Annotated in this window: 58 protein-coding genes (2 of these 58 only partly in view); 21 read left to right on the forward strand and 37 right to left on the reverse strand. The window is 57.8% G+C overall.

Annotation, left to right across the window (positions count from 1 at the left end):
* From AC2FLE_RS05335 to AC2FLE_RS05350, 4 genes are all read right to left on the reverse strand, one after another.
* Positions 1-631, reverse strand: the 5' portion of a protein-coding gene (locus AC2FLE_RS05335) for an ATP-binding protein (protein ID WP_142633473.1). The gene continues 212 nt to the left of window position 1, outside the view; the window shows 631 of its 843 coding nt (coding positions 1-631); its start codon is at positions 629-631; the stop codon falls past the left edge of the window.
* 117 nt (positions 632-748) lie between these two features.
* On the reverse strand, positions 749-1,666 hold the full coding sequence (tatC, locus tag AC2FLE_RS05340) for a twin-arginine translocase subunit TatC (RefSeq protein WP_142633471.1): 918 nt from the start codon (positions 1,664-1,666) through the stop codon (positions 749-751).
* A complete protein-coding gene (gene tatB, locus AC2FLE_RS05345) occupies positions 1,663-2,121 on the reverse strand; it encodes a Sec-independent protein translocase protein TatB (protein ID WP_496695649.1) in 459 nt (152 codons plus the stop codon). Before tatB ends, tatC begins: the two co-directional genes overlap by 4 nt.
* Positions 2,122-2,127: 6 nt before the next feature.
* Complete coding sequence (locus AC2FLE_RS05350; RefSeq protein WP_496695650.1) at positions 2,128-2,343, reverse strand: twin-arginine translocase TatA/TatE family subunit; 216 nt, start codon at positions 2,341-2,343, stop codon at positions 2,128-2,130.
* A gap of 219 nt (positions 2,344-2,562) precedes the next feature.
* Here AC2FLE_RS05350 and AC2FLE_RS05355 point away from each other — a divergent pair, with 219 nt between their 5' ends.
* On the forward strand, positions 2,563-2,868 hold the full coding sequence (locus AC2FLE_RS05355) for a hypothetical protein (protein ID WP_142633465.1): 306 nt from the start codon (positions 2,563-2,565) through the stop codon (positions 2,866-2,868).
* Positions 2,869-2,889: 21 nt separating this feature from the next.
* Entirely contained in the window at positions 2,890-3,561 is a 672-nt protein-coding gene (locus AC2FLE_RS05360; RefSeq protein ID WP_496695652.1) for a helix-turn-helix transcriptional regulator, read from the forward strand.
* Between the two features lie 63 nt (positions 3,562-3,624).
* Here the strand turns inward: AC2FLE_RS05360 and AC2FLE_RS05365 are convergent, their stop codons facing one another.
* From AC2FLE_RS05365 to AC2FLE_RS05400, 8 genes are all read right to left on the reverse strand, one after another.
* Complete coding sequence (locus tag AC2FLE_RS05365; RefSeq protein WP_496695653.1) at positions 3,625-4,776, reverse strand: peptidoglycan DD-metalloendopeptidase family protein; 1,152 nt, start codon at positions 4,774-4,776, stop codon at positions 3,625-3,627.
* 63 nt (positions 4,777-4,839) lie between these two features.
* On the reverse strand, positions 4,840-5,490 hold the full coding sequence (locus tag AC2FLE_RS05370) for a protein-L-isoaspartate(D-aspartate) O-methyltransferase (RefSeq protein WP_142633458.1): 651 nt from the start codon (positions 5,488-5,490) through the stop codon (positions 4,840-4,842).
* On the reverse strand, positions 5,487-6,269 hold the full coding sequence (gene surE / locus AC2FLE_RS05375) for a 5'/3'-nucleotidase SurE (protein ID WP_271947395.1): 783 nt from the start codon (positions 6,267-6,269) through the stop codon (positions 5,487-5,489). Before surE ends, AC2FLE_RS05370 begins: the two co-directional genes overlap by 4 nt.
* A gap of 121 nt (positions 6,270-6,390) precedes the next feature.
* Positions 6,391-7,476 carry an ABC transporter ATP-binding protein gene (locus AC2FLE_RS05380; RefSeq protein WP_185956606.1) on the reverse strand — a complete coding sequence of 362 codons (1,086 nt, stop codon included), beginning with the start codon at positions 7,474-7,476 and terminating at the stop codon, positions 6,391-6,393.
* 80 nt (positions 7,477-7,556) lie between these two features.
* Positions 7,557-8,603, reverse strand: coding sequence for a methyltransferase domain-containing protein (locus AC2FLE_RS05385; protein WP_496695654.1), 1,047 nt, complete (start codon positions 8,601-8,603; stop codon positions 7,557-7,559).
* Positions 8,604-8,693: 90 nt separating this feature from the next.
* On the reverse strand, positions 8,694-9,806 hold the full coding sequence (locus AC2FLE_RS05390; protein ID WP_496695655.1) for a DNA alkylation repair protein: 1,113 nt from the start codon (positions 9,804-9,806) through the stop codon (positions 8,694-8,696).
* Between the two features lie 2 nt (positions 9,807-9,808).
* Positions 9,809-10,588, reverse strand: coding sequence for an SDR family oxidoreductase (locus AC2FLE_RS05395; protein ID WP_496688658.1), 780 nt, complete (start codon positions 10,586-10,588; stop codon positions 9,809-9,811).
* Between the two features lie 74 nt (positions 10,589-10,662).
* Complete coding sequence (locus AC2FLE_RS05400) at positions 10,663-11,025, reverse strand: nuclear transport factor 2 family protein (RefSeq protein ID WP_142633450.1); 363 nt, start codon at positions 11,023-11,025, stop codon at positions 10,663-10,665.
* A 109-nt stretch (positions 11,026-11,134) separates the two neighbouring features.
* Here AC2FLE_RS05400 and AC2FLE_RS05405 point away from each other — a divergent pair, with 109 nt between their 5' ends.
* From AC2FLE_RS05405 to AC2FLE_RS05415, 3 genes are all read left to right on the forward strand, one after another.
* Positions 11,135-12,742 carry a peptide chain release factor 3 gene (locus tag AC2FLE_RS05405; protein WP_496695656.1) on the forward strand — a complete coding sequence of 536 codons (1,608 nt, stop codon included), beginning with the start codon at positions 11,135-11,137 and terminating at the stop codon, positions 12,740-12,742.
* Between the two features lie 18 nt (positions 12,743-12,760).
* Positions 12,761-13,702, forward strand: a complete 942-nt coding sequence (locus AC2FLE_RS05410) for a glycosyltransferase family 2 protein (protein WP_496695657.1) — start codon at positions 12,761-12,763, stop codon at positions 13,700-13,702.
* Between the two features lie 184 nt (positions 13,703-13,886).
* The gene (locus AC2FLE_RS05415) at positions 13,887-15,260 is read left to right on the forward strand and encodes a DEAD/DEAH box helicase (protein ID WP_496695658.1); all 1,374 of its coding nucleotides are present in this window, start codon (positions 13,887-13,889) and stop codon (positions 15,258-15,260) included.
* Here the strand turns inward: AC2FLE_RS05415 and AC2FLE_RS05420 are convergent.
* From AC2FLE_RS05420 to AC2FLE_RS05430, 3 genes are read right to left on the reverse strand one after another with little or no spacing between them, the layout of a single operon-like run.
* Positions 15,257-16,159, reverse strand: coding sequence for an EamA family transporter (locus AC2FLE_RS05420; RefSeq protein WP_281971990.1), 903 nt, complete (start codon positions 16,157-16,159; stop codon positions 15,257-15,259). The two genes, AC2FLE_RS05415 and AC2FLE_RS05420, sit on opposite strands and share 4 nt — an antisense overlap.
* Positions 16,160-16,180: 21 nt before the next feature.
* Positions 16,181-17,065 carry a fatty acid desaturase gene (locus AC2FLE_RS05425; RefSeq protein WP_281971989.1) on the reverse strand — a complete coding sequence of 295 codons (885 nt, stop codon included), beginning with the start codon at positions 17,063-17,065 and terminating at the stop codon, positions 16,181-16,183.
* Positions 17,058-17,261: a DUF2061 domain-containing protein gene (locus tag AC2FLE_RS05430; protein WP_496695659.1), complete on the reverse strand. Its 204-nt coding sequence runs from the start codon at positions 17,259-17,261 to the stop codon at positions 17,058-17,060. Before AC2FLE_RS05430 ends, AC2FLE_RS05425 begins: the two co-directional genes overlap by 8 nt.
* 107 nt (positions 17,262-17,368) lie before the next feature.
* Here AC2FLE_RS05430 and AC2FLE_RS05435 point away from each other — a divergent pair, with 107 nt between their 5' ends.
* Both AC2FLE_RS05435 and AC2FLE_RS05440 read left to right on the forward strand, forming a co-directional pair.
* Positions 17,369-18,238, forward strand: a complete 870-nt coding sequence (locus AC2FLE_RS05435; protein WP_496675919.1) for a helix-turn-helix domain-containing protein — start codon at positions 17,369-17,371, stop codon at positions 18,236-18,238.
* Between the two features lie 79 nt (positions 18,239-18,317).
* The gene (locus AC2FLE_RS05440) at positions 18,318-18,500 is read left to right on the forward strand and encodes a hypothetical protein (protein WP_142633436.1); all 183 of its coding nucleotides are present in this window, start codon (positions 18,318-18,320) and stop codon (positions 18,498-18,500) included.
* A 1-nt stretch (position 18,501) separates the two neighbouring features.
* Here the strand turns inward: AC2FLE_RS05440 and AC2FLE_RS05445 are convergent, their stop codons facing one another.
* The 3 genes from AC2FLE_RS05445 to bcoG form a co-directional block, all read right to left on the reverse strand.
* A complete protein-coding gene (locus AC2FLE_RS05445; protein WP_496695660.1) occupies positions 18,502-19,260 on the reverse strand; it encodes an SDR family oxidoreductase in 759 nt (252 codons plus the stop codon).
* Positions 19,257-20,723: a carnitine 3-dehydrogenase gene (locus AC2FLE_RS05450; protein ID WP_496695662.1), complete on the reverse strand. Its 1,467-nt coding sequence runs from the start codon at positions 20,721-20,723 to the stop codon at positions 19,257-19,259. Before AC2FLE_RS05450 ends, AC2FLE_RS05445 begins: the two co-directional genes overlap by 4 nt.
* A gap of 238 nt (positions 20,724-20,961) precedes the next feature.
* Positions 20,962-21,873 carry a 3-dehydrocarnitine:acetyl-CoA trimethylamine transferase BcoG gene (bcoG, locus tag AC2FLE_RS05455; protein WP_496695664.1) on the reverse strand — a complete coding sequence of 304 codons (912 nt, stop codon included), beginning with the start codon at positions 21,871-21,873 and terminating at the stop codon, positions 20,962-20,964.
* Positions 21,874-22,004: 131 nt separating this feature from the next.
* Here bcoG and AC2FLE_RS05460 point away from each other — a divergent pair, with 131 nt between their 5' ends.
* A complete protein-coding gene (locus AC2FLE_RS05460) occupies positions 22,005-22,991 on the forward strand; it encodes a GlxA family transcriptional regulator (protein WP_496695666.1) in 987 nt (328 codons plus the stop codon).
* A 70-nt stretch (positions 22,992-23,061) separates the two neighbouring features.
* Here the strand turns inward: AC2FLE_RS05460 and AC2FLE_RS05465 are convergent, their stop codons facing one another.
* The 3 genes from AC2FLE_RS05465 to AC2FLE_RS05475 are packed head-to-tail and all read right to left on the reverse strand — an operon-like array spanning position 23,062 to position 26,067.
* Positions 23,062-24,108, reverse strand: a complete 1,047-nt coding sequence (locus AC2FLE_RS05465; RefSeq protein WP_496695668.1) for an aldo/keto reductase — start codon at positions 24,106-24,108, stop codon at positions 23,062-23,064.
* A gap of 29 nt (positions 24,109-24,137) precedes the next feature.
* Positions 24,138-24,596 carry a DNA polymerase III subunit chi gene (locus tag AC2FLE_RS05470; protein ID WP_496695670.1) on the reverse strand — a complete coding sequence of 153 codons (459 nt, stop codon included), beginning with the start codon at positions 24,594-24,596 and terminating at the stop codon, positions 24,138-24,140.
* A gap of 4 nt (positions 24,597-24,600) precedes the next feature.
* Positions 24,601-26,067, reverse strand: a complete 1,467-nt coding sequence (locus tag AC2FLE_RS05475; RefSeq protein ID WP_496695672.1) for a leucyl aminopeptidase — start codon at positions 26,065-26,067, stop codon at positions 24,601-24,603.
* Between the two features lie 245 nt (positions 26,068-26,312).
* Here AC2FLE_RS05475 and lptG point away from each other — a divergent pair, with 245 nt between their 5' ends.
* From lptG to rsmA, 5 genes are all read left to right on the forward strand, one after another.
* Positions 26,313-27,413: an LPS export ABC transporter permease LptG gene (gene lptG / locus AC2FLE_RS05480; protein ID WP_496691125.1), complete on the forward strand. Its 1,101-nt coding sequence runs from the start codon at positions 26,313-26,315 to the stop codon at positions 27,411-27,413.
* A complete protein-coding gene (locus AC2FLE_RS05485) occupies positions 27,413-29,575 on the forward strand; it encodes an LPS-assembly protein LptD (RefSeq protein ID WP_496695674.1) in 2,163 nt (720 codons plus the stop codon). The genes lptG and AC2FLE_RS05485 overlap by 1 nt, the downstream gene beginning before the upstream one ends.
* Complete coding sequence (locus AC2FLE_RS05490; protein ID WP_496695676.1) at positions 29,566-30,819, forward strand: peptidylprolyl isomerase; 1,254 nt, start codon at positions 29,566-29,568, stop codon at positions 30,817-30,819. Before AC2FLE_RS05485 ends, AC2FLE_RS05490 begins: the two co-directional genes overlap by 10 nt.
* Positions 30,816-31,778 carry a 4-hydroxythreonine-4-phosphate dehydrogenase PdxA gene (gene pdxA, locus AC2FLE_RS05495; RefSeq protein ID WP_281994515.1) on the forward strand — a complete coding sequence of 321 codons (963 nt, stop codon included), beginning with the start codon at positions 30,816-30,818 and terminating at the stop codon, positions 31,776-31,778. Before AC2FLE_RS05490 ends, pdxA begins: the two co-directional genes overlap by 4 nt.
* 84 nt (positions 31,779-31,862) lie before the next feature.
* The gene (rsmA, locus tag AC2FLE_RS05500) at positions 31,863-32,711 is read left to right on the forward strand and encodes a 16S rRNA (adenine(1518)-N(6)/adenine(1519)-N(6))-dimethyltransferase RsmA (RefSeq protein WP_496695678.1); all 849 of its coding nucleotides are present in this window, start codon (positions 31,863-31,865) and stop codon (positions 32,709-32,711) included.
* A gap of 612 nt (positions 32,712-33,323) precedes the next feature.
* Here rsmA and AC2FLE_RS05505 read toward each other — a convergent pair.
* From AC2FLE_RS05505 to prfA, 3 genes are all read right to left on the reverse strand, one after another.
* Entirely contained in the window at positions 33,324-33,899 is a 576-nt protein-coding gene (locus AC2FLE_RS05505) for a DUF4167 domain-containing protein (protein WP_496691122.1), read from the reverse strand.
* Between the two features lie 237 nt (positions 33,900-34,136).
* Positions 34,137-34,982, reverse strand: a complete 846-nt coding sequence (prmC, locus tag AC2FLE_RS05510) for a peptide chain release factor N(5)-glutamine methyltransferase (RefSeq protein WP_496695680.1) — start codon at positions 34,980-34,982, stop codon at positions 34,137-34,139.
* On the reverse strand, positions 34,979-36,034 hold the full coding sequence (prfA, locus tag AC2FLE_RS05515; protein ID WP_496695682.1) for a peptide chain release factor 1: 1,056 nt from the start codon (positions 36,032-36,034) through the stop codon (positions 34,979-34,981). Before prfA ends, prmC begins: the two co-directional genes overlap by 4 nt.
* A gap of 63 nt (positions 36,035-36,097) precedes the next feature.
* Here prfA and AC2FLE_RS05520 point away from each other — a divergent pair, with 63 nt between their 5' ends.
* The gene (locus AC2FLE_RS05520) at positions 36,098-36,385 is read left to right on the forward strand and encodes a hypothetical protein (protein ID WP_496695684.1); all 288 of its coding nucleotides are present in this window, start codon (positions 36,098-36,100) and stop codon (positions 36,383-36,385) included.
* On the opposite strand, the gene AC2FLE_RS05525 is transcribed toward AC2FLE_RS05520, so the two are convergent.
* From AC2FLE_RS05525 to AC2FLE_RS05540, 4 genes are all read right to left on the reverse strand, one after another.
* The gene (locus tag AC2FLE_RS05525; protein WP_496695686.1) at positions 36,326-36,730 is read right to left on the reverse strand and encodes a DUF1499 domain-containing protein; all 405 of its coding nucleotides are present in this window, start codon (positions 36,728-36,730) and stop codon (positions 36,326-36,328) included. The genes AC2FLE_RS05520 and AC2FLE_RS05525 overlap by 60 nt on opposite strands.
* Before the next feature lie 69 nt (positions 36,731-36,799).
* Positions 36,800-37,747 carry an agmatinase gene (speB, locus tag AC2FLE_RS05530; protein ID WP_496695688.1) on the reverse strand — a complete coding sequence of 316 codons (948 nt, stop codon included), beginning with the start codon at positions 37,745-37,747 and terminating at the stop codon, positions 36,800-36,802.
* A 63-nt stretch (positions 37,748-37,810) separates the two neighbouring features.
* Positions 37,811-38,776 (reverse strand): agmatinase, encoded by a 966-nt coding sequence (gene speB / locus AC2FLE_RS05535; RefSeq protein WP_142633391.1) that lies wholly within the window; start codon positions 38,774-38,776, stop codon positions 37,811-37,813.
* A gap of 12 nt (positions 38,777-38,788) precedes the next feature.
* The gene (locus AC2FLE_RS05540; protein ID WP_496695690.1) at positions 38,789-39,952 is read right to left on the reverse strand and encodes a M20 aminoacylase family protein; all 1,164 of its coding nucleotides are present in this window, start codon (positions 39,950-39,952) and stop codon (positions 38,789-38,791) included.
* Between the two features lie 66 nt (positions 39,953-40,018).
* Between AC2FLE_RS05540 and mazG the strand changes: the two genes are divergently transcribed.
* The 3 genes from mazG (at position 40,019) to AC2FLE_RS05555 (ending at position 42,327) form a co-directional block, all read left to right on the forward strand.
* Positions 40,019-40,876, forward strand: a complete 858-nt coding sequence (mazG, locus tag AC2FLE_RS05545; protein WP_496696097.1) for a nucleoside triphosphate pyrophosphohydrolase — start codon at positions 40,019-40,021, stop codon at positions 40,874-40,876.
* Positions 40,877-40,939: 63 nt separating this feature from the next.
* On the forward strand, positions 40,940-41,881 hold the full coding sequence (locus AC2FLE_RS05550; protein WP_496695692.1) for a nucleoside hydrolase: 942 nt from the start codon (positions 40,940-40,942) through the stop codon (positions 41,879-41,881).
* The gene (locus AC2FLE_RS05555; protein WP_496691118.1) at positions 41,878-42,327 is read left to right on the forward strand and encodes a GNAT family N-acetyltransferase; all 450 of its coding nucleotides are present in this window, start codon (positions 41,878-41,880) and stop codon (positions 42,325-42,327) included. The genes AC2FLE_RS05550 and AC2FLE_RS05555 overlap by 4 nt, the downstream gene beginning before the upstream one ends.
* A 52-nt stretch (positions 42,328-42,379) precedes the next feature.
* On the opposite strand, the gene AC2FLE_RS05560 is transcribed toward AC2FLE_RS05555, so the two are convergent.
* From AC2FLE_RS05560 to AC2FLE_RS05585, 6 genes are all read right to left on the reverse strand, one after another.
* Positions 42,380-42,547, reverse strand: a complete 168-nt coding sequence (locus AC2FLE_RS05560; protein ID WP_185956604.1) for a hypothetical protein — start codon at positions 42,545-42,547, stop codon at positions 42,380-42,382.
* A gap of 273 nt (positions 42,548-42,820) precedes the next feature.
* Entirely contained in the window at positions 42,821-44,098 is a 1,278-nt protein-coding gene (gene eno / locus AC2FLE_RS05565; RefSeq protein WP_496691117.1) for a phosphopyruvate hydratase, read from the reverse strand.
* A gap of 124 nt (positions 44,099-44,222) precedes the next feature.
* The gene (locus tag AC2FLE_RS05570) at positions 44,223-45,104 is read right to left on the reverse strand and encodes a DMT family transporter (RefSeq protein ID WP_496695695.1); all 882 of its coding nucleotides are present in this window, start codon (positions 45,102-45,104) and stop codon (positions 44,223-44,225) included.
* Positions 45,105-45,240: 136 nt separating this feature from the next.
* Complete coding sequence (locus AC2FLE_RS05575; RefSeq protein WP_142633379.1) at positions 45,241-45,654, reverse strand: Fur family transcriptional regulator; 414 nt, start codon at positions 45,652-45,654, stop codon at positions 45,241-45,243.
* 73 nt (positions 45,655-45,727) lie between these two features.
* Entirely contained in the window at positions 45,728-46,432 is a 705-nt protein-coding gene (locus AC2FLE_RS05580) for an endonuclease/exonuclease/phosphatase family protein (protein ID WP_142635102.1), read from the reverse strand.
* 127 nt (positions 46,433-46,559) lie between these two features.
* The gene (locus tag AC2FLE_RS05585) at positions 46,560-47,978 is read right to left on the reverse strand and encodes a protein adenylyltransferase SelO (protein WP_496696099.1); all 1,419 of its coding nucleotides are present in this window, start codon (positions 47,976-47,978) and stop codon (positions 46,560-46,562) included.
* Positions 47,979-48,063: 85 nt separating this feature from the next.
* Here AC2FLE_RS05585 and AC2FLE_RS05590 point away from each other — a divergent pair, with 85 nt between their 5' ends.
* Together AC2FLE_RS05590 and AC2FLE_RS05595 are read left to right on the forward strand one after the other, a co-directional pair.
* Positions 48,064-48,483, forward strand: coding sequence for a cupin domain-containing protein (locus AC2FLE_RS05590; protein ID WP_496693434.1), 420 nt, complete (start codon positions 48,064-48,066; stop codon positions 48,481-48,483).
* 3 nt (positions 48,484-48,486) lie between these two features.
* A complete protein-coding gene (locus AC2FLE_RS05595) occupies positions 48,487-49,377 on the forward strand; it encodes a fatty acid desaturase (protein ID WP_496693433.1) in 891 nt (296 codons plus the stop codon).
* On the opposite strand, the gene AC2FLE_RS05600 is transcribed toward AC2FLE_RS05595, so the two are convergent.
* Positions 49,343-50,467: an anhydro-N-acetylmuramic acid kinase gene (locus AC2FLE_RS05600; RefSeq protein WP_496695698.1), complete on the reverse strand. Its 1,125-nt coding sequence runs from the start codon at positions 50,465-50,467 to the stop codon at positions 49,343-49,345. The genes AC2FLE_RS05595 and AC2FLE_RS05600 overlap by 35 nt on opposite strands.
* A 183-nt stretch (positions 50,468-50,650) precedes the next feature.
* Between AC2FLE_RS05600 and tyrS the strand changes: the two genes are divergently transcribed.
* Positions 50,651-51,898, forward strand: coding sequence for a tyrosine--tRNA ligase (tyrS, locus tag AC2FLE_RS05605; protein ID WP_142633369.1), 1,248 nt, complete (start codon positions 50,651-50,653; stop codon positions 51,896-51,898).
* An 81-nt stretch (positions 51,899-51,979) separates the two neighbouring features.
* Here the strand turns inward: tyrS and AC2FLE_RS05610 are convergent, their stop codons facing one another.
* Positions 51,980-52,795, reverse strand: coding sequence for a hypothetical protein (locus tag AC2FLE_RS05610; RefSeq protein ID WP_496695701.1), 816 nt, complete (start codon positions 52,793-52,795; stop codon positions 51,980-51,982).
* A gap of 197 nt (positions 52,796-52,992) precedes the next feature.
* On the opposite strand from AC2FLE_RS05610, the gene AC2FLE_RS05615 reads away from it, so the two are divergent.
* The gene (locus tag AC2FLE_RS05615) at positions 52,993-53,748 is read left to right on the forward strand and encodes a 3-hydroxyacyl-CoA dehydrogenase (RefSeq protein ID WP_496695703.1); all 756 of its coding nucleotides are present in this window, start codon (positions 52,993-52,995) and stop codon (positions 53,746-53,748) included.
* 81 nt (positions 53,749-53,829) lie between these two features.
* Here AC2FLE_RS05615 and AC2FLE_RS05620 read toward each other — a convergent pair whose 3' ends face one another.
* Positions 53,830-54,793: the 3' portion of an ABC-F family ATP-binding cassette domain-containing protein gene (locus AC2FLE_RS05620; RefSeq protein WP_496695705.1), read on the reverse strand. Its footprint extends 845 nt past the window's final position; the window shows 964 of its 1,809 coding nt (coding positions 846-1,809); its start codon lies beyond the right edge, outside the window; the stop codon is at positions 53,830-53,832.

Below are 54,793 nucleotides of genomic sequence, written 5' to 3' on the forward strand. Positions count from 1 at the left end.
ACCGGTCCGACAGTGAGACCTTCTCTTCTACGGCCTCAGACGGGTTGATGGCGCTGGAACGTTCATTTTCGATCATATCCCGCGGCATCAGGTGGCGGCGGTTTGAGGTGGCGTAGAACACCACATTTTCCGGGCGACCTTCGATGCCACCGTCCAGCACTGCCTTGAGCGATTTGTAGTGCTGATCATCGTGGCTGAAGGACAGGTCATCACAGTACAGGATGAACCGATGCGGCGCTGCACGTAGATGGTTCAGCAGACGCGCGACCGAGCCCATATCCTCGCGCTGAAGCTCAACCAGTTTCAGATCGGGATGTTCGTTCTGCAGGGTGCCGTGGACCGCTTTGACAAGGCTGGATTTGCCCATACCGCGCGCGCCCCAGAGCAGTGCATTGTTGGCCTTAAATCCCGCGGCAAAGCGGCGTGTATTGTCCAAAAGTGTATCGCGAGACCGGTTGATACCCACCAAGAGATCCAAATCGACCCGATTGACCTGCTTAACCGGTTCCAGGCGGTCGGGTTCGACATGCCAGACAAAAGCCGGAGCTGCGGCGAAATCGGGCGCGGCCAGAGGCGCCGGGGCCATGCGATCCAGCGCGTCGGCAATACGGTTCAGAGCTTGTGTATCCATTGGGGCCTCCGGTCGTGTCTGCAGGGTCTCAAACCATGTTCCGCACGGCACGACAAGTGCGACGCATGAAAAAGGCGCGCCGGGCTGGGCGCGCCTGTTCATTGCTTGATCGCAGCTTTATTTGCCGTCTTCTTCGTGGATGATATCGGCATCAGCCTCTTCTTCGTCGTCATAGTATCCTTCTGCGCGCAGTTCGGCTTCGCGCTTTCTCTCGACACGGGCGACAAGGAAGATCGACACCTCATAAAGACCATACACCACGACAAACAGGATGATCTGAGTGATCACGTCTGGCGGTGTCACAAGGGCGGCCAGCACCAGAATGCCCACCATGGCGTATTTGCGGACACTGCCCAAACCTTCGGCGCTGACCAGACCGGCCTTACCCATCAAGGTCAGCAGAACCGGCAGCTGGAAACACAGGCCAAAGGCAAGGATGAATTTCAGCGTGATATCCAGCGATTCATTCACCTTGCCGAAGAACGTGATCTTCACGCCCTCGGTGGTTTCGGGCACAACCACGATCTCTTCTGGAACATCTCCGGTAGTCGCCGACAACAGATTGGCGAAAATCGAACTGACATCCGCAAAGCCCAAAAAGAACTGCATGGCCAGCGGCGTTACCACGAATTGTGCAAATGATGCCCCAAGCAGGAACATGAACGGTGAGGCGACCAGGAATGGCAGGAAAGCGCCCTTCTCAGACCTGTACAGACCGGGCGCCACAAAGCGCCAGAGTTGATAGGAGATCACCGGGAAGGCCAGCGCAAAACCAAACACCATCGATATCCGGAACAGCGTAAACAGATATTCCTGTGGCGAGGTATATTGCAAAGTCGGAGAAGGATCGCCCAGATCGCGCAGCGTTGCCTCGATTGGTTGGACCAGAAATTGCAGGATCGGTTCCGCGACCGTAAAGGCCAGGACAATGCCTATTACAAAGGCAATGACCGCGCGGATCAGCCGGGTGCGCAGTTCCGCCAGATGCTCGATCAATGGGGCCGAGCTGTCTTCGATCTCGTCTGTGTCGGTCATGATTTGCCTTCGGTTTTCAGCGCGGCTTCGGCCTCTTCAGCCTTGGCCAGCGCGTCGGCGGCTTCTTTCGCCTTCCGCTCGGCCGCAGCGCGTGCGGTCGAGGCCTGGATCTTCTTGGCCTGTTCGGCCCGTTCGGCGGCCAGCTTACCGGTCTCGCTATCGGGGTCAAACTTGGTGGGGTCGATACTTTTGGCCAGGTCCTGCGCGGCTTCTTTCACACCATCCATGGCGCTGCCTACAGGGTTGGTGGCCGCGTTGAGACCTTTTTTGATGTCATTCACACCGGCCTGATCCGCCGCCTCGTTCATGGCACTGCTGAATTCGCGCGCCATGCCACGGGCCTTGCCGACAAAACGACCGACATTACGGAACAAAACCGGCAGATCCTTTGGCCCCACAACGATCAGGGCAACGACGCCGATGACCAGAAGCTCGGTCCAGCCCAGATCAAACATACCGGATCAGACCTTGTCTTTGTCGGTCTCGGGCGTGACGTCTTTGGCCAGATCGGATGCGTCCTGATCCAGTTCCTCTGCGCCTTCTTTGACGCCCTTCTTGAATGACGTAATGCCTTTGCCCACTTCGCCCATCAACGAGCTGATTTTGCCACGGCCGAATAGCACCAGAACCACAACTGCGATCAGCAGAATGCCGGGAAGGCCAATATTGTTGAGCATCTCTCTTCTCCTATAACGTCGGCGCCGTACGCCGGAAATGTGATCTGGGTCCGTGTCTACGCCCGCTGGCCCGCCTGCAAAAGTGAGTTGGTTCAAATCTGCGTTCAAATTTGATCCGATCCGATGTTTTTTACAGCCTCGGATTGATCAACTGACAGGTTTGTGTCAGTTGATAGGGGCTAGGTAGGCGGTATCGAAACCTGGTCAACGGAGATTCACATGACCCATGTTGCAGAAATCGTCACCTTCACCCTCGCCAACGGGACAACCCCGGAAGAGTTTGTAAAACTCAGCCAAGCGTCCGAAGCCTTTGTACGCGCGGCTCCGGGGTTTGCCCATCGTCAACTCAGTCAAGGCGAAGACGGGCGCTGGACTGACTACGTGATCTGGACCGATATGAAGGCCGCACAGGACGCAGCTGCGCAGTTCCCGCAGCAGGGTTTTGCGCCCGCACTGATCGCCGCGATCAACCCCGAAGGCATGCAGATGCGCCACGAGAACGTGCTATGGAACATGACCGCCTGATCGCGGTCAGAGCGGCGTGTCATGCGCCGTACTGATCGTCTGTTCGACATTATTCAGATCCTGCGCGACGGTGGCTTGCACCGTGCGCAGGACATTGCGTATCGGCTCGAGGTGTCGGTCCGCACGATCTATCGCGACATGGATACGCTGGCCGCCTCGGGCGTTCCGGTCGAAGGTGAGCGCGGCGTGGGCTATATGGTGCGTGAGCAGATCACCCTGCCCCCGCTGAATCTGACCCCGGCCGAACTGGAAGCGCTGAACCTTGGCATGGCAATCGTGGCCGAGGCCGCCGACCCCGACTTGAAAACCGCCGCCGAGTCTTTGGCTGAAAAGATCGACGCCGTGCTGCCGACACAGGTGATTGCCGAGGCTGACAGCTGGAAATTTGCGGTATACCCCTTTGCCGATGCCGCACGCGGGCTGGCGCATATGGCCCCGATCCGCGCCGCCATCAAATCACGACAAAAATTACGTCTGAGTTACCGCAGGATCGACGGCGTGTTGACCGAGCGCACCATTCGGCCATTGCATATGGAGTATTGGGGACGAGTCTGGACGCTGACTTCCTGGTGTGAACTCCGCGATGGTTTCCGGGTCTTCCGAATTGACCTGATCGAAACCGTCCTTCCCCTGCCCGAGATTTTTGCAGACGAGCCGGGAAAGCGTCTGAGCGATTACGACCCATACGCTTAACCCTGCCGTCATCGGGTTGGGATTATCCCTGCCAGCGGCATGGCCCTGACGGGGCCATTCTTATCATTTCAGATAGGGCTCTGGATCTACAGATTCGAAGCCTTTGCGCACTTCGAAATGGACATAGGCGTTGTCCCCGCTCCGCAGCGAGGCAATCTTCTGCCCTCGTCGCACGCGCTCCCCTTTCTTGACCGTGATATCTGCCACATTGGCATAGACGGTCAGCAGATCACTGTTGTGTTTAACAACGATGATCGGAACCTGATCTGCATCAGCAGTGATCGCCGCAACAGTTCCCGCCTCTGCTGCCATTACAGGCGATCCTGCGGCCGCTGCGATGTCGATCCCCTCGTTCTTTCCCTTTTGATAGGTGCGGATAATCGTACCGTTCACAGGAAGCCCAAGCGCCGAATTGCTTTGGTTTGTTGGTGCCTCGGCGGTCACATCAGGCGCCGGAGTGGCCGGGGAAATGGTTTCGTCAGGCAAGGGCTGCGTAGCACTGGGCGGCGTCGGTGTCGGAGACCCCTGGCCGGGCTGTGTCACATTCGTTGCAGGCACAGCAGCTTTGCGCGGTGCGGATTGGCTTTTCACCGGGATCAGAAGGAACTGGCCTTCGCGGACGGTAAAATCGGAATCCAATCCATTCCAGTCTGACAGCGCCTCAACGGGAACGTCATAGAGGCGTGAAATTGTAAATGCCGTTTCACCACGTTTCACCTTGTGGCGGATCGGTTCGGGACCGGTTGGTGCCGGTGCCGCCGCAGGTTTTGCGGGTTCAAGCGTTGATGTACGGACCGAGCCATTTGCGGGGACTTCGTCGATTGCCGTACCAGCTATCGTCGCAATATCGACAGAGCTTGCGGAACCGACCGTCTGGGGCAGTGCCACAACTTCGCCCTCGCGCAAGGAATCGGTAGGCATTAGACCATTGAAACGCGCCAGCTCTCCTTCAGGCAAACCAACCCTTGCGGCCAAGTCTCTGACAGTGTCACCGCGGCGAGCAATCGCCACTTGATAGGTCGGATATGTGATGACACCCCTGGCATCCGGTGCGGGCCGGTTGGTCGTTGCCGACTGTGCTGCTTCGGCGGTGGAAAAACCGCCTACCTGTCCGCGAAGATCATAGTCCAGCGGCCCTTCGCACCCAGCCAGGATTGCAAGACTAGCCACTCCTAACGCACAGCGGCGCATTGCTGAATTGGAAACTGCTCTCATTTTATTGTCCTCGACACCTGCCCCTGTTCATCGGGGTTCCGGCGCATTTTGCAGAATATTCCTTTAAGCTCCATCCTTCCCAAGCCCTTCTAACAAGGGCACAAAACGGACAGGCAACAATTCGTCATAGTCCAAACCGGATTCGGTGCGTCGGACCCTGATCAACGTCTGGACCGTATCCGACTGCCCCACCGGCAAAACCATGATACCGCCGATTTTGAGCTGCGCCAAGAGCGGCCCGGGAGGGTCCTCGGCAGCTGCAGTCACGATGATACGATCAAACGGGGCTTGCTCGGGCAAACCAAACGAACCATCCGACAACATTGCCGTCACATTCGTCAGCCCCAAATCACGGAACAACTGGCCGGTTTCGCGCACAAGTCGCTTATGACGCTCGACCGTGTATACCCGGCGTGCCAGTTTCGACAGGATTGCGGCCTGATAGCCCGATCCGGTCCCGATCTCGAGCACGGTATCACGCGGACGTACTTCCAGCGCCTGCGTCATCAGCCCAACGACAGACGGTTGGCTGATCGTCTGGCCGCACGCAATCGGCAGCGGCGTATCCTCATAGGCGCGTTCTGCAAACAGGCCTTTGACAAATCTGCCGCGATCTATCTGCTCCATTGCTGCCAGCACACGTGCATCCGTCACCCCGCGCGAACGCAGGGCAAACAGGAACTGCATGGTTGTTTCAGGGTCCAGTCCGCTCATTCGATCGACTTTAACGCTTCCAACGCGTCATGTGCCGTCAGATCCGCACGCATTGGTGTGACCGAGATATAGCCTGCCAGATTGACGGCAGCATCCGTCCCAGGTGCAGTCGGGTTGTGTTGATACCCGCCCTTGATCCACAGAAACCGCCGCCCCGAAGGTGAGCTGTGCGGCTCGACCGAGAAATGTGTGTCACGCCGATAACCCTGAGGGGCGATCCGGGTGCCCAGTACTTCATCCGCAGGCACTGGGGGGAAATTGACGTTGTAAAACAAACGGTAATCGCCTTGTTCTGCCGGCGTCGCCCCCAGTATCTTACGAACCAGCTCGGCACCAAATCGGGTCGCGGATTCGAACGGGTCATCCAGCCCCAAATTGCGCGGACCGAAATATTGAGACAGGGCAATAGCCGGAACCCCCTGCAGGGCCGCCTCCATCGCGCCCCCGACTGTGCCAGAATACAGCGTATTCTCGGCCGAGTTGTTCCCACGATTCACACCAGATAATACCAGGTCGGGTGGTGCGTCCTTCATCACATCGTGCAAACCGGCCAAGACACAATCAGCTGGTGATCCTTCCGCAGCAAAACGGCGTTCTCCCAGCTTGGCAACCATCATCGGGTGCGTGTAGCTGATGCAATGCCCCACGCCGGATTGCTCGAAAGCGGGCGCAACGACCCAGACTTCACCATCCGGTCCGGCCAGATCGGCAGCAATCGCCTCGAGTGCGATAAGTCCCGGCGCATTGATACCGTCATCATTCGTTAGAAGAATACGCATATGCCCCATCCACCGCAGCGTTTTTTCCTTGATAGACCCAGCCCCGCACTGCGGCAAGCAACCCGCAGGCGCAATCTGAGGCTTTCACGCACCACTTGCGCCTAAACTGCAGTTTTAGACCCTATTTGGGGAATACAAAGCACCGATCGCGGCGAATGGTCAGCCACATGACCCGCCCCGCTTGCGGGACAAACACGTTGGGAACGGTCGCTTTCAAGATTGAATCATCATAGTCCATACGGAATTCAATTAAGCTTTCGTTGCCCAGAAAACGCGCCCGTTCGACCACACCACGCGCGGCTACCCCGTCCGTCGGTGTCGGCAGTGGACCTTTGCCATTGCGATCAAAATCCAAACGGACGTGCTGAGGCCGAAATACAATCTCAACATTCGTTCCATCCGGCACACCCGGAGCAAGAAACTGACCAAATGGCGTATCGGCCAAAGCTCCGTTAACTTGCGCGCCTAACACATTTATATCGCTAAAGAATGCAACTGCAGCTTTGTCCGCAGGACGGGTGTAGACGTTGTAAGGCGCACCCTGTTGAACGATTCTGCCACGGCGCATCAGGGCGATCTCATCGGCCATACGCATTGCTTCTTCGGGTTCATGGGTAACCAACAGCACAGCGGCGTCCTCTTCCTTGAGGATCGCCAGAGTTTCGTCCCGAATTCCATCGCGTAACCGGTTATCGAGCCCCGAAAACGGCTCGTCCATCAACATGATCCGGGGGCGTGGGGCCAATGCGCGCGCCAAGGCCACCCGCTGTTGCTCACCGCCCGACAAGTGATGTGGAAAGCTGTCTGCGAACCGCATCAGGTCGACTTTGGCCAGCAACTCATCCACGCGTGCGCGTTTTTCATCTTTGCTACCCTTCAGGCCAAAGGCAACATTGTCAGCTACGCTAAGATGCGGGAACAGGGCAAAGTCCTGAAACATCAGGCCAATCTCGCGCCGCTCAGGCGGGACACGGAACACCGTATCGCAGATCAGCTTGCCATCGACATAGATCTGGCCTGTCTCTTGCATCTCGACACCGGCAATCATCCGCAGCGTCGTTGACTTGCCGCACCCTGACGGCCCCAACAGGCATGTCACCTGCCCCGCTTGCACGGTCAGCGAGACGTCATCAACCACCACCCGACCTTCGTACCGGGCGACCAGATTGCGAATTTCCAGACGCGGAGGAGTTGCGTTTACTGTCACCGATGGACCCCGTAGCCTTACCCGATCAAATCAATCGGGCTTGGGCGGGGATAGCAACACCTCCCTTTGGGTGCAAGGGATCAGCAGCAGCCGCCCGTTTCGGCCTGCCCGGTCGCCTCAAATGGGCTTTCACCACCGCAGCCTTCGAAGATGCCGTAATGGGTTGAGAAATCACCGATGAACTCGAAATGCCGCGCAAACCGCGTGTCTTTGAGCATCATCCATGTGTTGCCGCACACCGGAAACACCTTACCCGTCGCGATTGCGTGGTGGTCATCCAGCTCAAACATGTGCGCCGCATTGGGGACAGTGCCCTTATAGATCACGGCCTGACCATAATCTTCACAGGCGGGTTCCAACGCAGGTAACTTGAACAGACGATAGGTGGCTGACAGAAATTTGAGCGGTGCCACGCGGTCCTCAAGAACCGGATTTTCGATGGTCAAGGAGCGGTGCGTGACTCGACGCGGGTCGCCGAAACCGGCTTTGCGAGACATCGACAGAAAGTCATTCCAGTACAGCGCACCGGACAGACACTCGCCATACAGAACCTCATCCTCGGCCATTGCCTGCGGTACGCGACGATCCGCATAAACGTCCGAGAAATACATCTCTCCGCCGTCCTTAAGCAGGCGATGCGCACCGCGCAGAACGGCCTCCTTATCAGTGGCCAGGTTGATCACACAGTTCGAAACGATGATATCGAAAGACCCCGCCTTTAAGTCCAGTTCATCCAGCTTTTCGATGTAGCCGTGATGGAATTCCACGTTGCTTTGGGCATACCCAAAGGTTTCGGCGTGATATTCCTGATGCGCGCGGGCTATATCCAACTGCTCGGGCGTCATATCCACGCCGACCACTCGCCCTCTCTCGCCCACCATGGCAGACAGGGCGTATACATCCCGACCGGCACCACAGCCCAGATCAAGGATCCTCATCCCTTCCAGATCCAGCGGCGCGATCAGCCCGCAGCCGTAATAGCGGGTCAGCACGTCATCATGGACCTTGGCGAGGATCTTTTTCAGATGATCCGGCATATCGTCGGGCGTACAACACGCGTTGGTCTGCAGGTCCGCGCTGCTTTGCAGGACCTCGCCATAATAGTTCTGCACCGATTCATGCTTCATCGCTGTCATCCCCTGATCTGACTGATGTTGAGCTAACCCAGCACCGCGCACCGTGCAATCAAAAGCCGAGCAATCTGACGAAAGGTTGAGCTAGCCCAGCAGCTCAAAATCCAGATCCGCGCGCACCCGGCCATTCACCTGAATCTCCAGAAGATGTGCGCCGGGAACAAGCCTGAACGTGGTCGCATCGCCTTTGAGCTTGTGCTTTTTGCTCAAGGTCAGGTTTCCATTCTTTAGCGCGGCCTGTTTCAGCTTGTGTACTTTGGCCGATTTTTTGCCGCCAGGTCTTTGGAAATGGATGATATAATCAATCAAAACGGGTTGGTTCGCCTCACCAGCCAATGAAACATCAAACTCAAGCGCGCCGCCAATCTTTGCCTGCCCATTTACCGTGACCGAGACCTGTATATCGGCATCAGGGTCATATCCCAGCAACTTCATCGCGCGTGGGTGCCCGGCCTTAACCAGTCCGCGCAGGGTATGAGAGGTCATCCACCGCAGCTCGTCCGCGTCTTGACGCTGTGAACGAGACCAGCCCTGCAGGCGGTCCAGTACCAGATCCGGGTCTTTTTTGGAGATGTCGTTCAGATGGTTGGCCACCGACCGCGTCACATAGCGCGTTTGGTCCCGATGCAGCCGATCCAGCAGAGGCAGCGGATCGGTCAATTCCAGCCCCACCGCCTGCCCCCATGGCAAACGCGGGCGGGTTCCTTCGGACACCAGACGCCGCACGTGATAGCTGTCATGTCCGCACCAATCCTCCAGCCGCTCCATGACATGTTCGGGGTGGCGATTGAGAAAGGGGCGAATGGCCCATTCCATCGAAAACCTCTGCGTCAGTTCAGCCAGCACGTCCAGCGCGAGGTCAGGGTGATCAAGGCCGACATTCACGACCCAATCCCCCAGCGGCGCAAAGATGAAATCGCCAAAATCGTCGTCGGTCTTGTTCGGATCCAGCGGCGGCGGCAAGGCCCGTAAAAGGGTCGGAGCGACAGTTGGCAGCTCACCCGGAACCTGTTGCTGCAGGCAATCGGCGATCCACGCCATCCGCTCTTTCAACTCAAGCTCGAGAAGGCGTGACATCACCTGCGTTTGAAACGCCTGTGCATCGAACCCTGGATCAGCATCGGCAAAAAGCCCCGCCAGATAACGGGTTTTTTCCGCATTAAACAGCTGATCCTTCAGTGAAAATCCTTGCGCCATGGTCACATCGTCAGATTGGTCGCGCCACCATCCAACAGGATGTTCTGCCCGACGATAAAGCCCGCATGCTGCGAACACAGAAACGCGCAGGTTGCCCCGAACTCCTGCCGCGAGCCATAGCGGCGCGTGGGGATGGTTGCCTCACGCTGCGCGCGTGCCTCGTCAACGGAAATGCCTTGCTGCGCAGCCACACCACCGTCCAGAGAATCCGCTCGATCCGTCGCATGTATCCCCGGCAACAGGTTATTGATTGTCACACCATGCGGCGCGACCTGCCTGGACGTTCCGGCCACATAACCGGTTAGCCCGGTCCGTGCCGCATTAGACAGGCCAAGAACGGCAATCGGCGCCCGTACGGATTGCGAGGTGATGTTCACCACCCGGCCCCAGCCCTTATCCATCATGCCGGGCAACAGGGCCTTCATGAAGGCAATCGGGGTCAGCATGTTGGCATCCAACGCCTTGATGAAGTCCTCGCGCTGCCAATCCGACCACAGGCCCGGAGGCGGACCGCCAGCATTTGTCACAAGAATATCAACGCCCTGCGCGGCAGCAATCACTTGCGCCTGCCCCTCCTCCGAGGTCACATCACACGCAACACTCTGCACATCGACACCAAATTCCGAGCGCAAACGCGCGGCTTCAGCCTCTAACGCGTCGGCCCCTCGCGCGTTCATCACCAAATTCACACCAGCCGCCGCCAGAGCCTCGGCGCAGCCCAGACCCAAACCTTTACTGCTGGCACAGACCAGCGCGCGCTTTCCACCTATTCCCAGATCCATCTGTTCCTCCCCATCTGTGATTATCCGCATGTCTTGCACCCAGCAGATAGGGAAGACAGATTGATGACAAGGGGTTAGTAGAAGAACTCTTCCCGGACGATCTTGCCATCCGCGACGTGATACAGCGCAACTTCGCGCATATCGAAGCTCTCACCGCTTTCCTTGAACTTGCCCTGCACCTCAAAGATCACGGCAAAACGGTCTTCGCCATGCACCATCGGGTCACTGACGTTTCCGCCCGTCACTTCGGTCGAACTCTCCCACCAATCGTGCTTGCCACGGATCGCGTCGCGCCCATGCGCCTCGCGTCCCATACCGGATGCATCGACGGCCTCAACCGAAACGGCATCTGCCGCATACAGCTTATCCAGATTGGCCTTGGCCCTGTTTTCCCGGCATCCCGCCACCAGCTCATCGGCGATTTCTTTCAAATTCATTGATCCTCTCCATTATTTGTTCACTATATGTTCTTATTGCCACAGGCAGACGATTCGAACCAGCCTCTTTGTCTTGCTTCGGCAGAATTCCCCGCCTATACGCGCGACTATGCTTGATACCGCCACGAACCAACCCACCTTGCCGCCCGAGATCGCCCGGCGCCGGACATTTGCCATCATCTCGCACCCGGATGCGGGCAAGACGACCCTGACGGAAAAGTTCCTGCTGTATGGCGGCGCCATCCAGATGGCCGGTCAGGTACGCGCCAAGGGTGAGGCACGGCGGACACGTTCGGATTTCATGCAGATGGAGAAGGATCGCGGGATCTCGGTCTCGGCCTCGGCCATGTCATTCGACTATGGAAACTTCCGGTTCAATCTGGTGGACACGCCCGGCCACAGCGATTTCTCGGAAGATACCTATCGCACTCTGACCGCCGTAGACGCCGCCGTGATGGTGATCGACGGCGCAAAAGGTGTGGAAAGCCAGACGCAGAAACTGTTCGAGGTCTGCCGCCTGCGCGACCTGCCGATCCTGACCTTCTGTAACAAGATGGACCGCGAAAGCCGCGATACGTTCGAGATCATCGACGAAATTCAGGAAATGCTGGCCATCGACGTCACGCCCGCGGCCTGGCCGATTGGAGTCGGCCGCGACTTTATCGGCTGTTACGACATGCTGCGCGACCGGCTGGAGCTGATGGACCGCGCTGACCGTAACAAAGTGGCCGAAAGCATCCAGATCAACGGGTTGGACGACCCCAAGCTGGCTGAATATGTGCCCGAGCACCTGCTTGAGAAGCTGCTGGAAGAGGTTGAGATGGCACGCGAATTGCTGCCCGCGCTTGACCCCCAAGCGGTATTGGAAGGTCACATGACCCCGATCTGGTTCGGCTCGGCGATCAACTCGTTCGGCGTCAAGGAACTGATGGAAGGCATCGGCGCCTATGGTCCACAGCCGCAGGTACAGTCCGCGGAACCCCGCCAGATCGCACCGGAAGAAAAGAAAGTGTCCGGATTTGTCTTCAAGGTTCAGGCAAACATGGACCCCAAGCACCGCGACCGGGTGGCATTTGTGCGCATGGCCTCGGGCCATTTCAAACGCGGCATGAAGCTGACCCATGTTCGATCGAAAAAGCCGATGGCAATCTCGAACCCTGTGCTATTTCTGGCATCCGACCGGGAACTGGCCGAAGAGGCCTGGGCCGGAGACATCATCGGCATCCCAAACCACGGCCAGCTGCGCATCGGCGACACGCTGACCGAGGGCGAAGCGATCCGGGTAACTGGCATCCCCTCCTTTGCGCCGGAACTGCTGCAGACCGTGCGCCCGGGCGATCCGATGAAAGCCAAGCATCTGGAAAAAGCCCTGATGCAATTCGCCGAGGAAGGCGCGGCCAAGGTGTTCAAACCGTCGATCGGATCGGGCTTTATCGTCGGCGTCGTTGGCGCGCTGCAATTCGAGGTTCTGGCCAGCCGGATTGAGATGGAATACGGCCTGCCGGTACGGTTCGAGGCGTCTCAGTTCACCTCCGCCCGCTGGGTCAGTGGTGAAAAGGTTGAGGTCGAGAAATTCGTCAATGCCAACAAGCAGCACATCGCTCATGATCATGACGGCGACATCGTCTATTTGACTCGCCTGCAGTGGGACATCGACCGGGTCGTGCGGGACTATCCCGACCTGAACCTGACCGCCACCAAAGAGATGATGGCGTGACAGGGTCACGAGCTTCATATGCCGGATAATGTCCCAAGCTGGGGCATTGTATCAACGATCCGGGGCTCGGCCCCGGACATACTTCGGTTTGCGGCCTATCACCTCGATCTCGGGGCCGACCGGATGTATCTGTATCTGGACGAGCCTTGCCCGGCTGCGTTCAACGCCCTGAACCGCCACCCACGGATCGAAATACGCAACTGCGACGAAGGGTACTGGGCGAACCGAAAGCGCGAGAGGCCCGACAAACATCAGGTCCGGCAAACCGCAAATGCCAGCTTTACTTACAGAAAGGCTGAGGTCGACTGGCTTGCCCATATTGATCTGGACGAGTTCCTCTGGCCGCAATCCGACCTTGGCGTGATATTAGCGGAGATTCCGCAACATATCCCAGCGGTGCGCGTTCGTCCGATCGAGCCCGTAGGCGGAACCGAAGACCTGTACAAAGCCAATATCCCCGCTGGTCAGGGCCGTGATGGGATCGTTCAGGCACTATATCCGAATTTTGGCGGATTTGTTCTTGCTGGATTCCTCAGCCATGTTCAGGGTAAACTGTTTGTTCGCAAAGGCTTACCTAAGATCAATTTCCGGATTCACAATCTGTTTCAGGATGGCGAAATCCTCCCGACCAAGGTCGAGCTGCCCCACGTTGATCTATGCCACCGTCATGCACCTGACTGGGATCATTGGCTAGCCCATTATCGGTTCCGGTTCGAAAAGGGCTCGTATCAGCCAGGCATGTCACCCAATGTTCCGCGCGAACAAGGCGGGATGAACATGAATGAATTGCTGAGCTGGATCGAAGAAGAAGATGGGGCTCACGGCCTGCGGGCTTTCTATGATGAAATCAGTGGCGCCGACCAAGAAGTTCGCACCCGCCTCGAAAAGTTTGGGCTGATTAGGCACCGTCCGTTGGATTTGGATGGAAAAGTCGCGAAACATTTCCCGGGAAGTACCTGAATTGTTGCGATAAATCCGCATGGTCAGCCGGTGTTGCAGCGTAAAAGTGACTTCATTTGACCCTGCCCCGTGATTTTGTTATGTCCCGCCAAGCCGAAATGCACAAAACATCGCATGGCCATCCGGGCCCGGCACATTCTTTACGCGCGGGCCAGGTTTTAGTGTCCGCAACAACCGGACATACATGACAAAGTTTAACGAACTGAACCTGAACCCGAAGGTCCTCAAAGCCATTGAGGAAGCCGGATACGAAACGCCAACACCGATCCAGGAAGGCGCAATCCCACCCGCGCTTGAGGGCAAGGACGTTCTGGGTATCGCCCAGACCGGTACAGGCAAAACCGCCAGCTTCACGCTACCGATGATCACGTTGCTGGCCCGTGGCCGCGCACGTGCGCGCATGCCGCGGTCGCTGGTGCTGTGCCCGACGCGGGAACTGGCCGCGCAGGTGGCCGAGAATTTCGATACCTATGCCAAAAATGTAAAGCTGACCAAAGCGCTGTTGATCGGCGGCGTCAGCTTTAAGGAACAAGATGCGCTGATCGACCGTGGCGTCGACGTTCTGATCGCCACACCAGGTCGCCTGCTGGATCATTTCGAACGCGGCAAACTGCTGTTGACCGGCGTCCAGATCATGGTGGTGGATGAGGCCGACCGAATGCTGGATATGGGCTTTATCCCCGATATCGAACGCATTTTTTCGCTGACGCCGTTCACACGCCAAACGCTGTTCTTCTCAGCCACCATGGCGCCCGAGATTGAGCGGATCACCGATACATTCCTGTCGGCCCCAACCCGGATCGAAGTTGCCCGTCAGGCGACGGCCTCGGAAACCATCGAGCAAAGTGTGGTCATGTTCAAAGGTGGTCGCCGTGACCGCGAGGCCAGCGCCAAGCGCCAGGTCCTGCGTTCGCTGATCGACTCCGAGGGCGAAAAATGCACCAACGCGATCATCTTCTGCAATCGTAAGACCGATGTGGACATCTGTGCGAAATCGCTGAAGAAATACGGCTATGATGCTGCCGCGATCCATGGCGATCTCGATCAGTCACAACGGACGAAAACACTGGACGGTTTCCGTGACGGAACACTACGTCTGCTTGTCGCCTCGGACGTTGCCGCGCGCGGATTGGATGTGCCCTCGGTCAGTCATGTGATCAATTTCGACGTCCCCGGCCACCCCGAGGATTATGTGCACCGGATCGGTCGTACAGGTCGCGCCGGACGCGAAGGCAAAGCGATCACTATCTGTTCGGGTCGCGATGAAAAAGCACTGGCCGCGATCGAGAAGCTGATTCAAAAAGAAATTCCTCGCTTGGACAATCCGGTAAAGGAAGAGCCGAAACCCGAGAGGCCAAAGCCCGAGAAAAAGGCCCGGCCAACTGAGGTCCGACCAACAGAGGCCCCCAAAAGCGACGATAAAAGAGAAGATCGCAAGAAGGATAAAGAAGTCAGAGGCCGTGGGCGGCGCGCTGACAACGGTCCTTCGGTCGTGGGAATGGGCGATCACCTGCCCAGCTTTATCGCGCTCAGCTTCGACGAACGCCGCACGGGTTAAATAGACAAAACCAACGCCAGAATTGATGCGCCCAATAACGTCATCCCGGCGATCTCGCGCCGGGTGATGGTTTCGCGGAAAAACAAGATCGACGCGAACAGGCTGAGGATTAGCTCGACCTGCCCCAGAGCCTTGACGTAGGCGGCGTTTTGCAAGGTGAATGCCAAGAACCAGCAGAACGATCCGCACAGGCTGGTCAGTCCGACAAATACGCCCGTTCGGCGTGTCTGCCACACGGCGCGCAGCTCGGCCCTGTCTCGCCACAACAGCCACAGGCCCATGCTGACGAACTGGAGCGAGACAACGACTGCCAGCGTCACAAGTGCCCGAAACCACGCATCAATCTCGCCCAATTCAAGCGAGGCACCCCGATAACTGACCGAGGAAAACGCAAACAGCACACCTGATCCCAGGCCAAGCCGCGAGGCCCGGTTCGTCAGGTGTCGCCACCACGCCCCGTCTCCTCCGGGACTTTTCGACAGCAGCAACACAGCCGTCAGCCCCAGAAAGATCGCACCAAGCGCCCAGGACGAGACCTGATCGCCCAGGACCAGAAATCCAACGATGGCGGTCTGGATTACTTCGGTTTTCTTAAAAGTTATGCCGACAGCAAAATTGCGCTGTTTGAACAAGGCGACGACACAGATCGTGGCAAGGATCTGAGCCGTTCCTCCAATGGTGGCAAACACCCAGAACCGGGCGGTCAGCGGCGGCAAGGAATACCCCGTCAACTGCTGCGCCACGATCAGAGCGATTAGAACCAGCGGGATTGAATAGGCAAACCGGGCAAATGTCGCCCCGGCGGCCGTCAGCTTTACACTGCTCAGCGATTTTTGCAGCATGAACCGCACCGTCTGAAACGTTGCGGCGGCGATAGTGACAGGTATCCAGAGGCTCATGCCGCCTTTTGTGGCCGCAAATCAACCCTTTGGCCAGAGCGGATGCGCCACCGGGTCTTTTACCTTCCAGAAATACGCCCGGAAAACATCGGCATATGAAGGGTATACATAGGCCTTGTTCGTGGCCAGATAGCTCTCTTTATCCTGCTGGTAGATCTTCGGAAGTTGATACCAGGGGGTACGCGGGTTCAGATGATGAACTACATGTAAATTGTTGTTCAAAAACAGAAAAGACAGTATCCCGCGATCTTCGATGATAACGGTTCTTGCCCCCACATCTTCATGCGCACGGTGTTCCAGAAAAGTGCGTATTTTGACAAGGCCAAGCCCCAAATACGCGGACAGGACATAGGCCCAGACCGGCATGGGCGACAAGGTCACGATCCAGATAACCGCAACCACGCCTGCCATATGCAAAGCCCATGCGCGCAATATGTCCCATTCGCCACGCGCGGCCCCTCGCAACTCGTCCCTGACAAAGGCAACCTGCCCGATTGCAGGGCCCAAAACGATCCGCCCCAACAGAGTATTGTTCACCGATAACAATCGCCTGTGCCAATGACCTAGCCCCGACCAAACTTTTGGGTCCAGATAGTTTGATTCAGGATCATCATAGGGATCGGTCAGCGTTGCATCCCGATGATGCGCCAAATGCAGGTCCCTAAACCGCTGATATGGGATGAACAAGGTCAAGGGCAGCGCCATCAGCGCCTCGTTTAGCCATCTGGCGCGAAAAGGATGCCCGTGCAGTGCTTCATGCGTCAATGATGAATGTAACGCGGCCACCGCGCCCATCACTGGAACCGCTAACCAGATGGGCAGGAAGAAGATCACGGCCAACCAGGCAGCATAACAGGCCAGCATCAGCGTAAAAGTGCCCCATTCCGGACCCGGGCGCTCAGACATTGCGCCCCCACGAAATGCCCGCCCAGACCCTCTCATAAACCACATAGAGTGTCAGCCCGATCACCGTGTTTACTACGGCCAGAGTTCCGCCAATCGCGGCGGACCCCGTCGCAACCAGCCCAACCACCGACATGATGATCAGGCCCATCACGTTCCACAAAACCGCCTTCACGACCGATCTGCGTCGTGTTTCCATTCCGTCACCCATAATATTGTTATGGCTTTAGAATTAGGGCTTGCCGCTTAGGTTGAAAATTCCGAATATGATTAACAAAACTCATCAAACGTGATATTTATCACCACATGCAGGATAAAATCGACAAACGCGACCGTGCGGCTCAATTCCGTTTGCGCCTTGCCCGCGCAATGGAAGAACGCCAAATCAGCCGAAGCGCCCTCGCGCGCCAGATCGGTGTTGACCGCTCAACCGTATCGCAACTGTTGACTGATCACGGGGCACGGTTGCCGAATGCCCATGTTGTCGGAAGCTGCGCGACGGCATTGGGTGTTTCGGCGGACTGGTTGCTGAGCCTGTCTGACCGGCCGGAAAGCGCGGCCGAGTTGCTGGCTTTGTCGCTGAGCATGACTGAGGCCCCCCGCGCCTTGGTAGATGAGCGCATATTCGAGTGGCACCAAGAGGCAGCGGGTTACAAAATCAGATATGTTCCTGCGACCTTGCCCGACATGCTCAAGACCCGCACCGTTCTGGAATGGGAATACGCACCGCATCTGGGGCGCACGGCAGATCAGGCCATAGGTGCGTCCGAAGATCGACTGACCTGGATGCGCAGCGCCCAGTCCGATTATGAGATCGCAATGCCGATGTACGAAATCGACAGCTTTGCGCATGCAACCGGCTATTATCAAGGCCTTAGCCTTCGCAAGCGGCTGGATCAGATTGACCACCTTTTGGAGTTGTGTGAACAGCTCTACCCACGGCTGCGTATCTATCTGTTCGATGCCAAACGGCTGTATTCGGCTCCCGTAACGATTTTCGGTCCCCTTCTTTGCGTGTTTTACGCAGGAAGCCATTACATGGCCTTTCGCGATCGCGACCGGATTGAAATTTTCAGCCGCCATTTCGACACTCTGGTTCGCGAGGCGGTCGTGACCGCGCGGGACTTTCCAGAGCACCTGCAACAGCTCAGAGCAGCGATTTCCCGCGACATATGATGCATCCCCGTACAACCTGTGGTATCGTCGCCGGGCGCGAACTTTCGGGCATTCCGACCACAGACGGAGGACCACAGGAATGGACGCACTGAAAACAGCCCAATATGCACGGGCTTTATACACGGCGCACGGTGACCAGGCCGAGGCAGAAGCCGCAATGAAAATGCGCGAATGCGAGGCTGCCGGAAACGCTCAGCAAGCCCGCGATTGGCAAGCCGTTCGTCAGACCATCCGCCAGATCCGAGGCCCCAACCAGGGCTAGGTTACAGTTTCGGGTCGGGATTGACCGTGTGACCATCCACCGCGATCACCTGACCCGACACCAACCGCGCCGCGCCAGAGGCCAGAAAAACAGCCATATTGGCGATGTCCTGCGCTTCGACGAAACGACCCATGGACGTGCCCGAGGCATAGCCCTGATAGACCTCGTCCCGGCTCATGCCCTTGGTCGCCGCCTCGCGTGCCAGAACGCCTTCCATCCTTGGGCCCTCCACCGCGCCGGGACAAATCGCATTGGCGCGGACGCCGTGAGGGCCAAGCTCCATCGCCAGTGTTTTCATCAATCCGATCACCGCCCATTTGGCCGCGGCATAGGGTGCACGAAAGGGATAGCCATATTGCCCCGCAGTGGATGAGGTCAGGATGATGCTGCCCGCCCGGGCGGATTTCATCAGCGGCGCGGCGTATTTGGCCGCCAGAAACGCCCCCTCCAGATTGACCGCAACGCACCCCCGCCAGTCCTTGAGGTCAATATCCTCGATTGCGTTGGTCGGCCCGGCAATCCCCGCATTGGCGCAGAGCGAATCCAGACCGCCCGCATCTGAAATCGCGGCGAACACGGCATGCATATCACCCTCATCCGACACGTCAGCATGGTGGGCTGTCCAATGATCCGGCACGCCATCTAGCGCCGCCCGATCAATATCTGTGATCCAGACATCATACCCGGCCGCATCAAACGCCTCTGCCATAGCCCGACCAACACCCGAAGCGCCAGCCGTCACCAACACCCGGCAGGTCATGAGGGTTTCCTGATCGCAACCCCGGCCCCTTCGGGATAAGGCAATCCGGCCTGCGCTTCGGCGATGCGGGCCATAGCGGCCTCAATGCTGGGCGATGGCGGGCTGGGGCGGCGTGTTTCCAGGCTGACATGCAGCAAAAAGCTCTCCCCGGTCGCCAGCAGCGTCTCACCGCTATACATGCTGTGGAACACGTGCAGTTTCTTGCCCTGCCCCAACAGCATCTGGGTGCGCACCTCAATCTTTGCGCCGGCATGGACCTCATTCATGTAACGAATGTGGTTTTCCGCGGTGAAATAGCTGCCCCCGGACGAGATATATTCCATATCGCAACCGATGATCTCCATGAACCGGTCGGTGGCGTCGGCAAAAGCCTCAAGATACTTTGCTTCGTTCATATGGCCGTTGTAATCGGTCCAATCCAAAGGCACGGCACGGGACAGAGTCAGGATCGGTTGGCTCAGATCCGCTTGTTCCAGCGATGGCAGCGCACCCGGTTTCAGCAGCGCGTCATGCTGGTTCAGCACCGCCCCCGCGCCCCAGTTCTGCGCCTTGAGTGCGCGCATCATCCCCACGAGGTTGTTGTCGCGGATACGCTCCAGCTCGCGGATCGAATGCATGCCGGATTGCGCATCTGACTGATCCGCAATCAGATCGACAAGCTCGTCAGTGAATTCGGGCACATCCATCAGCTTGGTCCAGGGCCATTTCAGTGCCGGGCCGAACTGCGCCATGAAGTGCCGCATCCCGGCCTCGCCGCCGGCGACACGATAGGTTTCGAACAGACCCATCTGCCCCCAGCGGATGCCAAACCCCATACGGATCGCCTCGTCGATTTCCTCGGTCGTGGCGACGCCGTCCTTGACCAGCCACAGCGCCTCGCGCCAGACGGCCTCAAGGAACCGATCGGCGATATGCGCGTCGATCTCTTTCTTCACGTGCAGCGGGAAGAATCCGACCGATTTCAGGAGGTCTTGCGCCCGTTCGATCATCTCGGGCGGATTCGCGCCAGTTGGCACCAATTCGATCAGCGGCAGAAGGTATACCGGGTTGAACGGATGCGTCACCACGATCTGTTCGGGGCGCAGCGCGCCGTCCTGCAATTCAGACGGCTTGAACCCACTAGTCGAGGAGCCGATGATCGCACCCGGATCACAAGCCTCTTGCAAGCCCTTGTAAACTTTCAGCTTCAGGTCCAGCCGTTCCGGCACACTTTCCTGAATCCACTCGGCACCCTGTACCACATCGACTATATCATCATGGAATGACAACGCACCTTCAGGCGGCAACGGGACGTCGCTCAGCCCCGGCAGCGAGCGGCGCGCATTGTCCAGAACTTCTCCGATTTTACGCTCGGCTTCCGGGTCCGGGTCGAACACCCGAACGTTCCAGCCGTTCAACAAGAACCGCGCGGCCCATCCACCGCCGATTACCCCACCGCCAATGATTGCTGCTGTGTTTGTCATCGCTTTTTCCAACTGTTTGGCAATTCGATTTCCGCACCATTTATCGGCCAACCATTCTCGTCATAGCCAACACAAAGGTCGGGATTTGCAATTCTATCTTCGCGATAGTCGCGAGCGATATTCTCGCAGATCACATTCAGAGCATGATCCCCATCAAATGCGACGTCGGATTGCTCATTAGACTCGGGTGCCGAGCAAGCCGCTACAGCCAATGCTACGCAAATAAATGATCCTCTTTTCACTTCGGCGACCGTTTCACCAGCCCCAGTTTCTCTCGCACTTCCTGTGGCCCGATCACCCGTGCGCCCATATTCTCGATGATGCTACCCGCGCGTTCTACCAGTTGCCAATTCTCGGCCAGCACGCCTTTGTCCAGCCACAGGTTGTCCTCCAGCCCGACGCGCACGTTGCCGCCCGCCAGAACCGCAGCGGCCACATAGGCCATCTCATTCCGGCCCAATGAGAACGCGCTGAAGGTCCAGTCATCCGGCACGTTGTTCACCATCGCCATGAAGGTGTTCAGATCATCCGGCGCACCCCATGGAACGCCCATGCACAGCTGAACCAGAGCGTTCGGTTCCAGAACGCCCTCTTTCACCAACTGCTTGGCGAACCACAGATGACCGGTATCAAAGGCCTCAATCTCGGGCTTTACCCCCAGATCGGTCATCATCTGGCCCATCGCGCGCAACGCACCCGGCGTGTTGGTCATCACATAATCGGCCTCGGCAAAATTCATGGTGCCGCAGTCGAGGGTGCAGATTTCCGGCAGGCATTCGGCCACATGGGCCACACGCTCGGTCGCGCCAACCAAATCAGTTCCCGCCTCGGCCAGCGGCAGCGGGTTTTCGATACCGCCAAACACAATGTCGCCACCCATGCCAGCAGTCAGGTTCAGCACGGCGTCGACCTCAGCATCGCGAATGCGATCTGTGACCTCACGATACAGTGCCAGATCACGCGAAGGCGCTCCGGTCTCAGGGTCGCGCACATGGCAATGCACTACCGCCGCCCCTGCCTTGGCTGCAGCTATCGCGCTGTCGGCGATCTGCTTTGGCGAACGCGGCACATGCGGGCTGCGATCCTGCGTCCCACCCGATCCTGTGACGGCGCACGTAATGAAGACTTCGCGGTTCATTTCCAAAGGCATGGCGTTCTCCCCAGCTTATACCCGGTTAACCCTGAGTTTTCCCCAGGCTTCTCCACGGATTCCGATTTGCTTTCGCCCCCGAGTTTGGCGCAGCTTTGGTCAAACACTTGTCAGAATGCGAATCGAACTTGATGAAATCCGCAAAAAACATATTGCAGCCCGAACATCGTGCCCTGAAAACGGCTGTGCTAGTGCTGGACGAATGCAACACGCTCAGCTTTGCGTCGGCCGTTGATCCAATGCGCGCCGCCAACCGGTTGGCGGATCGTCCGGCCTTTGACTGGGATTATGTGACAGCCACCGCTGAACCGGCCATGCTGACCAGTGCGCTTTCGGTTCCGGGTGTACCTTTGGCCCGGCTGCAATCCTGCGATCTGATGATTGTCGTTGCCGGGTTCCAACTGGCCCGCCATGCCACACCCAGCCTGCTGGCCGGCCTACGCCGCATCGCCAAGACCGGCGCCACAATGGCAGGAATTGATGGCGGTCCCTGGCTGCTGGCCGAGGCAGGCCTGCTGAACGGCCACGCCGCCACCACCCATTGGGAAGATTTGGAGAACTTCTCTGCCCGCTTCCCCGAAGTGGACGTGCGCCCTGACCGGTTTACCGTTTCTGAAGGCCGCCTGACCTCGGGCGGGGCAATCCCAGCGGTCGAGATGATGCTGCATATCATCGCCGCCCGCCATGGCGCCGGATTTGCCGCCCGCGTCTCGGGTCTGTTCCTCTATGACGGTGCGCCTAATCCCACAAAACCACAAAGCCGCACCGGGGCGCCGCATCGCCACACAGCTTTGACCGCCAAAGCCAATACGCTGATGCAATCCGCACTGGACGACCCTATGCCATTGGCAGATATCGCCGAAACCCTGGGCACCAGTTCACGCACCCTGCAACAGCAGTTCCGACTGCGCCTGAACACCACGCCACAGGACCATTACCTGCAGCTCCGACTGGCCGAGGCACGCAGATTGGTGACGGACACCGATATGTCACTGATGGATGTGGCCCTGGCGACGGGTTTCGCCTCGCAATCCAGCTTTGCCCGCGCCTTTCGCACAGCGCACGGCCTTTCGGCCCGGGACCTACGGCAAGACAGGACACAACCCACACATCACTAAGCGGATCCGCTTTATCTGATTGAAAATACCGCGGGGGAGGCTCCGCCTGCGGAGACGAGGGCAGCGCCCCCTAGAACGGCATCGGATGCGCGCGATGCGCGTCGGTGATTTCAGTCAGAATTTCCCCGGAAAGGCGAAGTTCCTTACCGTCGAGAATATGCCCAAGCTGCGCCACCGTTGTTGCGCCGAAAATGGCCGACATCATGAAGGGCCGCGTCCGGCACCAGGCCAGCGCCATATGGACCGGGTCCAGATCGTGGCGGTCCGCGATCTCTAGATAGGCCGCAACCGCCTCAAATGCCCGTCTGCGATGGCGTCCTCCCACCTCAGGCACCAATGACATCCGCGAACCCTCGGGCACCATGCCGTTTTGGTATTTCCCGGTCAAAAAACCGGCGGCAAGCGGTGAAAAGGCCATCAGCCCAACATCCTCATGTGCGCTCAGCTCGGCCATGTCTGTATCGAAATGCCGGCACATCAAAGAATACTCGTTCTGAACAGATGCCACGCGGGGCGTGCCGTTGGCTTCGGCGATCCGCAACCACTGAGCGGTGCCCCAGGCGCTTTCGTTCGAAAGGCCAAACGCTCGGATATTTCCTTTGTTGACCTGTTCCTTCAGGGCAACAAGGCACTCGTGCATATTGTCCAGAACCTCATCGGTATTGTGCCCCGAAGGCGCATAGGTCCAGTTTTGCCGGAACATATAGCTTCCGCGGTTCGGCCAGTGAAACTGATAAAGGTCGATGCAATCCGTTTGCAGGCGGCGCAAGGAACCTTCGACCGCCTCGGGGATTGTCTGCGGTGAAATCGGTGCGCCATCGCGCGCATGTGCGAACCCTGCCCCAGAGTGCTTGGTTGCCAGAACATAGTCACCACGCCGTGACGGGTTGGCGGCGTTCCAGTTGCCCAGAATTTCTTCGGTCCGGCCCACCGTCTCTTTCGAGATGGGATTCACCGGATACATCTCGGCGGCATCGACGAAATTAAGTCCCCCATCAAGTGCCATGTCCATCTGAGTATGCGCGTCGGCCTCGGATGTCTGCGTACCAAATGTCATCGTACCCAGACACAGGTCTGTCACCATGATTCCAGTACGGCCCAGGGGCTTCATTTCCATCGCTCATTCTCCTGAAATCTGCGGAGGCCCTATGCCTCGGCCTTTTTTTCCCACCGGCCCGATTCCTCGGACCAATATTGCGCCGAACAGCCCGCCCCGGTCAGTGTTTTCCATTGCCCGCGGGCATGTTGGAGAGCCTGATCATCATTCCCATCGAACAGGATGCACACGCGTTCCAGCGCGTTCACTTCCTCGGGTTCAACCGTCGCGCCATCGACGGCCATCACGCAAGCCGGATCATTTGCGGCCTCGGCCCCTGTCGTCAGCAATATGGGCTGGTCCCTGTCATGCGGCCCCCCGGTGCGGCCATGTGGCAGGAACCCTTCCTCGGGACCCAGCCACAGCTTTTCGTCCAACCAATCCATCCGTGCGGGATCAGTTCCCCGCACGGCTATCTTCCACCCGGCCTGCCGCGCCTTGTCCAGCAACACGGGCAAGGTGTTTTCCAGCGGTTGGCGGGTCAGGTGATAGAAATAAACGGCGCCCATTGGATTATTCGAAATTGTCCTGCACGAACCGGCTCAGGGCGCGGACACCCCAACCGGTGGCCCCTTTGGGCGCATAGGATGTCTCGGCTGCAATCGAAGCCACCCCAGCAATGTCCAGATGGATCCAGGGGGTTTCGTCCTTCACGAACCGCTGTAGGAACTGCGCGGCAGTGATGGACCCGGCAGGTCGTCCACCGACATTCTTCATATCGGCGATGCGCGATTTCAACTGCTCGTCATAGGCTTTGCCCAGCGGCATCCGCCATGCGCCCTCATCCTCGGCCCCGGCAGCCTTTAGGAAGGCGTTGCAGAACGTGTCATTGTTCGAAAAGACACCGGCATTCTCATGCCCAAGCCCGATAATGATCGCGCCGGTCAGCGTTGCCAGGTCGATCATGCCCACGGGGGCAAACCGCTCTTGCGCGTACCACATCACATCGCACAGGACCAAACGGCCCTCGGCGTCGGTATTGATGACCTCGACCGTGTCGCCCTTCATCGACTTGACGACATCGCCGGGACGCGTGGCATTGCCCGAAGGCATATTCTCTACCAGCCCGACAAGGCCCACGACATTGGCTTTGGCCTTGCGCTTGGCCAGCGCCCGCATGGTGCCGGCGACCACACCTGCCCCGCCCATGTCCATGGTCATGTCTTCCATGCCTGCAGCGGGTTTCAAGGAAATGCCGCCGGTGTCGAACACGACGCCCTTACCCACCAGCGCCAGCGGCGCATCATCCTTGTCGCCTCCATTCCACTGCATTACCACAACCTTGGACGGGCTGACCGAGCCCTGCCCGACGCTTAACAAGGTGCGCATACCCAATTCGGCCAGTTTGTCTTCGTCGAGCACTTCGACGTCCAGGCCAAGCGCCTTCATTTCGGACAAACGGTCTGCGAATTCGGTCGTTGTCAGCACATTGGCGGGTTCATTGGTCAGGTCCCGTGTCATCCGAACGCCATCGGCAATCGCATACAGCGGTGCGAATGCGGCTTCGACCTCATCATGTTTCTGATGACTGATTGTTACTGATCCGGCTTCATCCGAATCTCGGGTTTTATGGGCATCGAAATCATAGCTGCGCAAAACGATTCCCAAAGCCAGTTCTTCGGTCCGGGCTTGATTTCCGGCCATGACCAACAAGGGCTGGTGATCAGACAATTTGGCCAGCTTCGCCCCGGCCTTGCGTGCCTCTGCAGCATCGGCACGGCGCGAAAGCACGAGAATATCAAGCGCTTCAGCGGCCATTCCGCCTGGCCAGGCAAGAGAGACTACATCGCCGGATTTCACCTTTTCGAACCGGTCGCTTTCGACAAGTCGCGCGACTGCGCCCCGGGTCAGACGGTTGGCGCGGCGTGCGGCTGGGTTCATCTTGCCTTCATCCGAGACAATAATCACGACGCGCCCTTTGGTCTGCGCCATCACGTCCACGTCAAAAGCCTTAAACTGAATTGGAACAAGACTGCTCATTGGGAACTCCTGAAATCTGTTTCCCAAGACCTAGCCCGCGGCGACCGCATTGACCAGATAGCAGTTTTCCCCGCCGGGCATTTGCATTACAGTCGCGGAAAAAGTTCCGGCAGGGTCGGAGAGCGGGAGGGCGAATTGGCAAATCGGGGCAGGCATAGGCCGTTGCGCGCTGGCGCATGTACCGCTGATTCTCTTAACTTCAAGGCCCCCGCTGCAGGCAACGCAGTGATGCCGAGGGCGCATCGGTGATCCTGGATCGATATTTTGCCCGGCGGTTCACCCAGAGCTTTCTGGTCATTGGCTGTATCTTTTTGACGCTGATGATTCTGATCGATCTGATTGAACAGGTACGGCGCTTCGATGAGGTCGATCTGTCATTTGGCCGGCTTTTGTATCTGACCCTATTGAATACGCCCGCCGCCATCGGTGAAATGCTGCCCCTGCTGATCATCCTGTCCACGATTGCGTTGTTCATCGGATTGGCTCGCAGCTCGGAATTGGTGGTGACGCGCTCGATCGGGCGGTCTGGAATTCGCGTCCTGCTTGCACCTGTAACTCTGGCCCTATTGATCGGAGCCTTGGCAGTTGCGGTGCTTAACCCGTTTGCTGCCGCAACTTCCGAAGAATTCCAACGGCTTTCCGATTCCTACCGTAACCGCACCAGCTCAGCTCTTTCGATCAGCAGTGAGGGTTTGTGGTTACGGCAAGCTACAGAAGAGGGCCAATCGGTTGTCCACGCGCGCAGAACGTCAAACGGTGACACCCTGCTGTTGAAGGATGTCACCATAATAACATTCGACGCGATTGGTCAGCCGACACGCCAAATCTCTGCCAAACAGGCCGAGTTGGAAGACGGTTATTGGGTTTTACAGGATGCCAAGATCTGGCCGCTTATGAACGGCATCAATCCCGAAGCTGGCTCGAAAGAGCATGATCGTCTGGAGATTCCGACCACCCTGACGCGTCAGCGCATTCTGGACAGGTTGGGCAAACAGGATTCGATGTCTGTCTACGATTTGCCCCAGTTGATCCGAGACCTGCGCGAAGCCGGATTTTCGACAAAGCAGTACGAGGTCTGGTTTCAGGTCCAACTGGCAAGACCTCTGTTTCTGGTCGCAATGGTCTTGATTGGCGCGGCCTTTACCATGCGGCATGTCCGGTTCGGCGGCACCGGAATAGCGGTGCTGACGGCCGTGTTACTGGGCTTCGCCATCTATTTCGTCCGTAATTTCGCGCAAATATTGGGAGAAAACGGTCAGTTGCCTATCTTCGTTGCGGCCTGGGCCCCGCCATTTGCGGCCATCCTTCTTTCTCTTGGCCTGCTGTTGCATGCGGAGGATGGCTGATGCGCAAATTCGCTCTGCTATTGCTCTCGGGTGCGGTTGCATTGTCTTTGCCTTTGGATGTCCTGGCCCAGACTTTGCCGGAACAGGATCAAACGACGAACGCGTCCCAGCAAGAGCCACCAGCCCTGCTTGTCGCCGACAAGATTTTCATTACCCCAGAGCGTGTGCTGATCGCAGAAGGCAATGTCGAAGCGTTTCAGGGTGACGTCAAAATGACGGCCAGCCGGATTTTGTACGACCGCGAAAGCGGTGAGCTTACACTGGAAGGACCGATCCGGATTGATCAAGGTAATCGAACGACTGTTCTGGCGGATTCCGCAGAACTCGACCGGGGTTTGCTCAACGGCCTTTTGATCGGCGCCCGAATGGTGTTCGACCAACAGGTGCAAATTGCCTCGGTGCAGGCGACACGTGCTGGCGGCAGATACACCCAGTTCAGCAAAGTCTCGGCGACGTCTTGCCATGTCTGCACGGATGGGCGGCCACCGCTCTGGCAAATCCGTGCCCGCAAGGTGACCCATGATCAGTTGGAACGACAGCTCTATTTCGAAGGTGCGCAATTCCGGGTGCTGGATGTGCCGGTCTTCTATTTCCCTTACCTGCGTCTCCCCGACCCAACGCTGGACCGGGCGACTGGTTTTCTGGTCCCATCGGTCCGCACCACCTCGCAGTTGGGCACAGGCATAAAGGTTCCCTATTTCTTCAAGCTTGGAGATCACAAGGACCTCACGCTGACACCTTACCTTTCCGGTAAGACCAGAACTCTGGGCTATCGCTATCGTCAGGCCTTTAAGAACGGACGGATCAAAATCGAAGGCGCGCATACTCGCGATGACCTTCAACGGGACGAGGCGCGCGGATATTTCTTTACCAACGGTTGGTTTGATCTGCCGGACGACTATCGCCTGACCTTCAACATCCGAACTACGTCCGACGATTCCTATCTGGCTGATTACGGCCTGCCCGACTTTGACCGTCTGCGCAGCGAAATTGCCCTGGAAAGGATCAAGCGCGATACCGCTTTCCGGACCAGCCTAAACCACTATAAAACCTTGCGAGATAGCGAGGATCAGGATCAGATTCCTTCTCGAATCTTCGACCTGAACTATCGCAAACGCTTCTTCCCGGCAGCTGTCGGAGGAGAGGTGCGGATGGCTTTCATCGGTCATGCCCATGAAAGAACGAGCAATGAGGACGTTATCGGGCGCGATGTTGCCCGAGCGACCTTCGATACCGAATGGCTGCGCAGCTGGATACTGGGCTGGGGGCTGCGTGCAGATGCCCAAGTAGGCGCGTCAATCGACACGTTCAATATCCGCCACGACAGCGCCTATCCCGATCAGGTGACCCGCACGACCCCGCGCGCCGCACTGACGCTGCGCCTGCCAATGACCCGCCGCGAGGCGTCGGGCGCAACCCAGTTGCTGGAACCCATCGCGCAGATCGGGTGGACGCATGTCTCCGACAATGATGTTCCTATCGACGAAAGTACGTTTCAGGAGTTTGACCAGGGTAACCTGTTATCCCTGTCCCGATTCCCTGCCGAGGACAGGCGCGAAGATGGGGTCAGCGGCGTTGTTGGGGTGAATTGGGCGCGTTATGGCTCCAGGGGCTGGCAAGCGCGTGCCACGATCGGTCAGGTCTTTCGTGCGGATGCTGATCCCGACTTTAACCTTACATCGGGCCTTCAGGGCACTTCGTCCGATGTGTTGATCGCCGGTCAACTTGAAACGCCCAACGGGTGGTCTCTGGCCGGGCGAGGTTTGGTGAACGGAGATTTCAGCTTTGCCAAGGCCGAGCTGCGTGCTGCATGGCAAAAGGAAACAACGGCCCTCAGCGGAAGCTATGTCTGGCAAGAACCCGATCCCGCAGAAAATGTCGACGATGAGATTTCTGAGATCTGGTTGCGCGGGCGGTACGACATCGATCAGAACTGGCAAACCCGTGCTCAGGCGCGGTATGACCTGAGCGAATCTGAACCGATCAGATATGGGTTGGGTATCACGTACCGGAACGAGTGTGTTCAGGTTAACATGTCGGTCAGCAGGCGCTATACCTCGTCATCAAGTATTGAGCCTTCGACCGAATTCGGCTTTACCGTAGCTCTGACAGGATATTCTGTCGAAGGTGGCGGCAAACAGTACAAGAGAAGATGCAGTTGATAACAGGTTTTTCACGTTTCTTTCGTTCCAGCCATATCGGGCTGGTTGCTCCGGCACTGGTTGCAGTTTCGATTGCCATAGCACCTGTAAAGGCAGTGGCGCAGAACCTGTTCTCGCCTGCCATAAAGGTCAATCAAGACATCGTGACCTGGTATGAGCTGGAACAGCGCCTGCAATTCCTGTCGATTCTGGGTGTTCCCGGCGCAACCGAGGAAGACGTGCGCAAAGCTTTGATAGACGATCGCCTGCGCAAACAGGCGATGCGCGAGGCTGGAATCGTGGTCGCCCCCGAAGACGTTCAGGTTGGAATTGACCAATTTGCAGCCCGCGGTCAGCTTTCGAGCGACGAATTCCTGCAGCTTCTGGCGGATGCCGGTGTTGACCGTGAGACAGTTCGGGATTTCATCGAGGATCAGATTTCCTGGCGTGAATTCGTCAGCGCGCGTTTTCTGTCGCAGGCGAGACCATCGGAAGACGAGATCAATCGCGCACTTGGACAATCTGGAAGTGGCGGCCTGCAAGTCCTTCTTTCGGAAATCATTATTCCTGTGAACCAACAAAACCTGTCACAGGTTCAACTGCTGGCCGAAGAGATCGCCTTGATCGAGGGCTATGATTCCTTTTCAACCGCCGCAACACAGTACTCGGCGGCCGGAACTCGCACCAATGGGGGGCGCCTTGACTGGTTGAACCTGACCGATCTGCCCCCGGCGCTGCAGCCGGTCATCATCGGGCTCAAAAATGGTGACGTCACCCAGCCCATTCCGCTGCCCAATGCCGTTGCACTGTTTCAGATGCGCGGTTTGCGTGAGACCGCTGCGAGTACGCCCACCTATTCCGAGATCGACTATGCTGTCTATTACATGCCCGGTGGTCGTAGTGCGGAAACACTGGCCGCAGCCGAAAAGCTGAAAGAAGAAATAGACACTTGCGATGATCTGTACGGTATCGTGCAAAACAAGCCAGCAGAAGTCTTAGAGCGGAATGTCAGCAAACCGTCGGAAATCCCGCGCGATATCGCATTGGAACTGGCCAAACTGGACCTGAACGAAGTTTCAACCACGTTGACCCGTAACAACGGCCAAACACTGGCTTTTGTGATGTTGTGCACACGTACCCGCAACCTTGGCGAAGAGACAACGCGTGCAGATGTCGCCAATGCTCTGACCCAGCAAAGGCTGCAAACACTTGCAGAAAGCCTGTTGGGGCAAATGCGTGCCGACGCAACTATTGTTGAACAATGAAGCCAATCGCGCTCAGCTGCGGCGATCCGGCCGGAATTGGGCCCGAGATCGCCGCAAAAGCCTGGGCCAGCCTTAGAACCACCTGCCCTTTCTTCTATATTGGCGATGCCGCGCATTTGCCGCCCGAGACACCGTCGGTACAGATCAGCGACGCCTCTCAGGCGGTCGAGATCTGTGGCTCTGCCCTGCCCGTACTGCAACTGGACTTTCCAGCCCCCAACCGGCCTGGGCACCCTAATCCAGCCAACGCCAGATCAGTTGTCACTGCCATTGAAACTGGCGTAGCGCTGGTTCAGTCCGGTTCTGCATCGGCGCTATGTACCGCACCGATCCACAAGAAAGCACTTATCGACGGGGCAGGTTTCTCATTCCCCGGCCATACTGAATTTCTGGGCGCCTTGGCTGGGTCCCAACGTGTTGTGATGATGCTGGCCAGCGACCAACTGCGCGTTGTACCAGCAACCATCCACATCCCGCTCTCACGCGTTCCTTGCGAGCTTACGCCCGAGCTTTTGCGGGAAACCATCGAAATCACCGCCCAGGGACTACAATCACAGTTCGGTATTGCCACCCCGCGGATAGCCGTCGCGGGCCTCAACCCGCATGCCGGTGAAGGCGGCAAGATGGGACAAGAAGAACTGGACTGGATTGCGCCGCTGATCGCGGAGCTGCCCCGCAAAGAGTATACCGTAACCGGCCCGCACCCCGCGGATACATTGTTCCACGCCGCAGCGCGCGCGCGCTATGACGCCGCCATCGCCATGTATCACGATCAGGCTCTGATTCCGATCAAGACGCTGGATTTCGATCGCGGTGTGAACGTCACACTAGGCCTTCCATTTATCCGAACCTCACCCGATCACGGGACTGCACTGGACATTGCGGGGCAAGGCCTTGCAAACCCGACCAGCCTGATCGAAGCGCTCAAACTTGCCCAGCAGATGGCACAAAGCTCTTGATCCTTCAGCGGGCTGTAAATATCCCGGCCAGAGGTAAAAATTCTCTGGCGCTCTCCTATCAAACCGCGCCACGGTGATCGGATCATGAGCACTATCGACAACCTTCCCCCTCTGCGCGAGGTTATCGCCTCGCATCAACTCTCGGCTCGCAAGTCGCTAGGCCAGAACTTTTTGCTGGATCTGAACCTGACCGCCAAGATCGCGCGGCAGGCCGGAGATCTTGCGGAATGCGATGTTCTGGAAATCGGCCCCGGCCCCGGCGGGCTGACCCGTGGGCTACTTTCAGAAGGTGCGCGCAAGGTTGTCGCGGTTGAAAAAGACACACGCTGTATCGCTGCCCTAAACGACATCGCCGCCGCCTATCCCGGTAGGCTTGAGGTCATCAACGGTGACGCGCTTGAGATTGATCCGCTTACGTATCTGACCCCTCCGATCCGTGTGGCGGCGAACCTGCCCTACAATGTCGGCACCGAGTTGCTGGTCCGCTGGCTGACCCCGCCGCAATGGCCTCCGTTCTGGCAAAGCCTGACCCTGATGTTTCAGCGCGAAGTGGCGGAACGGATCGTCGCCCAACCCGGCGGTAAAGCCTATGGTCGCTTAGCCATCCTTGCCCAATGGCGGGCCGACGCGCGCATCGCCATGTCACTGCCACCCGGAGCGTTCACCCCGCCCCCCAAGGTCTCAAGCGCCGTGGTCCACCTGATCGCCCTGTCGCAACCGCGCTATCCGGCTGATCCTGCCACACTGTCCCGCGTGGTCGCCGCCGCTTTTAATCAGCGCCGCAAAATGCTGCGAGCCTCGCTAAAGGGCGTGGCCCCGGATATCGAAGACCGCCTGATCGCCGCCGGAATCAAACCCACCGAACGTGCGGAACAAGTGCCTTTAGAAGCGTTCTGCGCATTGGCCCGCGAAGTGTCTTCCACTCAATCCTAATATTTCTGCTGTCAACTCACGGAGACAAACAGCGAACTCAAATCCACTGGCGTCGGAACTGAAAAAGAAGCTGGTTGTTGGAATTTCCGCACTAACCATCCTATGCTTTATACAGCCCCACTCCTCAAATGCCTCAGAAGTCACGCTGTTGTGCACCTTTCTCGGCGACCGTGAAGGGTGGTTTGCGCAACAGACTCGCTTCACAATCGATACCGGCTCCGAAACGGCCATTGTGGATGACCAATTCATACGCCACGTAAAAAAGGGCCCAATACGGGTTCCCTATAAATCCCTGGGCTCTGACGAGTATAGGCTTAAGTGGAATCTTACGCTGCCTGTTGTGTTATCGAGAAGATATGGAACCAGAAAAGGTATGCCCCAAAATGTCCAAAAGACCATTCGGTATACCGCATTTGTTGACACCAATTCTGCGACCGCGAACATAAGATCGAATGTACCTAACGCACCAAGACCGAAAGGCATATGCAGAACGGTAAGGTGACTGACACTCCAAAGATCCGAACAAAACACTTTTTGTTTGAAGGTCGGGGCAACACATCAAAAAACCCCGGCCCAGTACCGGGGTTTTCTATTATAAATCTACTGGCTGATTTACTCTGCCGCTTCAGGCGTATCACCGTTGCCAGAGGGCGCGTCCTCAGTCGCAGCAGGTGCGGCTTTGGGCTTGCGCGCCCGAGGTCGACGGGCCGGTTTTTCTTTTTTCTCGGCCTCTTCAGGGCTTTTGCTTTCAGGCGTTTCTACAAGCCCGGATTCCGGAGCAGCTGCGTCAGCGGCAAACCCCATCACATCAGGTTGAGGTGCCTCAGCGGGATCCGACTGGCGGACGGTTTCGCGTTCCTGACGCTCGGCACGCTCACGATCTCGTTCAGCCTGGCGTTCGCGATTCTGACGCTCTTGCTCCTCACGGCGTGCATCCATTTCACGCTGAGCTTCGCTAAGCAAACGCAGGTAATGTTCGGCGTGCTGCTGAAAGTTTTCGGCAGCTACACGGTCGTTAGACAACTGAGCATCGCGTGCAAGCTGATTATATTTATCAATAATCTGTTGCGGCGTGCCACGCACTTTGCCCTCTGGGCCCGAACTGTCGAAAACTCGGTTTACGACGTTGCCGCCAGAAGGACGATTGCGGTTATTCTTTGCCCGAGAGCGGGATTTGGAAGATCTCATCTACTTTAGTCAGCCTTGTCGTTCGCTGCCGATCAGTTCGCGTCTTGCACTGCTCAAGGGCTTAGCTATGACACGATGTCGGCTTTTTTGGGCTTGGCGTCAGGGGCCCGCTGTAACAGCGTCAACCTCTCTGACTACACCTGAGTAAACACGTCCAGAGCGTGCAGACAAGAGGTTTGTCCCAATTTTTGTACCTTTTTTATATCAATCGGCGCATTTCGGCCTCAGAACGTTCCGTCATGAAGGCATTCTGGCGAAAACGACGCGGTCGCGACCATCCAGATCGGGAATGATCCGTACGTCTGTCAATCCTGCTGCGTCAAACAAAGATGCGACGCTCTGCCCTTGCTCGGGTCCGATTTCGACAAGTAACCGACCATGGAGCAATAGAAAATCCGGGGCGGCGGCAGCAATCCTACGGTAGGCCCCCAAGCCGTCACCTTCGTCTGTCAATGCCATCCGCGGCTCATGGTCCCGCACTTCAGGTGCCAGGGTGTCCATTTCCGGAAGGGAAATATAGGGCGGGTTTGAAACAATCAGGTCAAATTTTGCTTCAATGTTTCCAAACCAATCGGATTGCTTAATTTCGATCCGGTTCTGAACATCGTGTTGCACGGCATTTGCACTGGCCTGTAGGCAGGCCGCCTCGCTCAGATCCACACCAATACCCGATGCACTGGTGCGTTCGGCCAGCAATGTGATCAGGATGCACCCCGATCCAACCCCCAGATCGAGGACATAGTCAAAGGGTTCGCTCAGCGCGGCCTCGATCAGAACCTCTGTTTCCGGGCGTGGATCCAGCACGTCCCGGCTAACTTTGAACCGACGGCCGTAAAACTCACGTTCCCCCAACAGGTGAGAAACGGGCACACGAATGGCCCGAAGCGAGATCAGTTGCTCGTATCGTTCAGCAATATCCGGTAAAAGCTCTTCGGGTGTAATCAGTGTAACGCGACTTGCTTCGATCCGGGCGGCGTGGGCCAGTAGAACCCGAGCATCCCGCGCCGGATCAGCCACACCAGCCGCACGCAATCTTGCCGTAGCAGCCACCATGGCCTGAGCCGCTGTCTGGCCGCCGGTCATTGCGCCATCTCGGCCAGGAGACGCGCCTGATCATCCGCGGTCAATGCGTCGATTACCTCATCCAGATCGCCCTGCATCACCTGATCCAACTTATACAGCGTCAGATTGATCCTGTGGTCCGTCATGCGGCCTTGCGGGAAATTATAGGTCCTGATCCGTTCCGACCGGTCGCCAGACCCGACCTGGTTCGCCCGATCTGCCGAGCGTTCGCTGTCAATCCGCTGACGCTCCTGATCATAGAGTCGAGTCTTCAGAACCTGCATCGCGATCTCGCGATTGCGGTGTTGGGATTTCTCGGAGCTGGTCACCACAAGCCCGGTGGGCAAGTGTGTAATCCGCACGGCCGAATCGGTGGTGTTCACGTGCTGCCCACCCGCACCCGAGCTGCGCATCGTGTCGATACGGATATCATTGGCGTCGATCTGAATATCGACATCCTCGGCCTCGGGCAGAACCGCCACGGTCGCCGCCGAGGTATGAATGCGCCCGCCACTTTCGGTCTCCGGCACCCGCTGCACCCGGTGAACGCCAGATTCGTATTTCAAACGGGCAAAGACGTTGTCGCCTTTGATATGGGCAACCACCTCTTTGATGCCGCCCAGATCCGACGCCTGCTCTTCGAGGATCTCGAATTTCCAGCCGCGCGCTTCGGAATACCGCTGATACATGCGCAGCAGATCGCCCGCAAAAAGCGCAGCCTCATCACCGCCGGTTCCAGGGCGGATTTCCAACATGGCCGGACGCGCATCAGCGGCATCCCTAGGCAACAAGGCCAGTTGCAGGGCGTTTTCGGCACCGGGGATTTGGGCCTGCAGGTTGGGGATTTCCTCTTCGGCCAGCTCCCTCATATCGGGATCGGCCAACATCGCCTCGGCCTCGGCAAGGTCAGTGACCAGCTGGCGCCATGCCATGATCTGATCGACCACCGGCTTGAGGTCCGAATATTCCTTGGCCAGCACAGCAATATCGCCGCCCAAAGCACCATCTGCCATGGCCGCTTCGAGGTATTGGAATCGCTGAGTTATCTGTTCAAGGCGTTCTTCGGGGATCATCCGGGCGGTGTCTCCTAATCCGGGGCTATGGTCAAGGGCTGTCCGTATGCTAAGCTGCCCCGCATGAGACGGTTGGTTCTGGTTCTATCGCTTTTTGCGACGCCCGTGATGGCCGATGTCGTCGGTCCCGGCGGCAAGGTACAGGACTGCTATTGCACTGACAAATCCGGGTCACGCGTTGAATTGGGCGAGATGATCTGCCTGCAGGTCGACGGTCGCATTTTCACTGCACAATGTCAGATGTCACTGAACGTTCCGATGTGGCGCGAGGTACAGGAAGGATGCCTGTCCTCAGGGCTGCATACGCGCGAGCCAGCCATCAACGCGGTTTCGGTTTACCCCAAAATCTGAGCGTCCAAAGCGCAACCTGCCATAGATGCGCAGTGTATCGCCGTTCTGCTGGGCGGTTGTGTAGTCCGGAAAACCTATCACTTTGGTACGGGTGATATAGGTGACCATCCCGTCATCAACTGACCCGGCCAGAACCTTTGTACGTGGTGAGGCCATTGCGATTTCGTTCAACTGCGCCAACCCGTCCGGCCCCGTTTCAAGTACTCGCGCGACGCCACCACGGAGGTCTCTGTTCGCGTCGCCGACGGGGGCATTGTGCCAGATGGCGGGATCAGACGGCGCAAGCCGTATATACGCCCCCACAAGGACAATCAGACCCGCAATCAGCCACAGCGTCATTTTCATCTTTTCCACTCTGTTAGATTGCGGAACCATATGCAGTTCCGCATAGCAAACAAGAGACTGCCGTGATCCCTACCGTGACGTCACGCCTGGCAATATGCACAGCAATTCAAACAGCAGATTGGCAGCGGTCAGCGCCGTATTGCCAGAGGGATCATACGGCGGAGAAACCTCGACCAGATCACACCCAACCACATTTGTCCCGCCCAGGGCATGGATCAGTTGCAGCGCCTGCGGTGTGGTTAACCCGGCGATCTCGGGCGTGCCGGTTCCGGGGGCGAAAGACGGGTCCAGACTGTCAATGTCATAGGTGATATAGACCGGATGATCCCCGATCTCATTGCGTATCTGCGCGCCCATGACCGTCAGGTTCTGCTGCCAAAGCTCCCATGCGGGGTATTGGCGAAAGCCCCACCCTTTGGCCTCGGTAAAGTCCGATGCCGCATAGCCAGAGCCTCGGATGCCGATCTGAAAGGTTTTTTCCGGCACGATCAGCCCTTCTTCATAGGCACGCCGGAAAACGGTGCCATGGGTTTCCTTTTCGCCAAACATCTCATCATTTACATCCGCATGGGCATCCACATGGACCAGCGCCACAGGCCCGTGTTTCGCGGCTATCGCCCGAAGGATCGGCAAGGTGATCGAGTGATCGCCCCCCATCGCCACAGGTGTCACACCCTGCGCCAGAATCGCGTCATAGCTCTCCTTGATGATCTTCAGGCTGTCGGACAGCGAAAAGGTGTTGATCGCCAAATCGCCGATGTCGGCGATTTGCAGGCTGTCGAAGGGCGCCGCAAAGGTGGCCATATTGTAAGGCCGCAGCATCGCACTTTCGCTGCGGATCTGTTTCGGTCCGAACCGTGTCCCCGACCGCCAAGAGGTGCCGATATCCATCGGTATGCCTATTACGGCCACATCCAATCCGGCCAATGTATCCGCCTGCGGCAGGCGCATAAACGTGTTTGGGCCGGAAAAACGCGCCAGATCGTTACCGCTGATTGGTTGGTTGAATTGTGTCATGCCGTTATGTCTTCCGTCCTGCCCTGCTGCTAACCTGATACCGGAAAGATGGCTAACCAAAGGTTAAGGCTTCAGCTTGTTCCATCCCAGCAGGCAAATGATTTGGGTCGCCACATGTGCGCCTGCAATCGCTGTCGCACCTGAGGTGTCATAGGGCGGCGAAACCTCGACCACGTCCCCGCCTTTGATGTTGATCCCAGCAATGTCGCGCAGGATGATCTGGGCCTGAATCGAACTCAGTCCACCCCAGACCGGCGTTCCCGTGCCAGGCGCAAAGGCCGGGTCCAGACCGTCGATATCGAAGCTCAGGTAAACAGGGTTGTCACCAAGAATGCCTTTGATCTTTTGCGCCACGGCGGCGGGACCGGACTCATACACCTCCCGAGCGTCAATGATGTTGACCCCCAAAGTATCTTCGTTCGTCGTACGAATACCCACCTGAACGGAACGCTTAGGGTCCACTATCCCTGATTTGACCGCCTTGTAGAACATGGTCCCATGATCCACGCGGGACATGTCGTCGTCAGCCCATGTATCCGTATGCGCATCAAATTGCAGCAAGGACATCGGCCCGTATTTCTCGGCATAGGCCTTCAGGATCGGAAAGCTGATATAGTGGTCCCCTCCAAGCGTCACCGAGGCCACGTCAGCGTTGAGAATTGTGCGAATGTGGTCCGTCAATGTGTCCGGAAAGGCAGGTATATTGGCGTAGTCATAAGCCATGTCCCCATAATCCACGATTGCCAATTCGCTTAGCGCATCAAACGGCCAGCCATAAGGCTCATCCGGGGATTGCAACGTGCTGGCCTCGCGGATGGCGCGTGGCCCAAGACGCGTACCGGGGCGGTTCGTCACCGCCTGATCAAATGGCACGCCGGTTACGGCGATATCAATCCCGGTCAGATCCTTGGTATACAAGCGGCGCAAAAATGACATCGCCCCCCCGAAAGTATTCTCGTACGAGACGCCTTTCAGTTCAGGATTGGTAAACGCCTCGTCGACGAAATTCTTTGAATCTTCCAGTGCCATGTCTTTCTCCTGTCAGCCCAAAGGCTGGGCCTTTTCGACGATCCGCGCAAAGAAAGACGCCCCAACCGGCGCGATGTCGTCGTTGAAGTTGTATTTCGGATGATGCAATCCGGCCCCCTCGCCTTGCCCCAGAAACAGGTAAGCGCCGGGGCGCGACTGCAGCATGTATGAAAAATCCTCGGCCCCCATCATCGCGTCGACATTGGTCATCACGCGATCTGCACCGGCAACATCACGCGCGATTTCTGCGGCAAAACCAGTCTTGTCGGCGTCATTGATTGTTGCAGGATAGTTGACCTCATAGTCCAGCCGCGCTTCGACACCATAGGATTGGGCTTGTCCTTGTACGATCTGTTCCATCCGCTCCATCACCATTTTCTGCACAGTCGGATCAAAAGTGCGCACAGTGCCGTTGATAAAGGCGGTATCGGGGATCACGTTATTCACGGTGCCGGTATGGATTTGCGTGACCGAGATCACCAGACTGTCCAAAGCATAGTTGTTACGACTGACGATGGTCTGAATCGCCTGGGCGATACCGCAGGCCGCCATCACCGGATCCCGGGTTTCATGCGGCATGGCACCATGGCCACCTAGGCCCTGAATGTGAACTTCGAACGTATCAACAGCAGCCATGATCGGCCCGGGGGTTGTCTGAAAGGATCCTTCGGGAATTCCAGGCGCATTGTGCAATGCATAGATTTGGGAAATGTCGAACCGGTCCATAATCCCCTCTTCGACCATGACGCCCGCGCCACCACCCTCTTCTTCGGCCGGTTGAAAGATCAGCGCCACGCGTCCACGGAAATTTCGGGTTTCCGCCAGATAGCGCGCTGCGCCCAACAGCATCGTGGTGTGCCCGTCATGACCGCAGGCATGCATGTTTCCGGGCTTGGTTGATTGGTACGCGACCCCTGTTTCCTCGGGGATAGGCAAAGCGTCCATATCAGCGCGCAGACCAATCGTCGGTCCTTCGCCCTGCCCGTTGATGATCGCAACGATCCCTGTGGTGGCGATGCCCTCGTGCAGCTCGTCGACACCGAACTCTCGCAGCCGGTCGGCAACAAAGGCCGCGGTTTCGTGGCATTCGAATGCAAGCTCGGGGATCGTATGCAGATGCTGGCGCCATACGGCCATATCGGCAGAGAAATCGGCAATTCGGTTGACGACGGGCATCTGGGGTGGACTCCTGATCGTGACTGCGGAATGGATGCATCTGACACCGGAACGAAAGGGTTCGCAATGGCCGAAAATCCTCTGATCCATGACAGCGATGCTGGCATCGAACGCTTGTTAGAGATCATGCGCCGACTGCGCGACCCTCAAACCGGCTGCCCATGGGATATCGAGCAGGATTTCGGCACGGTCGCTCCTTACACAATCGAAGAGGCTTATGAGGTCGCTGATGCCATCGAACGTGAGGCTTATGATGAGCTGAAGGGCGAACTTGGGGATCTGCTGTTCCAGTCTGTCTTTCATGCACAAATGGCCGAAGAAGCCGGGCATTTCACCTTTCAGGACGTGGTGCGCACCATGTCGGACAAGATGGTCGCCCGGCACCCTCATGTCTTTGGCGACGAATCCCGCGACAAATCGGCAGAGCAGCAAACACTGGACTGGGAAACCATCAAAGCGGCCGAACGTGCTGGTAAAGAACAACAAGGCGCGTTGGACGGTGTCGCCGCCAACCTGCCCGCCCTGCTGCGTGCTCTCAAATTGCAGAAACGTGCCGCCCGTGTTGGATTCGACTGGCCCGATGCCAGCCATGTGCTGGCCAAGATTACCGAAGAGGCTGCCGAGCTCGAAGAGGCACGCGACCGCATGGATGCGGATGCGTTAGAGGATGAGTTCGGCGATCTGCTATTCGTTATGGTCAATCTGGGCCGCCATCTTGGGGTCGAGCCCGAGACCGCCCTGCGTCGGACCAACGCCAAGTTCACCCGCCGGTTCGAGCAGGTCGAGTCGCGCCTGGCTGCACGGGGAAAAACCCCAACGGAAAGCACGCTGGAAGAGATGGACGCGCTTTGGGACGAGGTGAAGATCGAGGAACATCGGGCCAATGGCAAACTCCCGCCGGCAAAGGCCGAGGCCGGAACGTAAAACCGCTAGACAAGCTCTCGGACACTTGCGAGTGTCCCACCTTCACGACCTCCGGAGACGATCATGCCCGCTCGCAAAATCATTATAGACACCGATCCGGGACAGGACGATGCCGTCGCCATTCTGCTGGCGCTTGCCAGCCCCGACGAAATTGAGGTTTTGGGCATTACCGCAGTCGCTGGCAACGTACCCTTAGAGCTGACAGCCAAAAACGCGCGTATTGTCTGTGAACTGGCTGGCCATACCCAGACCCCCGTCTATGCCGGATGCGACCGCCCGTTAGAGCGCCCCCTGATCACAGCAGAGCATGTGCATGGCAAAACTGGCTTGGATGGGCCGGTTCTGCCGGATCCGCAGATGTCGCTGTCCGAAGGACATGCCGTCGATTTCATCATCGACACGTTGCGCGCGCATGAACCAGGCTCCGTTACGCTCTGTCCCCTTGGGCCATTGACCAACATCGCCACAGCGTTCCGCAAAGCGCCTGACATCGTGGACCGGGTTCAAGAGATCGTTTTGATGGGAGGGGCATATTTCGAAGTTGGAAACATCACCCCAACCGCCGAATTTAACATTTACGTCGATCCAGAAGCCGCTGATATTGTGTTCAAATCTGGACGGCCCATTGTGGTGATGTCGCTTGATGTCACGCATAAGGCTCTGGTGACCAAGACGCGTAACGATGCCTTCCGTAGAATTGGAAACAAGGCCGGTGTCGCGGTGGCCGAGATGACCGATTTCTTTGAAAGGTTCGACAAGAACAAATACGGCTCGGAAGGTGCTCCGCTACACGACCCTTGCGTGACTGCCTATCTAATCAAGCCCGAACTGTTTACCGGGCGGCTGGTGAATGTCGAGGTCGAGACCCAATCAGAGCTGACCCTGGGCATGACAGTTGCCGATTGGTGGGGTGTTACCGACAGAAAACCCAACGCCCTGTTCATCGGAGAAATTGACGCTGGCGGGTTTTTTGATCTGCTCACGGATCGGCTGGCCCGACTATGAGCGCCGCACTTCGCCTTGCCCGCCCCGAGGATCTGGAACGTCTGGTTGGTTTGGTCGCCGCCTTTCACGCCGAAGAAGGCATTACCCAGGATGCCGATCAGACGCGCAATGCGCTTGCCCCTCTTCTCGAGGGAATACCTTTTGGGTGCATCTACCTGATTGGCCCCGGTCGCGCACCCTTGGGCTATGTCATCCTGACCTTTGGGTGGTCGGTTGAATTCGGCGGCATGGATGGATTCGTGGATGAGATCTATATTCGTCCCGCCGTGCGAGGGCGTGGAATTGCCTCTGAAGTCTTGCTGGATTTGCCCAAGGCGTTGGCAAACGCGGGGCTCACAGCTTTGCATCTTGAAGTCGATCGTACAAACGAGACTGCGCAGAAACTGTATCTACGTACAGGTTTCAAGCCTCGTGACCGCTATATGCTGATGAGCAAAACCCTTTGATCCATTTCTGTTTGGCTGAACAACAAGGCCACCCGCGAAAGATTGAAAGACCCTATCGGGCCTCACCGCGACGGATGTAAACCGGAGCTTCAAGGTTTGCCACCGGATCGTCAGGGGACACTGCCGTACCGGTGATCGGATATGTTCCAGGCTCTGAGCAAGCAACCAGAAATACAGTGCTGAGTGCAGACGCTACCAGAAGAAGTTTCGAACCATTCATAGTGTTCCCCTTATCTGTTATTTCAATATGATACGAATGCGCACTACAGAACAAAAAGGAAAAAGTTCACACATCAGGATCGCCAGCGCAGGACCCCTATATAAGCCATTAATATATCTAGATAATACTATTCATAACCTCCCAAGTTTCTTCTGACCCAATCATGCTAAAGTGCCGGTTTGAGATTTAGACATGGGCAAAACCTGCAATCCAACACAATAAAGCCCGGCCCATTTCCACAGGCCAGGCAATCAAAATTCAGGCTTACAGGTTTCAGCGCTTGAGGATTGAGGCCCCTGCGTATTCGGCAATCTCACCCAGAGATTCTTCGATACGGATCAGTTGATTATACTTGGCTAACCGATCTGACCGCGCCAGTGATCCGGTTTTGATCTGACCGCAATTCGTGGCAACTGCCAGATCGGCAATCGTGGCATCTTCGGTCTCGCCCGAGCGGTGCGACATCACATTGGTATAGCGTGCGCGATGGGCCATATCGACGGCGCGCAGCGTCTCGGTCAGCGTTCCGATCTGGTTCACCTTGACCAGCATCGAGTTGGCACAACCGCGTTCAATCCCTTCCGCCAGTCGCGTGGGGTTGGTGACGAACAGATCGTCGCCCACCAGTTGCACCTTGTCGCCGATGGCGTCGGTCAGGGCCTTCCAGCCGTTCCAATCATCCTCAGACATACCATCTTCGATTGAGATGATCGGATAGTCGTTGACCAGCGCCGCCAGATAGTCGGCATTTTCTTCCGAGGTCAGGCTCTTGCCCTCACCGGACAGGATGTATTTGCCGTCTTTGTAATACTCGGTCGCGGCGCAGTCCAAAGCCAGATGGATTTCCTCACCCGGCTTGTAGCCCGCCTTTTCGATGGATTTCAGAATGAAATCCAGTGCCTCGCGCGTGCTGGCGATGTTGGGGGCAAAGCCGCCCTCGTCGCCGACACCTGTGGCAAGACCTGCCGACGACAGCTCTTTCTTCAGAGTATGGAACACCTCGGACCCCATGCGCACCGCGTCGCGGATATTCGCGGCCGAAGTCGGCATGATCATAAATTCCTGAATGTCGATCGGGTTGTCGGCATGTTCGCCACCGTTGATGATGTTCATCATCGGCACGGGCAGGATACGGGCCGAGGTGCCGCCGACATAACGAAACAGCGGCTGTGTGGTGAAATCCGCTGCCGCCTTGGCCGTTGCCAGCGAAACGCCCAGGATGGCGTTTGCGCCCAGACGGCCTTTGTTCTCGGTGCCGTCCAGTTCGATCATAGTCTGGTCGATCGCCACCTGCTCGGTCGCGTCGAACCCAACCAGTTCTTCGGCGATCTCACCATTTACGGCGGCAACCGCTTCGAGCACGCCCTTGCCCATATAGCGCGATTTGTCACCATCACGCTTTTCGACCGCCTCATAGGCACCGGTCGAGGCACCCGACGGGACGGCGGCACGGCCCATGGTGCCGTCTTCCAGGATCACGTCCACTTCGACGGTCGGGTTGCCCCGGCTGTCCAGAATTTCGCGTGCATGGATGTCGATGATGGTGCTCATGAGGCCCGTCCCTGTGGCTGCAATCAGTTGCCAGCCTCATATCAGTATAGGGCAAAAAGTAAACCACTCATGTTATCGCTAACACTGATCTGAGAGCCTGTTTGCGCAAACCTGCGACGATCCGTCAGGCCGCAAGAGCCAGTGACCGCGCCAGGCGTCGTTCGCGCAGGAAGGTATAGAGCCCCGACCCCAGGATCAGCGATGCACCGGCAACCGTCATCATATCCGGGCGTTCCCCGAACATCAGCATTCCGGCCGCGATAGAAAACACCAGCCGGGTGTATCGGAACGGGGTCAGGGCCGAGGCATCGCCAATCCGCATTGCACTGACAATCCCGTAATACCCCAGAACACCAAATCCAATCGCGCCCAGGAACGGCCCGAATTGCGCCTGGTTCAGTGCAACGACCGGCTGGCCGGCCATCGAGATCAGCACTAGACCGGCAAGCGTCACCGCTCCGTAAGCCTGCATCGCCACCACGGCTGAGGCCACGCGTGCGTCCAGTCTGCGTGTGATCAGATCGCGGGCGGCAATGGCCACAACGCTGGCCACCACGAACAGGGTTTCCGGCTGGAACCCGTCCAGCCCCGGTCGGATGATCAAGAGAACACCGATGAAACCGACGCCGATTGCGCTCCATCGCCGCCATCCAACCTGCTCGCCCAGGAACAACGCCGCCCCCATTGTAACGACCAAAGGCATTGCCTGAAACACCGCGGCAACCGTTGACAAATCGACCAGAGACAGCGCGGTCACAAAAGCCACGGCCCCGAACCCCTCGCAGAGCGCACGTATCAGGGGCAAAGTCTGCCACGCGGCAGCATCAAAGATGCGTTTGCGGGTGAACACCGCCATACCAACAAAGACCAGACCACAGGAAAGGCCCAAAAGAACCATGATCTGTCCTGTTGGCACTGTGACCGACAGGTGTTTGATGAACATATCTTCAAGTGCAAATGCCGCCATTGCGCCGACGACCAGCAAAATGCCGTTCACGTTGTTCATAGTTTTGTCCGTAGAATATTGCGGCGCGTTCAACCGACCCTATCCAAGCAAAAGCCGATGCCGGGCGGTCAGGCAAGCCTTATCCGCCTGGGAAATATGAAATCCCGTGCGCTGGCCGTTCGTTTTTTGTGATGGGTCAGTCGTGATCCAGCGGCACGCCGTACAGCTCTAGCCGGTGGCCTTTCAGCTTATAGCCCAGCTTGGCGGCGATCTTTTCCTGCAGCGCTTCGATCTCGGGGTCGACAAATTCGATGACCTCGCCCGACTGCATGTCGATCAGGTGATCATGGTGATCCCGTTCGGCATCCTCGTACCGGGCACGCCCGTCGCCGAACTCCAGACGCTCTAGAATCCCGGCCTCTTCGAACAGTTTGACGGTCCGATAGACGGTGGCGATGGAAATACCAGAATCAACCTGCGAGGCGCGCGAATAGAGCTCTTCGACATCGGGATGATCATCGCTTTGTTGCAGCACCTGTGCAATCGTGCGGCGCTGTCCTGTCATACGCAGGCCTTTGGCTTCGCAACGGGCGATGATCGTGTCGGACATAGGAACCCTCGGCATATATTCGGTTCTCTGTATTAAACCGTATGCGTGATCGGCGCTACAGGGGATTTACCGGCTAAGCTACAAGGCGTAGATCGGCCCAGATTGGCAAGTGATCCGAGGCGATATGCGCGGGTCGCACCGAATGCACGCCATGCAAAACAGCCTCAAGCCCCGCGCCGAGCGCGATCCGATCCAGCGCGCCCAGCGGCTGTGCCGCTGGAAAGCTGGGGAATGGTGGAAGAAAGTGCATATCCGGGGCCAGGTGATCCAGAACCGGCTGTCGGGACCATTCATTGAAATCCCCCGCCCAGACAGTTGGCAAATCCTCAAGATTCGCATCGCACCGTCTGAGGTGGGTGATTTGCTGACGGCGTGAGGCGGGCAAGAGCCCCAGATGCATGCCCATCACCCGAAGCGGACCGATTGGTGTGTCAAACTCGACCCTGACAGCTCCACGCGGTTCCAGCCCCGGTAATTCGTGATGCCCGGTCTGCCGGACACGGATCGCATCACCCCGCCAGATCACTGCATTCCCATGCCACCCCAAGCTGCCAGCCCCACCCAAATCGACGATCTGCCATCCCGCTTCGTCAAGCATGAAATGCGGCAGGGCCGCAGGGCGCGGAGGCAATCGTTTGTCGGCCTCTTGCAAGACGACAATATCGGCCTGCAGGCTTTCGATGACCTGAAGAATCCTCTGGGGCTGTCGACGTAGATCCAGTCCGACACATTTCTGAATATTATAGCTGGCGATGCGCAGGATTGCGGTCTGAGACATGGGTTCCTGAAAGTCCGTTTGAGATCGCAGGATTGCGCTGCTCATCGTTGATTGCAAGCCGGCTTCACCAAAGCAAGCGCATGGCGAAACACCGACGTAGCTGACTGCGAAAACAGGTGTGAGGAACTCATGTACCGCAGAAGGTCGCCTGAACAACCTCATCCTGTGCCGGTGGCCGTGTCAGATCCAAAGCGCCGGGTTGATCCTCATAGGGCCGGGACAGCACATTGTTCAGCCGGTGGAATGGGTCAAAATCCCCCTGTACCGCCGCCTGGATCATCTGTTCGACCCGGTGGTTGCGCGGGATAAAGGCCGGATTGGCCTTGTTAATCACCTCAGCAGGTTTTTTTTCACGAGACAGCCGCGACCGCCAACCGTCTGCCCATTGATCAAAGGCCTGCGGATCGGTGAATTGATCCCGCTCCTGATCGCCGCCCAGCGCCCGGAAGGTATTGGTGAAATCCGCCTTGTTCTGCGCCATGCGTTTAAGCAAGTCCGAGATCATCTCAAAATCGCCGTCTTCTTGCATCTCAAGACCGATCTTTGCCCGGAACTTTGTAAGCCAGTGCTGCTGTATCAGGTCGGGCATCGCATGGACGATCTCGGTAGCCTCAGCAACGGCGGCCTCTTTATCCTCGAACTGCTGGATCAGCGCGGTCGCCAGCTGCGCTGCATTCCAAACGGCGATTTCGGGCTGGTTGGAATAGGCATAGCGACCCATGCGGTCGATCGAGCTGTAGACGGTATTGGGATGATAGTTATCCATGAAGGCGCAAGGGCCGTAATCAATGGTTTCGCCTGAGATCGAGCAGTTGTCAGTATTCATCACCCCATGGATGAATCCCACACTCATCCATGCGGCAATCAACTGCGATTGTGCGTCGACAACAGCGCGCAAAAGACCCATCGGGCCGTCGGCCTGCGGGTAATGTCGCTGGATGGCATAATCTGTCAGTCGACGCAGACTGTCCAACTGTCCACGCGCGGCGAAGATCTGAAAGCTACCTACGCGCAGGTGGCTTTGTGCGACACGGGTCAGGATCGCACCAGGCATTGGACCTTCTCGAAAAATGGCCTCGCCAGTCTCAACGGCGGCCAGCGCCCTTGTGGTCGGGATGCCCAGTGCGTGCATCGCCTCGGACACCACATACTCGCGCAGCACCGGACCCAGCCATGCACGTCCGTCACCCTGTCGGGAAAACGGCGTCGGGCCTGATCCCTTCAACTGGATATCCCGTCGAACGCCATCCGTCCCAACTGTCTCGCCCAGCAAAACCGCGCGCCCGTCCCCAAGCTGGGGGTTATAATTTCCGAACTGATGCCCTGAATAGAGCTGTGCAATCGGTTCTGCCCCCTCTGGCAGGGCGTTGCCGGAAAAGGCCTCGGCCATTTCATGCACCTCGCCGGGCGTGATTCTCAGAATCTGCGCAAGATCGGAGTTGAAAGCAATCAAGCGAGGCGCACGAACCGGCACCGGCGCTTGCCGCGCATAAAAGCTGTTTGGCAAACGGGCGTAACTGTTGTCGAAGGGGATCATCAGAGTCATGTTCCAAACATATTCCTGATCGGGACGAATACCATAGCGGATCGTCCAATCCCGTGCATAATCGCCCTGAAACGACCGAGGCCCCATGACCGCACAAGAGATCATTCAACATCTGAATCTGCAACGCCACCCCGAAGGCGGCTGGTTCCGTGAAACCTGGCGCGCTGATAACCACGGCCGCGCCACCGGGACCTGTATCTATTTTCTGCTGGCCCAAGGCGAGGCCAGCCATTGGCACCGCGTCGATGCGACCGAGATCTGGCTGTATCACGCGGGGGCACCCTTGGTGCTGTCGCTCAGCGCAACCGAAACTGGCCCGGCGACCGACCACATGCTGACCCCGGACCTGTCGCAAGGCGCACCACAACTGATCGTGCCCAAGGATCACTGGCAGGCCGCGCGCAGCACGGGGGCCTACACGCTGGTCTCTTGCACCGTGTCCCCGGGGTTTGAGTTTGACGGGTTCGAGCTCGCCGCTCCAGGGTTCGACATCCCCCGAGGCTGACCGATGGATCACCGCGCCCTCATCGCATCACTCCCGGCCGAGGCCAAAGACCGGCTGCAGATGCGGTCTGACGCGGCGGGTCTGAGGCACTTGGTGCTGTATCTATTGGTGCTGAGCTCAACGAGTACAGGCATAGCACTGCAAATCCCGCTCTGGCCGCTGCTGATCCTGCCGCAAGGCGTGCTGCTGGTGTTTCTGTTCACCCTCAGCCATGAATGCACCCATAAAACGCCGTTTCGGACTGGCTGGATGAATGATGCGGTCGGGCATCTGGTCTCACTCCCGATCGCCCTGCCCTTTACCTGGTTTCGATACTTTCACCTCGCGCATCACAAATGGACCAACCACCCGGACAAAGACCCCGAACTGGGGGGCAAACCGCGGCCCGACAGCTGGCCCAGCCTGCTGATCTATCTGAGTGGTTGGCCTTATTGGTCTGGGATGATGAGCGTTCTGATCAGTAACGCAATGGGCCGGATCGAGGCGCCCTATTTGCCGCATCGCCAACATAAGGCCATGCGGATTGAGGCCCGTGTCCTGCTGGCCATTTACGCGCTTGCAGGGGCAAGCCTGCTGGTGTCACCTTTGATGGTCAGCTTATGGCTGTTGCCGGTCTTGGTGGCACAGCCCGTTCTTCGGCTGTACCTGCTTGCGGAACACGGCCTCTGCCCGCCGGTGGCGAATATGCTTGAAAACTCGCGCACTACGTTCACCAACCGATTGGTCCGATTTCTGGCCTGGAACATGCCCTATCACGCCGAACACCACGCCTTTCCAAACGTGCCGTTTCACCAGCTGCCAACGCTGCATGACTGGACCAAAGCACATTTGAAATCGACCTCTGAGGGGTATTCAGAATTTACGTCAGACTACGTTCGCTCGATGGAACGCTGACCATCCCGCCCCCGACCAGTGCCTTAACCCCTGTGGTGCCGGGGCAAGAGGTCGGCAGCCCGCGCGCGACACGGACAGCAAGATAGGCAAAGGCCTGTGCTTCCAGCATATCCCCATCCAGACCAACCGCTTCGACCGGCTCCACCGGACAATCCAGCGAAACGCGCAGCATCTCCATCAGGACCGGGTTATGCCGTCCCCCTCCTGTCACCAACACACGCGACGGCGGTTCCGGGCAATGCTCGATCCCTTGCGCAACTCCGGCGGCGCACATGCCGGTCAGGGTGGCAACCGCATCAGCGTCAGAGAGTTCCTGCACCAGGCGGATCATCTCGGCAAAGTCGTTCCGGTCCAGTGATTTTGGCGGCATCCTGTTAAAGAAGGGCTCTGCAAGAAACAACTCAAGCGCCCCGGCCTCGACCCTGCCGCCGCGCGCAATCGCGCCGTCGCGATCCATGGGCAGACCCAGACGTTCCTGCATCAGATCATCAACCGGTGCATTGGCCGGACCGGTGTCAAAAGCCAACAGCGCACCTGGTATTTCAGGGCCATCAAACCTGGGATCTACATAGGTCAGGTTCCCGACCCCGCCCAGGTTCAGAAAACAAAGCGGTTGGTTGGCCTCAATCCACTTGGCACAGGCAAAGTGGTAAAAGGGCGCAAGCGGAGCGCCCTCGCCCCCCATCGCCACATCATCGCTGCGGAAATCCCAAACGACGGGGACACCCAAGGCCTGCGTCAGGCCATCGCCGTCACCCACCTGCAACGTACCGCGCCCGCTTGGTTCATGTGCTAGGGTCTGACCGTGAAACCCTATCAGGTCAATCTTGTCGAAGTCGGCCAGTATTTCGGCATGGGCAAGCGTGACCAATTCCGCCGCGGCATCCACATCATGGCCATGCCACTGCCCCAGTGCTGCGCGAAGCGTTTTCCGCTCTGCATCTGAATAGGCGCGGTATCCGGTGGGCCCAAAGCCAAGAATTCTGTAACCGTCCGTTTTGATCACCGCCGCGTCCACGCCATCCAGCGAGGTCCCCGACATTGCACCCAATGCAGTCAATACGCCTGATTTGCTAATTGCCCGACCCACGCCAGCCCTCTTTCGCCTGTTCGCGCCCGTTATGTCGTCGCGTTGCCCACAACCTGCACGTTAACGCAAACCCAAGGCAAGCCAGATCACATAAGCGGCGTGTTTTTCTTGGATAAGGTGCCTTTTCCTTGTCATCCCCACCGCCTATACACTGCCCCGCAACATTAACCCAAAGGGCACGATATGACCTACCACCCCAAATCGGATTTCATCGCCACGATGATCGAGCGCGGCTTTCTGGCTGACTGCACCGATTATCAGGGCCTTGACGAGGCGCTGATCAGCGGGTGTCAGTCGGCGTATATCGGGTTTGATGCAACGGCAAAGTCCCTACATGTGGGCAGCCTGATCCAGATCATGATGCTTCGCTGGTTCCAGAAAACAGGTCATAAGCCGATCACCCTGATGGGCGGCGGCACCACGAAGGTGGGCGATCCGTCCTTCCGGTCAGATGAGCGCCCCCTGCTGGGCCCGGACCAGATCAACGCCAATATCGCAGGCATCAGAAAGGTGTTTGCCGCCTATATCGACTATGATAGCGGCGCAGAAAACGCAGCACTGATGCTGAACAACGAAGAGTGGCTGGACGACCTAAATTACCTCGACTTCCTGCGCGACATCGGCCGGCATTTCTCGGTCAACCGGATGTTGGCCTTTGAATCGGTGAAATCCCGGCTGGACCGCGAGCAATCGCTATCCTTCCTCGAATTCAATTACATGATCCTGCAGGCCTATGACTTCCTTGAACTGAACCGTCGCTATGGCTGTGTCCTACAGCTTGGCGGTAGCGATCAGTGGGGCAATATCGTCAACGGTATCGACCTGACCCGTCGCGTGTTGGATAACGAGATCTATGGCCTGACCTCACCACTGCTGACCACCAGCGATGGCAAGAAGATGGGCAAATCGCAAGACGGTGCGGTCTGGCTGAATGCCGAGATGCGCTCACCCTATGAGTTCTGGCAGTTTTGGCGCAACACCACCGACGCGGATGTTGGGCGGTTCCTTAAGCTGTACACCGAACTGCCTGTGGATGAGTGTGACCGCCTTGGCGCATTGCAGGGGTCCGAGATCAACGAGGCCAAGATCCGCCTGGCAAACGAGGTCACCTCCTTGCTGCACGGGGCCGAGGCTGCGGCAAACGCCGAGGCCACCGCTCGCGAAGTGTTCGAAAAAGGTGGCGTCGGGGACGATCTGCCGACCCTAACGGTCGGCGAAGCAGACTTGCCGATATCCATCGTGCAACTGATCGTACAGTCTGGCCTGGCGAAATCTGGCAAAGAGGCCAAGCGCCTGATTGCAGAAAACGGCGCCAAACTGGACGACGCTTCATTAACAGACGCGGGACTGATGATCGACGCAGGCGCCTTGTCCTCGCCCATCAAACTGAGTGCGGGCAAGAAGAGGCACGCGCTGGTTCAGTTGGGATAACTAAGACCTCTGAAAGAAAAACGGCCACCTAATTGGGTGGCCGTTTCTGTTTCGGTACGGACATATCTGCCAAGTGTGGGCTTATCCCTTGCCCCCTTTGCCGCCGCCATGTCCATGACCGCCGCCACCATTACCGTGGCCGCCGCCATTCCCGTGGCCGCCGCCGCCGTTACCGTGGCCTCCGCCGTGGCCGTTGTTACCTCCACCGTTTCCGGTGCCGGGGCCAGAGCCGCCGTTATTGCCCCCGCCATTGCCGGGGTTTCCAGCGTTTCCATTGCCGTTGCCAGGGCCGTTACCGCCCTTACCGGGGCCGTTCCCGCCTTTACCTGGACCATTGCCCCCTTTGCCGGGGCCATTGCCATTTCCAGGTTTGCCGGGGCCATCGCCACCACCATTGCCGGGATCATCACCTGGGTTGTCGTCACCGGGATCATCCCCGCCACCGTTGCCGGGATCATCGCCAGGGTTGTCGCCACCCGGATCATCTCCGCCGCCGTTGCCGGGACCGTTACCGCCTGACCCTCCGGACCCGGTTCCACCGCCGCCAACCGGCGTGAGCGGTGAACTTGGGTCCGAGCTGCGGTCTTCACCCGCATTTGCCGCGCTTACGATCGATGCTGTCGGAAAGTCGGTCAACAAGGCAGCCAACCCCGGGCATTGCGCGGATGTGTTTTGCAATGTGGTTTCGAAATCCGCACGTTTCTGCAAGCGCTCTAGAAAGCTGGGGGTTACCTGCGTGCACTCACACATGGTCGCATAATCGCCGCTGTTTGCAGCATCCCGCGCCGTTTTCCAGTTGCAGACCTCTGGTGCAGCGGCCGCACTTCCAGCCGCCATAATCCCCAGAAACGGAGCGGCTACCAAAGCGGAAAGCCCTGATTTGGTCCCAATTCGCATAGTTTGTCCTCCTCAAATGCGCCACCCAGACGCTCGATTGCGTCCAGTGTCGATTTGAGATTCCAACATTAAGAACGCCTGAAGCTGACCTGAGAAAGCCTTGAGGAAGGGTCGCCTGCCCGACGCCCCCCTATGGACACTGTCCCTTGGCTGATATTAAATGAACGTATGTTCATATCTTTTGAAAGGAAATCCAGATGCACCTGTCGACCACCGCAGCCATTGTCACCGGAGGCGCCTCGGGGCTGGGTGAGGCAACGGCCCGCTTTTTTGCAGAAAACAATGCACAGGTAACCATTCTGGATCGCGATGCCGAGCGGGGTCACCAGATCGCAACAGAAATTGGCGGGCATTTCGCCCAGACGGATGTGACCGATGAAACATCCGTGGCCGCAGCCATCGCCCATGCCCGTGAGAAGATGGGAGCGATCAACGCGGCAGTGAATTGCGCCGGGATCGCGGTTGGCATGAAAACCGTAGGTAGGGATGGCCCGCACCCGCTTGATGCATTTCAGCGCACGATCGACATCAACCTTGTGGGTACATTCAACGTTTCACGCCTTGCAGCCGCGGAAATGGCAAAGAACGACCCAGAACCGGATGGCGCGCGCGGTGTCATCATCAATACAGCCTCAATCGCGGCCTTTGATGGGCAAAAGGGTCAGGCTGCCTATGCGGCTTCGAAAGGTGGTGTGGTAGGTATGACCCTGCCCATGGCACGGGATCTGGCCTCGTCCGGAATCCGCGTGATGACCATCGCACCCGGAATCTTTATGACTCCGATGCTAGCCGGTCTGCCCGAAGAGGTGCAGCAACAACTGGCCTCTGACGTTCCCAACCCTGTGCGCCTTGGCGACCCCCGCGAATACGGGCGACTGGCCGGGTTCATCGTCGAAATGGGTTATCTGAACGGCGAGGTCATCCGTATCGACGGCGCGCTGCGAATGCGCTGAGCGTGGCTGATCACCTACCGATGAAAACGGCTCACTCAAATGAACTGTGGTCGGATAGCCGGCCACAGCGCGAAAGCTGATCTAGGCGCCCTCGGCCTTTTCCTCGAGGATCAGCCACTCTTCCTCGGCTGCGGCCAGCTTTTCTTGCCGCTCGACCAAAGCCTCGGTCGCTTTCTGAAATTTAACAGGTTCACGGCTGAAAAGCTCAGGATCGGACATCAGCTCTTCAAGCTTTCCGATTTCCGCCTCAAGCCGCTCAATCTCGGCAGGCAATTTCTCAAGACGGTGTTTCTCTGAAAATGATAGCCCCAGTTTCGGCTGCGCCTCCTGCTTTACCTTTGACTTGGAAGCTTTTGTTTTTACTTCTTTCTTATCAGACACCTCGCCGCGCTGAGCGAGATAGTCCGACCACCCCCCGGCATAGACGGTTGCACGGCCGTTACCCTCCATCGCGATGGTCGTTGCGGCCACACGGTCCAAGAAATCGCGGTCGTGGCTGACCAGCAAAACGGTACCGTCATAATCGTCCAGAAGTTCCTGCAACAGATCCAGTGTTTCCACATCCAGATCGTTGGTCGGTTCGTCCAATACCAGCAGGTTCGACTGTTTGGCCATCAGCTTTGCCAGCAGCAAACGGGCTTTTTCCCCACCTGACAGTGACTTAACGGCTGCTCTGGCCTGCCCCTCGTCAAACAGAAACTCCTTGAGGTAGCCGACCACATGCTTGGGTTGGCCACCCACCATCACCTGATCAGCCTTGCCGGAAACACGCATCTCGGGGTCGCCAGTCAGGCTGTCCCAAAGGCTCATTTCGGGGTCGAGCTGCGCGCGGGCCTGGTCGAATACTGCAATCTCAAGATTGGTGCCCAGCGTGACCGAACCCTCATCCGGGTTCTCTTGTCCCAACAGCATTTTCAGCAATGTTGTCTTGCCGACGCCGTTTGGGCCAACAAAGGCCACGCGGTCGCCCCGCTGTACCAACAGGTCAAAGTTGCGCACGATCTGATGATCACCAAAAGACTTGGATAGGCCTTTGGCTTCAAAC

Source organism: Ruegeria sp. CDSA077, from assembly GCF_059612265.1.

Excerpts from the sequence above, each read along its gene's own strand:
- mazG (WP_496696097.1), top strand. The coding sequence starts at position 40,019 with ATGGCCGAAAATCCTCTGATCCATGACAGCGATGCTGGCATCGAACGC.
- eno (WP_496691117.1), bottom strand. The coding sequence starts at position 44,098 with ATGAGCACCATCATCGACATCCATGCACGCGAAATTCTGGACAGCCGG.
- AC2FLE_RS05550 (WP_496695692.1), top strand. The coding sequence starts at position 40,940 with ATGCCCGCTCGCAAAATCATTATAGACACCGATCCGGGACAGGACGAT.
- AC2FLE_RS05370 (WP_142633458.1), bottom strand. The coding sequence starts at position 5,490 with ATGAGCGGACTGGACCCTGAAACAACCATGCAGTTCCTGTTTGCCCTG.
- AC2FLE_RS05440 (WP_142633436.1), top strand. The coding sequence starts at position 18,318 with ATGGACGCACTGAAAACAGCCCAATATGCACGGGCTTTATACACGGCG.
- AC2FLE_RS05390 (WP_496695655.1), bottom strand. The coding sequence starts at position 9,806 with ATGGCGCAAGGATTTTCACTGAAGGATCAGCTGTTTAATGCGGAAAAA.
- prfA (WP_496695682.1), bottom strand. The coding sequence starts at position 36,034 with ATGATCCCCGAAGAACGCCTTGAACAGATAACTCAGCGATTCCAATAC.
- AC2FLE_RS05590 (WP_496693434.1), top strand. The coding sequence starts at position 48,064 with ATGACCGCACAAGAGATCATTCAACATCTGAATCTGCAACGCCACCCC.
- AC2FLE_RS05420 (WP_281971990.1), bottom strand. The coding sequence starts at position 16,159 with ATGAGCCTCTGGATACCTGTCACTATCGCCGCCGCAACGTTTCAGACG.
- tatB (WP_496695649.1), bottom strand. The coding sequence starts at position 2,121 with ATGTTTGATCTGGGCTGGACCGAGCTTCTGGTCATCGGCGTCGTTGCC.
- AC2FLE_RS05505 (WP_496691122.1), bottom strand. The coding sequence starts at position 33,899 with ATGAGATCTTCCAAATCCCGCTCTCGGGCAAAGAATAACCGCAATCGT.
- AC2FLE_RS05595 (WP_496693433.1), top strand. The coding sequence starts at position 48,487 with ATGGATCACCGCGCCCTCATCGCATCACTCCCGGCCGAGGCCAAAGAC.
- AC2FLE_RS05425 (WP_281971989.1), bottom strand. The coding sequence starts at position 17,065 with ATGTCTGAGCGCCCGGGTCCGGAATGGGGCACTTTTACGCTGATGCTG.
- AC2FLE_RS05395 (WP_496688658.1), bottom strand. The coding sequence starts at position 10,588 with ATGGATCTGGGAATAGGTGGAAAGCGCGCGCTGGTCTGTGCCAGCAGT.
- AC2FLE_RS05555 (WP_496691118.1), top strand. The coding sequence starts at position 41,878 with ATGAGCGCCGCACTTCGCCTTGCCCGCCCCGAGGATCTGGAACGTCTG.
- tatC (WP_142633471.1), bottom strand. The coding sequence starts at position 1,666 with ATGACCGACACAGACGAGATCGAAGACAGCTCGGCCCCATTGATCGAG.
- AC2FLE_RS05460 (WP_496695666.1), top strand. The coding sequence starts at position 22,005 with ATGAAATCCGCAAAAAACATATTGCAGCCCGAACATCGTGCCCTGAAA.
- surE (WP_271947395.1), bottom strand. The coding sequence starts at position 6,269 with ATGCGTATTCTTCTAACGAATGATGACGGTATCAATGCGCCGGGACTT.
- AC2FLE_RS05610 (WP_496695701.1), bottom strand. The coding sequence starts at position 52,795 with ATGCGAATTGGGACCAAATCAGGGCTTTCCGCTTTGGTAGCCGCTCCG.
- AC2FLE_RS05445 (WP_496695660.1), bottom strand. The coding sequence starts at position 19,260 with ATGACCTGCCGGGTGTTGGTGACGGCTGGCGCTTCGGGTGTTGGTCGG.
- speB (WP_142633391.1), bottom strand. The coding sequence starts at position 38,776 with ATGGCACTGGAAGATTCAAAGAATTTCGTCGACGAGGCGTTTACCAAT.
- AC2FLE_RS05570 (WP_496695695.1), bottom strand. The coding sequence starts at position 45,104 with ATGAACAACGTGAACGGCATTTTGCTGGTCGTCGGCGCAATGGCGGCA.
- AC2FLE_RS05575 (WP_142633379.1), bottom strand. The coding sequence starts at position 45,654 with ATGTCCGACACGATCATCGCCCGTTGCGAAGCCAAAGGCCTGCGTATG.
- AC2FLE_RS05365 (WP_496695653.1), bottom strand. The coding sequence starts at position 4,776 with ATGAGAGCAGTTTCCAATTCAGCAATGCGCCGCTGTGCGTTAGGAGTG.
- AC2FLE_RS05435 (WP_496675919.1), top strand. The coding sequence starts at position 17,369 with ATGCAGGATAAAATCGACAAACGCGACCGTGCGGCTCAATTCCGTTTG.
- AC2FLE_RS05475 (WP_496695672.1), bottom strand. The coding sequence starts at position 26,067 with ATGAGCAGTCTTGTTCCAATTCAGTTTAAGGCTTTTGACGTGGACGTG.
- AC2FLE_RS05615 (WP_496695703.1), top strand. The coding sequence starts at position 52,993 with ATGCACCTGTCGACCACCGCAGCCATTGTCACCGGAGGCGCCTCGGGG.
- AC2FLE_RS05490 (WP_496695676.1), top strand. The coding sequence starts at position 29,566 with ATGCAGTTGATAACAGGTTTTTCACGTTTCTTTCGTTCCAGCCATATC.
- AC2FLE_RS05560 (WP_185956604.1), bottom strand. The coding sequence starts at position 42,547 with ATGAATGGTTCGAAACTTCTTCTGGTAGCGTCTGCACTCAGCACTGTA.
- AC2FLE_RS05350 (WP_496695650.1), bottom strand. The coding sequence starts at position 2,343 with ATGCTCAACAATATTGGCCTTCCCGGCATTCTGCTGATCGCAGTTGTG.
- tyrS (WP_142633369.1), top strand. The coding sequence starts at position 50,651 with ATGACCTACCACCCCAAATCGGATTTCATCGCCACGATGATCGAGCGC.
- rsmA (WP_496695678.1), top strand. The coding sequence starts at position 31,863 with ATGAGCACTATCGACAACCTTCCCCCTCTGCGCGAGGTTATCGCCTCG.
- AC2FLE_RS05525 (WP_496695686.1), bottom strand. The coding sequence starts at position 36,730 with ATGAAAATGACGCTGTGGCTGATTGCGGGTCTGATTGTCCTTGTGGGG.
- pdxA (WP_281994515.1), top strand. The coding sequence starts at position 30,816 with ATGAAGCCAATCGCGCTCAGCTGCGGCGATCCGGCCGGAATTGGGCCC.
- speB (WP_496695688.1), bottom strand. The coding sequence starts at position 37,747 with ATGACACAATTCAACCAACCAATCAGCGGTAACGATCTGGCGCGTTTT.
- AC2FLE_RS05485 (WP_496695674.1), top strand. The coding sequence starts at position 27,413 with ATGCGCAAATTCGCTCTGCTATTGCTCTCGGGTGCGGTTGCATTGTCT.
- AC2FLE_RS05410 (WP_496695657.1), top strand. The coding sequence starts at position 12,761 with ATGCCGGATAATGTCCCAAGCTGGGGCATTGTATCAACGATCCGGGGC.
- AC2FLE_RS05400 (WP_142633450.1), bottom strand. The coding sequence starts at position 11,025 with ATGAATTTGAAAGAAATCGCCGATGAGCTGGTGGCGGGATGCCGGGAA.
- AC2FLE_RS05355 (WP_142633465.1), top strand. The coding sequence starts at position 2,563 with ATGACCCATGTTGCAGAAATCGTCACCTTCACCCTCGCCAACGGGACA.
- AC2FLE_RS05465 (WP_496695668.1), bottom strand. The coding sequence starts at position 24,108 with ATGGAAATGAAGCCCCTGGGCCGTACTGGAATCATGGTGACAGACCTG.
- AC2FLE_RS05385 (WP_496695654.1), bottom strand. The coding sequence starts at position 8,603 with ATGAAGCATGAATCGGTGCAGAACTATTATGGCGAGGTCCTGCAAAGC.
- AC2FLE_RS05580 (WP_142635102.1), bottom strand. The coding sequence starts at position 46,432 with ATGTCTCAGACCGCAATCCTGCGCATCGCCAGCTATAATATTCAGAAA.
- AC2FLE_RS05415 (WP_496695658.1), top strand. The coding sequence starts at position 13,887 with ATGACAAAGTTTAACGAACTGAACCTGAACCCGAAGGTCCTCAAAGCC.
- AC2FLE_RS05585 (WP_496696099.1), bottom strand. The coding sequence starts at position 47,978 with ATGACTCTGATGATCCCCTTCGACAACAGTTACGCCCGTTTGCCAAAC.
- AC2FLE_RS05470 (WP_496695670.1), bottom strand. The coding sequence starts at position 24,596 with ATGGGCGCCGTTTATTTCTATCACCTGACCCGCCAACCGCTGGAAAAC.
- AC2FLE_RS05360 (WP_496695652.1), top strand. The coding sequence starts at position 2,890 with ATGCGCCGTACTGATCGTCTGTTCGACATTATTCAGATCCTGCGCGAC.
- prmC (WP_496695680.1), bottom strand. The coding sequence starts at position 34,982 with ATGACCGGCGGCCAGACAGCGGCTCAGGCCATGGTGGCTGCTACGGCA.
- bcoG (WP_496695664.1), bottom strand. The coding sequence starts at position 21,873 with ATGCCTTTGGAAATGAACCGCGAAGTCTTCATTACGTGCGCCGTCACA.
- AC2FLE_RS05405 (WP_496695656.1), top strand. The coding sequence starts at position 11,135 with ATGCTTGATACCGCCACGAACCAACCCACCTTGCCGCCCGAGATCGCC.
- AC2FLE_RS05520 (WP_496695684.1), top strand. The coding sequence starts at position 36,098 with ATGAGACGGTTGGTTCTGGTTCTATCGCTTTTTGCGACGCCCGTGATG.
- AC2FLE_RS05450 (WP_496695662.1), bottom strand. The coding sequence starts at position 20,723 with ATGACAAACACAGCAGCAATCATTGGCGGTGGGGTAATCGGCGGTGGA.
- AC2FLE_RS05430 (WP_496695659.1), bottom strand. The coding sequence starts at position 17,261 with ATGGAAACACGACGCAGATCGGTCGTGAAGGCGGTTTTGTGGAACGTG.
- AC2FLE_RS05540 (WP_496695690.1), bottom strand. The coding sequence starts at position 39,952 with ATGCCCGTCGTCAACCGAATTGCCGATTTCTCTGCCGATATGGCCGTA.